A 57,671-nucleotide genomic window follows, 5' to 3' on the forward strand; every position below is an offset into this window, starting at 1 on the left:
AAGAGTCTCTCAATGAAGAGCTAAACCATACTGTTCAACCCGTTCTTGATAACTTAGAAGATGGTTATCGAGATTTATATCAAGTCATTACTGCAGCTCAGGGCTTAATGCTCGCCAAAAACCAAAATGATATTGATTACAGCATCGCTGAATTTAAAGACAATGCTTATCGAGTAGTACCTCGTCTAAATAAAGTTAATGAATTAATTTCTGCAGGCTATTTAACAACAAACCACCAAAATGAAGTGTCCACTTTAATTAATGCAACGAAAAACTGGGTAAGTATCTATGAACCAATGTTTGCTAAACCACAAGAATCCACTGAATATTATGAACAAAATAGGACACAACTAGATTCACAATTTCAAGTGATGCGTAAACAGCTTAAATCAATCAACCAATTAATCGAAGAAGTTAAAATTCAACTTAAAACTGAAATTTCTGATTCAATTACCTATAGTAAATTAGTGCTTGAAGTCGGTGCTATAATCGCCATTATCTTAGTTATTATATCTTTTGTTATTTCACATAAACTCGTTCTAAAACCAATACATCACATTAGTAAAGCCATGGCAGACATTGCAAATGGAGATGGTGATCTTACAAAACGAATGGAGGTAGTGAATAACGATGAATTAGGCCAACTTGCAATTAGCTTTAACCAATTTATGACTCGCATTCATTCAACAGTAGAACAAGTTATTATCTCTTCTAATGCTGTGCGTGCTGAAATGGAAAATATTAAAACATTAACGCAAAGTGTCGCTGAATTCTCAGGCCAACAGCAACAAGAAAGTGAAATGGTTGCTACTGCTGTAAATGAAATGCAAGCAACAAGTCAAAGCGTATCATCGAATGCTAATGAAGCAGCTCAAGCCAGTACAAAAGCCGATACCGAAACACATAATACCAATCAGATTTTAAGTAACACAATTAGTTCTATTGAAACATTGGCCAGTGAAATAGATAACGCAAGCCTTGTGATTCATAACTTAGATTCTGATGTTTCTAATATTGCCTCAATTCTAGATGTTATTCGCGGTATTGCAGATCAAACTAATTTACTTGCCTTAAATGCTGCAATTGAAGCTGCAAGAGCTGGTGAGCAAGGTCGTGGATTTGCAGTGGTCGCTGATGAGGTGCGTTCATTAGCAAGTCGAACACAAGAAAGTACTGGTGAAATTCAAATTATGATTGAGAAATTACAAAATGGTGCCCATAAAGCGGTATCAGTTATGGATGCCAGTAAAGATAGTAGCCAACAAACAATTCATAGCGCAAGCAGTGCCTCGGAATCATTAAAAGAAATAATTGCTTCTATCTCATTAATGAATGAAATGAACTCACAGATTGCCACCGCGGCTAGTCAACAAAATGGTGTCAGTGAAGAAGTCAATAACAATGTTATTCGTATTTTAGATAACAGTAATAATATGGTGGAGATGGTAAGCAGCTCAGAAAACGCCTGCCTTTCTCTTTCTGCTCAATGTGAAGTCCTTGATGATTTAGTAGCACAGTTTAAAGTCTAATTTATACAATTAAGTCAGCTATTATCATACTTATTAGCAGGTTTAATTGTTATTACAGTTTTGTAAAAATCATTTTCATTTTAATGGGATTATCAACGTTCAAGAAATGACTATACTTGCTTTATTAAATAAGAAGCACGATGTTGTTTCTTTCTATCTTTAAATGATACTGACTAAGTAAGCTAGATAAGCTATTTATATCAGTATAATCCTTTTTGGAGTGAAATATGAACGTTGAAAATATCAGCCAAGCTAAAGTTGCCGGTGGCTGGCACAAACAGTACACACACACTTCATCAGTATTAAACTGTAATATGCGCTTTGCTATTTATCTACCAGCAAATGCCTCAGAAAGTAATCCTGTTCCTGTTTTATATTGGTTATCAGGGCTAACTTGTACTGATGAAAACTTCATGCAAAAAGCAGGGGCATTCAAAAAAGCCGCTGAATTAGGCATTGCTATTGTTGCTATGGATACGAGCCCTCGCGGCGAAGACGTTGCTGATGATGCAGAAGCAGCTTACGATTTTGGTCTAGGTGCAGGGTTCTATTTAAATGCAACTCAAGCGCCATGGAATCGTCATTACCATATGTATGACTACGTGACAAAAGAGCTACCATCTCTTATTGAAGAGCACTTCCCTGTATCAGATAAAAAATCAATTTCTGGTCATAGCATGGGTGGTCACGGTGCAATTACTATTGGGTTAAAAAATCAAGATGCATATCAGTCTATCTCTGCATTTAGCCCAATATCTAGCCCAATTAACTGCCCTTGGGGTCAAAAAGCATTAGGTCTATATCTTGGTGATAATAAAGAGACTTGGAAAGATTACGATAGCTCTGAGCTTCTGAAAAAAGGCTCTAAATTACCGATTTTAGTTGACCAAGGTGAAGCTGATGGCTTCTTAGAAGAACAATTAAAACCTGAATACCTACTTTCTTCAGCCAAGCAATCAGGTGCTGATGTAGAAGTAAGAATGCAGCCAGGTTATGACCACAGCTATTTCTTTATTTCGACTTTTATTGATGATCATCTAGAGTTTCATGCCGCTTATTTAAATAAATAATTTTGATTTAAGATAGTCAAAAGTATAAAATCGAGTAGGAGGAGGCCTCGCGGCCTCCGTCCTCTCACACCACCGTACAAGCGTGGGTCGCATACGGCGGTTCCGAATACATTTTCAGTGCCTTATACCCATCCAATAATGAGTATAATCCCATCTCCATCAGTTTTACGTTTGGAAGTGCATGATTCACTTGAGGTGTTCTTGAGAGTCTCCACCAACCTTTATCTGACATCGCTAATTTCCAAGCATTTCGCTCGCTTACACCCTCTTGGCGTAGCCACATCGCTATGCTGTATTTTCGCTTTCTCTGCTTCAGGCGGTAGCTCCGAAGTCGGCGTCTTATCCAACTGTCTAGAGTTCCCATTACACTCGGTTTTAAAGCCAATTTAAAGTAGTGTTGCCATCCTCTAAGATATTGAGTTAATTCTTTTATTATTGCCTTTAACTCTCTTCCTCGATTTCGTTTCGTTATCTCTCTGACCCGCTTTTTCATTCTTGCTTTCGCCTCTTTTGATAGACGGATCTGACCTGAGTAACTAAAACTGTGGCTTAGATAACTGCGCTCCGTTATTCTTGTCGCCGCACTTTTCTCTCGGTTAACCTTGAGTTTCAGTTTATGCTCTAAGAATACGGTGATCGAGTCTTTGACTCTCTCTGCAGCTTCCTGACTACTCACATAGATTTGGCAATCGTCTGCATATCGACAGAACTTATGCCCTCTACGTTCTAGCTCTTTATCTAGCTCATCTAATACTATATTAGATAGTAAAGGTGACAGAGGACCACCTTGTGGGGTTCCTCTTTGTCTACACTCTATTATCCCATTTCGCATCAGTCCACTTTGTAAATATGACCTAATTAACTTCAAAACTCGTTTATCTTCAATATCTTCTGCTAAACGATGCATCAATCTATCGTGATTAACGGTATCGAAATACTTTTCTAGATCTATATCTACAACGTATCCTCTTCCTTCTCTGATGTATTGACTCGCTGTCGCTAAGGCATTATGAGCGCTACGCATTGGCCTAAAACCAAAACTACTCTTCGAGAATTTTGGCTCATAAACTTCTGTTAACACTATCGTGATAGCTTGTTGAACTATTCGATCTAGAACCGTTGGTATTCCCAACTGCCTGACACCACCTTTAGCTTTCGGGATCTCAACACCCAAGACTGGTTGAGGTTGATAACTACCTTCTAATAAGGATTGACGCAATTGTTGTCCATTATCGCCTTGCTTGAGTTTATTAATGGTCGCTTCGATGCTGAGTCTATCAACTCCCGCACACCCTTTATTACTCTTCACTCGGCGTAATGCTGCGTTCAAATTAGTTGGAGCGCTAATGCGCTCTAGTAGTTGAGAGGTATTCACCAAGACTCGCCTTTCTTTCTACGCCAGATACGTTTGTTACGCTTTGTCACCGTCAGTGCTACTTGCGGTTTTACCAACTGGGACAGAGTGATGGGTTTCATCGTTGCTGTTACTCCACGTATTTGAGTGTTTAGCGGCTGCTTCTTGATATATTCGGTTCAGGCCTTCCTTTAAACTGTACTGGTTTAAAGTACTATGCCGTCGGCTGACTTCTTAACTTCCGTCGAGTGACATCACTGCCGCTCTAGTCTCTTTGAGACAAAGGCTAAGATCTCCCGAGGTAAGACGCTGTTCTTTCCCATGGTCATGCCTGATTTACTGCGACACACTTCTCGTCGAAACATAGGGTTATTCTATCTATAGCTAGGTTACCCAAGTTGTCACAGCCTACTATCAGATTTCTGTTCGTCACCACCATGTTTTGCCATTTGCTTCCTTCAGATTTCACCTCACGGTGAACACCCTTGCATAGGCTAACGGTTCTCGTTCGACTGAGCCCGTAGAGGACTTTCACCTCCTAGAACAACGCCATGCTCGGCGCACTAACAAAGCCCAGATAAGGTTCTCCTTCTCTGGGATTTTTTATGTCTATATATTAATTTTCTATAATTAGATAAACGCTAACACTGGAGAGATACAAAGAAGTATACCCGTCACAATAATTAGGTTAGTTGGTAGCCTTTTCCATTCAGAATCCGTCATATCACTTTGACCACGACCAAGGCCCGCTAATGTAGCTGTGTTCATATAAAACTCCATCTTTGTAGGGATCACTATTTTTATAATTTTAAAGCGACAAACTGCCGCCAACTTGCAACTTTTGAAGAATTTACTCTCTAATAAAAAAATGACAATGCAATTTTATTTGAAATGATAGCGAGATCTCAGTTCGTAAAATAAACAAAAAATTGCTACAAAGTATTTGCAATCCCTTAATAATAAGCATAAATTCAACTCACACAAATTAAATGCAATTATTTTTGCATAATTAAAGCTAGAACTTAAAATCAACAATAGTTGCAAAAAAAAGGAAAATACATATGAAGCAAATTATCGTGGCAAAATCAGCACCAGAAGCAATCGGCCCTTACTCTCACGGTACCGCATTTAATGGTCTTATCTTTACATCAGGTCAATTACCGGTAGATGGTTCAACAGGATCTGTTGTAGAAGGGGGGATTACAGCTCAATCTGAAATGTCTCTTAAAAACCTAATATCTGTTATCGAAGCTGCTGACGGCGATGTTAATACTGTACTAAAAACGACATGTTACCTTGCAAATATCACTGATTTCTCTGCATTTAACGAAGTATATAAAACTGTTTTCCATACCGACTGCCCTGCACGATCTTGCTTTGCGGTAAAAGATCTTCCACTTGGCGTATTAGTTGAAGTCGAAGCGATTGCTCACAAGAAAACAACGGTATAACTAAAAAGGTGAAAAAAATGAACTCTACCTGGAAGCAATACATCACTATTTTAAAAAATGTTGTGAAGCCAGCTCTTGGCTGTACTGAACCTATTTGTGCTGCCTATGCAACAAGTGTGGCAACGCAAATGCTAGGAGAAAAACCAGAGACGATTGACGTTTTCGTCTCTGATAATTTATATAAAAATAGTATGGGTGTTTTTGTTCCAAGAACAGGTAGAGTTGGTCTTGCCATTGCAGCAGCCGCTGGCGCTACTGGTGGAAATCCTGAAGCGGGATTAGAAGTACTTGCAAAACTGACTGAATCTCAAGTAAGTGAAGCTCAACTGCTTATTGACGCTGGTCGAGTTCAAGTTAAACGAGAAGCCACAGATGAATTTATCTATTGCCGTGTTATCGTTAAAGGCCCACAGCATCACGCAGAAGTCACCATCAGTGGAGGTCACACTCTCATTGTAGAAAAACGACTTGATGATAATGTCATTTTTTCCCTTGATTCTTCATTACCAAAAACCTCTACCGCTTCTATTTGTGATGGTGTCGATATCACTATTTCATCAATTTATGACTTTGCGACTCACGCTAATTTTGATGACATTAAATTTATCCTTGAAGCTAAAGAGCTAAACATTGCTCTTGCTCAAGAAGGGTTGAATAACCCATACGGCTTAGAAGTAGGTCGAACTTATCAAAAGAATATAGATACTGGCTTACTTTCAAAAAGTTTAGACAGTGATATTTTAATTTACACCTCTGCTGCATCTGATGCTCGAATGGGCGGTGCTACCTTACCGGCAATGTCTAATTATGGCAGCGGTAATCAAGGTATAGCAGCAACAATTCCTGTAGTTAAAATGGCTGACTTTTATAACGCCGATGAAGAGACGTTAGCGAGAGCATTTATTATGAGTCACCTTGGGGCTATTTATATTAAATCTCATTATCCACCATTATCGGCATTTTGTGGCAACGCCGTAACCTCTGCTGCAGCAGCAATGGCAATGGTTTATTTAGCAGGTGGTACATTCGAACAATCTTGCTCTGCAATTCAAAACACCATTAGTGACACCAGCGGTATGATCTGTGATGGTGCGAAATCAACCTGTGCGATGAAAGTAGGCAGCAGCGCCCAATCAGCGATGAAATCATCCCTACTCGCTTTGAACAATCATTGCGTAACGAAACAGGGCGTTATTGCTGAAGATGTAGAAAAGACAATCAAGAACATTGGCAGAATGATAACAACAGGAATGCCAAATATTGATCATGAAATCATTGAAATAATGGCGTCATAATGAAAAGATGTCACTTACACGCTAAGTGACATCATCTTTTTACCAACATAAAGAAAACATATGCTACATAAACTTTCTACTGCCGATAAACTCATACTGAAATCAACTTATAGTATTGTTGATGGCATTGCTGCTATGTTTGGAAAACATGTTGAAGTGGTACTGCACTCTCTCGATTCAGACAATCCATCAATTATTAAAATTGCTAATGGTCACGTGACTGGTCGTGGTATTGGCGCACCAATTACCAACCTTGCGCTAGAAAAATTGAAAGCAGGATCAGATGTATCAACACCTTATTTCACCAGAACAGATAAAGGTGAACTACTTCGCTCTGTTACTTCAATAATACGAAATGAGGCAGGGATACCTATCGCTTTACTTTGTATGAACTCTAACCTTGACGTTCCAATGAACAGTTTCTTTATGGATCTGTTTCCACAATCAACTCAGTTAGCTACGTCACCAGAAACCTTTGCAAAAGACAGTATTGAAATGCTGACAGACTCGATAGCTAGAATACAAAGCGAAGTGTTAGAAGATGAAAGCATTGCTGTTTCTCGAAGAGTAAGAACCATTGTTGAACGTTTACATCATCAAGGGGCGTTCAATATAAAAGATGCGACCCAAATAACCGCTAATATTCTTAATGTATCTAAAGACTCTGTTTATCGATATCTGAGAAAATTTAAGTAATACCGAATATTGAAATGAAAAAAAGCCCTGAGAACTTATCATTCTGAACTGACCCCCAATAATTGGACAACCAATTACTGAGGGTCTTTTTTATGTCCAAATATAGTCGTGAGCTAAAACTAATTATTGCTAAGCAGTGCTTAGTTAGTCGTACATCAATTCAATTATCTAAAGAATATTCGATATCTGCTCGTCAGATACGATATTGGACTCAAGTATTTTCTATCCATGGTAAAAACTCATTTTTACCAACTACACATGCCGATAATGCCAAAACAAAATTACAAGCATTGAAATTAATGTGGACTAAACAGTTGGTCTCTCACTCACACTAGTGCAGTATTAAACTTATCCTCCCCTGGCACGCTATCAGTCTGGCTTAAAACATATAATGAAGCGGGGTTTAAGGGACTCAAGAATAGTAATATAGGAAGGCCTTCAATGAAATTATTATCCAATACTACACAAAAATCAGATGACGAAATGACCATTGAAGAGCTAAGAGAAGAGTTAAGTTATTTACGAACAGAGAATGCTGTTCTAAAAAAGTTCGAAGAGCTGAAACAGAAAAAACGCCAACAAACAAAGAAAAAGCGTTAATTGTTTTAGCTCTCAAAGCTAATTACCCTTTAAAATATTTACTTCGTATCACCAGTTTGGCAAAAAGTGTCTTCTATTATCAGGCTCAAATAAGTAGAAGGCCTGATACTTATGAGCATGAGTTAGAGATGATTGAGTCTATCTACCATGAACATAAAGGACGTTATGGCTATCGACGGATCCATTTAGCTATGCGAAGAAAAGGTGTAGAGCTGAATCATAAAACAGTACAAAGGCTGATGGCGCAACTAAACCTAAAATCTATAGTAAGACCCAAAAAATATCGTTCTTATCGAGGAGAGGTGGGTAAATCAGTCCCAAATGTACTTGAAAGGGATTTTAGTGCTACGAAACCAGATGAGAAATGGGTAACCGATGTAACAGAATTTAAAGTTAACGGACAAAAAGTTTACCTATCGCCAGTGGTTGATTTATTCAATCAAGAAGTTATCGCTTATAAAGTGACAAAGAATGCACGTTTACCGCTAGTCACGGATATGCTTAAAGAAGCAATAGGCAAACTAAGTAAGGGCTCGAAGCCAATTTTACACAGTGATCAAGGTTGGCAATATCGACATAAGACTTATCAACAGGAACTTGTAAAGCATAGGCTTCAACAAAGTATGTCTAGAAAAGGAAACTGCTTAGATAATGCAGTAGCTGAAAATTTCTTTGGTTTACTTAAAACTGAAATGTATCATGGATACATCTTCAAGGATGCAGATGAGTTAATAGAAAAGATCGAAGAATATATCGAGTATTACAATACGAAGCGGATTAAGGTAAAACTAAAAGGCCTGACTCCGATAGAATATCGAAACCAGGCCTTACAAGCCGCTTAACTAAAATGTCCAACTTAACGGGGTCACTTCATTCTCAGGGCTTTATTTTTACTAATACAAATTAACCAGGCAGGTTATATGTATATGGCGCTTGGATACCTAGTGGAATACCTAGAGCCCAGTACGCTAGTAAGAAAATAGTCCAACCAATTAGCATTGCGATAGAGAAAGGCATCATTAGAGAAGCCAGTGTACCGATACCCGTTGATTTAACGTAACGTTGGCAATAAACCACAACTAATGGGAAGAATACCATTAATGGTGAGATGATATTTGAAACAGAATCACCTACACGGTATGCAGCTTGAGATAGCTCAGGAGAGATACCAACACCCATTAGCATTGGAACTAATACAGGACCAATTAATGCCCATTTAGCTGATGCTGAACCTATTAGTAGGTTTACAAATGCAGTCAGCAAAATCATACCAATAATCGTTAGCTGACCTGGAAGCTCCATCGCTTTAAGTACATCAGCACCGTACATTGCTAAGATTGTACCGATATTTGATTGGCTAAAAGCAACTAAGAACTGCGCACAGAAGAATGACATAACCATGTATGCACCCATTGTACCCATTGTCTCTGACATTGCTTTAATGACATCATTACTGCTTTTAAACGTACCAGAAACACGTCCAAAAACGATACCAGGGATGATAAATAGAATGAAGATAAGTGGCACAATAGACTTCATTAATGGTGCAGAGAATGAGGTGATTTGACCATCAGGTGAACGAAGCGCTGAATCTTCAGGATAAATAAGTGCGATTAGTAATGCGATACCCGCAACCATTGCCCAACCAGCAAACTTAAATGCTCTTGATTCAATTTCAGTAAATGAACCTAAATCTGGCGCTGTTTCTGCATCTTTATCTACAGGTGTTTTCGCTAAACGTGGCTCAATGATTTTCTCAGTTACATACCAACCGATACAAACAATCAGTATTGATGAAAGACCAGTAAAGTAGATATTTGCTAGTGGGTTAACGATGTAAGACGTATCCAATACTTGTGCTGCAGTTTGTGTAAAACCGGCAAGTAATGGATCAATACCCGATGGAATGAAGTTAGCAGAGAAACCACCAGATACACCGGCAAATGCTGCTGCAATACCCGCTAACGGATGACGACCCGCCGCGTGGAAAATAATACCACCTAGCGGAATAACTAATACATAACCGGCATCTGCTGCTGTGTGTGACACGATAGCAACAAGAATAAGCATTGGTGTAAGTAATTTAGCTGGTGTGAAGTTCAGCATTTTCTTTAGGCCAGTTTGAATAAAGCCTGAAGAGTCAGCAACACCAACACCTAGCATTGCAACTAATACGATACCTAGTGGAGCAAAACCGGTAAAGTTAGTTGACCATGGTTGCTAAAAAGTTTGCTAAAGAATCACCAGTTAAAAGGTTTTTCACTTGAACTGCATCTTGAGTAACAGGATGAATCAAGTCAAATTGTACTTGTGATAATAGCGCTGAAAGACCCCAAACAATTAAAAGGCCCCAGAAAAACAGTAGGGCAGGATCTGGGATCTTGTTACCTACTCGTTCGATTGTATTTAGAAAACGATCCATACCACTTGGCTTAGATGCTTTCTCTGCTGCTTGGTTACTCATTCGTAACTCCATTTTATTTAATGTTGTATTTACAGAAAAGAGCGTGGAAATTTACTATTTCTCTAATCCTTCCTTTGCTCAAACAGTGTAAACCAGTTAAGAATAAAATAGATTGAATAGTTGTTTTTTTTAGATAAGCAAACGATTATTTTGTAAAATTATATTTCAATAAAACATATAACCAACAAATAAGATTAATATACTTTACAATTGAAACAAAAAAAGCGCCTTCCGGCGCTTTTCATTTATTCTAACTTAACTCAATTAAAGTGGAGTTATTCCCACTCAATCGTTGCTGGTGGCTTACCTGAAATATCGTAAACAACACGAGAAATACCACTAACTTCATTAATAATACGGTTAGATACTTTACCTAAGAAATCGTATGGTAAATGTGCCCAATGCGCAGTCATGAAATCAATCGTTTCTACTGCACGTAGAGAAACAACCCAATCATATTTACGACCATCACCCATAACACCAACAGAGCGTACTGGTAAGAACACCGTGAATGCTTGAGATACTTTATTGTAAAGATCGGCATTGTGTAATTCTTCGATGAAGATAGCATCAGCACGACGCAATAAATCACAGTACTCTTTCTTTATCTCACCAAGAACACGTACACCTAGACCTGGTCCAGGGAATGGGTGGCGATAAAGCATATTGTATGGAAGACCTAATTCTAAACCGATCTTACGTACTTCATCTTTAAACAGCTCACGTAACGGTTCAACAAGCCCCATTTCCATGTCATCAGGAAGGCCACCAACATTATGGTGAGATTTGATAACGTGCGCTTTACCTGTTTTAGATGCTGCTGATTCGATAACATCAGGGTAGATAGTACCTTGAGCTAACCATTTCGCATTTGATAATTTCTTAGACTCTTCATCAAAGATATCAACAAATACATGACCAATGATCTTACGTTTCGCTTCAGGATCTGATTCACCACCAAGTGCTGTTAAGAAACGCTCTTCTGCTTCAACATGAATGATCTTCAGACCAAAGCCTTCGCTAAACATTTCCATAACTTGCTCTGCTTCATTTAAACGAAGTAAGCCGTTATCAACAAACACACATGTTAGTTTATCGCCAATTGCACGGTGAGCAAGCATAGCAACTACTGATGAATCAACACCACCAGATAAACCAAGAATGACTTCATCATCGCCTACTTGCTCTTTAATACGAGCAACGGCATCTTCAATAATCGATGCTGAAGTCCACAAGCCTTCACAACCACATACATTAAGAACAAAGTTCTCAAGCATTTTAAGGCCGTTTTTAGTGTGTGTTACTTCTGGGTGGAATTGAACACCGTAGTATTTCTTCTCTTCATTCGCCATTGCAGCGTAAGGACAAGTTTCTGTCTCTGCAATTTTTACAAAATCAGCTGGAATTTCAACAACTTTATCACCGTGGCTCATCCAAACATCTTGAGTTGCTTCAAGATCTTTAAACAGCGCTGATTCACCTGTTACTTGTACTGCTGCATAACCAAATTCACGCTCAGTAGATGTTGCTACTTTACCGCCAAGTTGTTCTGCCATTGTTTGCATGCCGTAACACACACCAAATACAGGAACACCAGAATCAAATACATATTGAGGAGCACGAGGAGAGTTTTCTTCTGTTACACTTTCAGGACCACCAGATAAGATGATGCCATCTGGATTGAAATCACGGATGTCAGATTCTTCTACATCCCAGCTCCAAAGTTCACAGTAAACACCAATCTCACGGATACGACGCGCAACAAGCTGCGTGTATTGAGAACCAAAATCTAAAATAAGAATGCGTTGATCGTGGATATTAGTCGTCATTAGTAGTCTTTCTCAAAAAGTCATTTATTTAGTGTGGTTTTACAGTAAAACCACACGCTTAAAATTGAATTTGGTACAAAGTCTTTTTCTTTATTTTTCGAAGCAGAATCATTTGAGTTCTAGGAAAAGGCACGGTGTTTACAAGTGTAAATGAGTACCTTTGACAACGAAATCGGAGGATTCTGCAAAGAAAATTAAGAAAAATTAGCCTAGGCGCTTCTTTTAACCCAAACGATAATTAGGCGCTTCTTTCGTGATCTGAACATCATGTACGTGTGATTCTTTCATGCCCGCACCTGAGATACGAACAAATTCAGCTTTAGTACGCATGTCTTCAATCGTTGCTGAACCTGTTAGGCCCATGCTTGAACGTAAACCACCCATTTGTTGGTGAACGATTTCTTTTAGACGGCCTTTATAAGCGATACGACCTTCGATACCTTCAGGGACAAGCTTGTCCGCTGCGTTATCAGATTGGAAGTAACGGTCTGAAGAGCCTTGAGACATAGCGCCAAGAGAGCCCATACCACGGTAAGATTTGTATGAACGACCTTGATAAAGGATAACTTCACCCGGTGCTTCTTCTGTACCCGCAAACATTGAACCAACCATCACACATGATGCGCCAGCAGCAATTGCTTTACAGATATCGCCAGAATAACGGATACCGCCATCAGCGATAACAGGAATACCATGAGCCGTTGCAACTTCTGCTGCGTCTGAAATAGCGGTAATTTGAGGAACACCTACACCCGTAACGATACGAGTAGTACAGATTGAACCTGGGCCGATACCTACTTTAACTGCACTTACACCAGCATCGATCAATGCTTTAGCACCTGCACCAGTAGCAACGTTACCACCAATAATTTGTAGCTCAGGGAATGAGGCACGAGTTTCACGAATACGTTGTAAAACGCCTTCTGAATGACCGTGAGATGAATCGATAAGTAAAACATCAACACCTGCTTCAACAAGAGCAGCAACACGCTCTTCGTTACCAGCACCTGCACCAACAGCGGCACCGACACGTAGACGACCACGTTCGTCTTTACATGCATTTGGTTTGCGTTCTGCTTTATGGAAATCTTTTGCCGTGATCATACCGGTTAGTTGGAATTCATCATTCACTACCAATACTTTCTCAACACGCGCTTCATGCATTTTCTCTTGAACTTCTTCACGAGTTGCACCTTCTTTAACAGAAGCTAGGCGTGCTTTTGGTGTCATTACAACATCAACTTTCTTAGACAGGTCTGTTACAAATCGAACATCACGGCCAGTAATGATACCAACAAGTTCGTTAGTTTCTGTTACTACAGGGAAGCCAGCAAAACCATGTTTTTCAGTCAGATCTTTCACATCTTGGATAGTTGCGTCAGGACGAACGGTTACTGGAGCAGAGACAACGCCTGCCTCAAAGATTTTTACTAAGCGAACTTGTTCAGCTTGCTGTTCAATAGACATGTTCTTGTGGATAAAACCGATGCCACCCTCTTGCGCTAATGCAATAGCAAGGCGCGCTTCTGTCACGGTATCCATTGATGCTGAAATCATAGGGATATTTAGAGAGATAGTCTTCGTTAACTGAGTGCGAAGATCAGCGGTGTTAGGAAGAACTGTGGAGTGTGCTGGGACGAGTAAAACGTCATCGAAGGTTAAAGCTTCTTTTGCGATTCGTAGCATTTGCAATATCTCACAACATAAGTGTTTAAAGGAATAAATCCCACTTTATCGTTTCGCATAACAAAGTGTTTTGGATTTGATATTGCAGACGGATTATACGCACAGCGCAATCGCTTGGCTACACATTTATTTATTTTTAATTTGCATTTACCCCCTTGATATGTATTATATTGCCGCTAATTCCTATATTCATGTCTAAGGCATTTTGATGTCTCTCGATTCTAATCCCCGCATCTTTACAGTCTCTAGTCTTAACTCTGAAGTCCGCTTATTATTAGAAAATGAGATGGGCATTGTTTGGCTTATTGGCGAAATATCAAACCTAACTGTACCTGTCTCAGGCCATTGGTATCTCACTCTTAAAGACAGCCAAGCTCAAGTCAAATGTGCCATGTTTAAAGGCAATAACCGCCGTGTAACCTTTAAACCACAAAATGGTAAGCAAGTCCTTGTTAAAGCTCGCCTTTCTCTCTATGAACCTCGTGGTGACTATCAATTAATTATTGAAAGTATGCAACCCGAAGGTGATGGTAGGCTTCAACAAGAGTTTGACCAATTAAAAATGTCACTAGCTGCTGAGGGCTTATTTGCTCAAACAACAAAAAAAGCATTACCCGAGCAACCAAAACGGATCGGAATTATTACCTCTCAAACAGGTGCTGCACTATTTGATATTTTGAATGTGTTAAAACGACGCGATCCTAATTTACCAGTGGTGATTTATCCAACAATGGTTCAAGGTTCAAGTGCTGCAATTCAAATTGCTCAAGCGATTGGACGCGCCAATAGTCGTAATGAATGTGATATATTGATCGTGGGCCGAGGTGGTGGCTCTCTTGAAGATCTATGGTGTTTTAATGAAGAGATCGTAGCACGAACCATTGCAGCAAGTAAGATCCCTATCGTCAGTGCAGTTGGTCATGAGATCGATATTACTATTGCCGATTTTGTAGCTGATGTAAGAGCGCCAACGCCTTCTGCTGCCGCCGAATTAGTGAGCCGAGATTTATCTTCTCAACTGCAGATCGTAACGCATCAGAAACGTCGTTTAAATAGTGCAATAGATCGCTATTTAGCAGGGCAACAACGCCAATTATCAACACTTCAACATCGTCTTGAAAAGCAGCATCCACAGATGCAATTAAACAATCAAAGCCAAAAGCTAGATGACTTAAATCAACGTTTAATGTCATATATGCAGCAACGTCTACAGCGCCATCAACATAAGGTTGAAAACCTAACTTTACGTTTAAGCAATCTATCTCCTGCAAAAAAAGTATCTCAAGATAAGTTACGTGTTGAAGAGTTAAAGCGTCGCTTATTAGATTCAATGGATAGAAACCTGCTCATGCAACGTCATCAATTAGCATTGGCCGCTGAAAAGCTAGATACCGTCAGCCCATTAGCGACATTACAACGTGGCTACTCCATTACTCGTAATAAAAAAGGGACGGTTATTACCTCAACAAAACAAGTTAATATTGGCGAAAACATTACTACTCGTTTTGTTGATGGTGAAATCACATCTACTGTTGTTCCTGAATAATTATAGTAACCAATTTAATAATCATCGCGAACACAGAAATTAAGCCTGTTTAAAAATAAACCGGCTTAACTTTCAATAAACTCAATTTTAGCACGCGATTTTGATTTCAATTCATTACAATCATGGCAAAAATAGCTTGGTGCACCACATGCATTAAGCTTTTCCATCTCCTTACTGCAATCTGGACAATAAGCCAATTTTTTAAATTCAACCTGACAAAAATCACAATGATATCCAGCTTTACTCCAACGTAATTCAGACTGACACTTTGGGCATTCGTTTACTTGCATTTTTAGTACTCCTTCTTAAATTGATCCTGTTAGCTGTGGGCAATAAATAGTGCGGATCTTTGCCCTTATAGGGATCTGATCAGCGATCATGCCCTTTAAGAACATTTATACAACCACACCCCGAAAGCATTAGTTACATATCCTGCATTTCGATTTTAAACGATATAAAACTTCAATTAATGTCATGAAAATCAGATAAAACAGAGTATCAATAAAGGTTTTACTTCCCATTTAAGTCAAAAACACTCGATTTACCTTAAATACAGCATAAGATCTACATGTTATGTAATTTCAATTTTATATTCGCTGTTTAGATCGAGTCAGCATTAGTAGCTCTTGCTCACTTTGCATCTTTAATTGAACATTGATCTCTTGATACTCAATAAATGAAGAGACATGAGTACCACCACAAGGTAGTTTTGCTACTCCATCTATACCAAAATCTGCTATCCAGTAACGTGAATCTGTTAACGCTTTCCCTTCACATTCAATAATTACTTCATTTTCTAAGGCTAACCACTCAATTATTTGCTTATTAACTTGCTCTGCAATCACATCAAGATCGGTAATCATATCTGCACTATTTAGTCCGCGCTTACGTAATGTTTTACCTAGTCGATACACATCCTCGCAATGATCTTCTGTCACAAAACTGGTTTCTTGGGCATAACTATTAAAGTTGTAATGACCGAGCTCATCTTTTCGATCTGCATCTTTGCGCCAATAATTAGCATGAAGGATTTTATTTAATGCTAAATAAGCAATGTGCCCTGCACTATGCCCACGACTTAGCGCATCTTGGTACGTTTTATCAACCTGTAAATTTGCAGTGTTTTCTACTGATAAATTGGCATCTTTTGAAATTAAATGTGAAATAACAAATACCCATCCCGATTCACCACGTTTAATTGGAATATCTTTGTCGATATATAGCTCACCTGTTGCCAATTCAATCGCCCCCGTCTGACAAGCAAGAATTGGGTAATCATTGCTGCCTATTTGTACTGTCCCTTTATCTTCTGGATGATCTGGCCAAATATGACTGACTGGATGAAAAGGCGTTTCTTTGGTCACAAACCACTTACCTTGGTCTGTTTCTTTGACTAATTGAATAACTGACGTGTGCTGCCATGTGTTATGACAAAAAAGAATCTCTGTTGCTGATAACTGAGTCATGATTTTTACCTAAAAAAAACGCCCAACTAATATGGGCGTTTTATTATTTAATAATGTATGAATAAAGTAACTACAAATTACTTTTTATTGCGGTTTTTCACTGCACCGACAAGACGCTTACGTTGACGTTCTTGAGATAGAGTCAACTTACCACCGCGATCTTCAAATGGGTTTTCACTATTCTGGAATTGAATGCGAATAGGTGTACCCATGATTTCTAATGATTTACGGAAGTAGTTCATTAAGAAACGTTTGTAAGAAGAAGGTAATTCTTTTACTTGGTTACCGTGAATAACGATAAGTGGTGGGTTATAACCACCTGCGTGTGCATATTTCAGTTTCACACGACGGCCACGAACCATTGGTGGTTGGTGATCATCTTGAGCCATCTTCATGATACGAGTAAGAACAGATGTACCTACACGCTTAGTTGCAGAAACATACGCTTCTTGTACTGATTCATATAAGTGACCAACACCTGTACCATGTAAAGCTGAGATGAAGTGAAGACGAGCAAAATCAACAAAGCCTAGACGACGGTCTAGCTCAGATTTCACTTTCTCTTTAACTTCATTATCAAGACCATCCCACTTATTCACAGCAATCACTAATGAACGACCAGCGTTCAATGCAAAGCCTAGTAAGCTTAGATCTTGATCTGAGATGTTTTCACGAGCATCGATAACAAGCAATACTACGTTAGCATCTTCAACCGCTTTCCAATGTTTTGATTACAGAGAATTTCTCAACCGTTTCATTGATGCGACCACGGCGACGAACACCTGCAGTATCAATCAATACGTATTCTTGGCCTTCACGTTCCATTGGAATATAAATAGAGTCACGAGTTGTACCAGGCATATCATAAACAACCACACGATCTTCACCTAAAATACGGTTAATTAGCGTTGATTTACCTACGTTAGGACGACCGATAATAGCAAGTTTGATTGGTTGGTCTTGAAGACGTGAGAAATCTTTTTCTGCATCTTCTTCTGTACGATCTTTTTCTTCTTCTTCGAAATCTTCAAATTCAGTAAGATCCATGATCTCACCATTTTCATCTTTCAAAGACTCTTCAATTAACTCTTCCATGAAAGGAGCAAGAGCTAACTCAAGTAGAGAAGTTACACCACGGCCATGTGAAGCGGCGATTTGGTAAACTTTATTCATACCCAATTGCCAGAACTCAGCACTTGCTGCATCAGCATCAATACCATCGATCTTATTTACTACTAAGAACGTTGGTTTTTCACGTGAACGTAAGTGTTTTGCAATCGCTTCATCAGATGATGTTAAACCAGCACGGCCATCAACCATAAATAACACAACATCAGCTTCTTCAATCGCAGCTAATGACTGTTCTGCCATTTTAGTTTCTACACCTTCTTCAGTTCCATCAATACCGCCGGTATCGATCAAAATGAATTCAAGCTCTTCTAACTTAGCACGGCCGTATTTACGGTCACGAGTTAAGCCTGGAAAGTCAGCAACTAATGCATCCCTTGTACGCGTAACACGGTTAAACAGCGTCGATTTACCAACATTTGGACGCCCTACCAGAGCAACAACAGGAATCATATATACCTCTTAATTTAATCATAGGCATAGCGCGAGCTAATACCAATTTGATGATAGTTTTTTAATATGAACGGATAAAAACCATCACCAAATTGGATTATCTTTCACTATCTAAAAACAATAAAAGGCCCCAAAGTCAAAAGGACTTGGAGCCAATTCACAATTATAGCAAATAAAACCTATTTAATTCGCATTTTTTTGATATCGCCTTCGCGAGTTACAATTAAAAAGCCATCTTCAACAATAATTGGTGATACTGCGATACCATCACTATCTATTTCTTGTTGAGAAACAAATAGCCCTGTATCTCTGTCTAACCAGTGTAGATAACCTTCACTGTCAGCTAAAACAATATTATTATCAATGATCATTGGTGATGTCAGCTGACGATATTCAAGCTCTTCATTGCTCCAAAGCTCAGTACCACTTCGAGCATCAACTGCTACAACATGATCTTTCTCTGTTACTAAGAAAAGGCGCTTACCATCTGATGACATATCTGTCGCTGATGAGTAATTACGCTTCCATACAGGTTGGCCAGAACGAAGATCAAGTGCGATCAACTGCCCGTTATAGCCAATGGTATATAAACGCCCACCTAAAATAAGCGGAGAAGCATCAACATCAACTAAACGATCAATTTCTGTTGCACCTTTTGGCGTTCCTACTGGCTGCTGCCATAGCAATTGACCTTTAGACATCAATGCAGCGGCTAAACGACCATTAGACATACCCCAAAATACGCCACCAGAAATACTAACAGGAGCACTATCACCACGAAGTGTTAAGTTAGGCACTTCACTGTTGATCTGCCATTTTTCATCACCCGTTTCAGCATCAAAAGCAATCAATGCACCACGGCTAGTATGAACAATTACATAACCTTCATCTGCTAATGGTTTTGCTAGTACTTCACCATCGACTTTCTTACGCCAAAGTTCATCACCCGTTTCAGCATCAAGGGTGATCACTTCACCATTTTCTGAACCGATGAAGACTTTACCATAAGTCAGTGTTAAACCACCTGACAATCGAGCAGTTCCGTCTTGTTCTAAATCTTTTTCCCAAACAGTTTTACCATTTTCAGGATCCAACGATTTAACAAGACCATCTCTGCTTGCAACATAAACTTTTTGATAAGCATATACAGGTGTTAGACGTGAAAAATAGTGTCCAACACCATCACCAATTGAACTTGTCCATTCCGTTGTTGGCTCAAACTGATTTTGAACCACAGGAACCGGTGCCATTACGATTGTATCTTCTTCGCTCGCACAGCCAAACAGCATGGAGAAACCAAAGGTACATAATGCCGCTTTCTTTAACACCTTACGCATTCAGTTGTCCTTATTCTGCTAAATCATCCAGTTTCATTTGAACCGCTTGATTGGTTCCAGCTTGCAATGCTTCTGTATACGCTGTGCGAGCTGTTGCTAAATCACCTTGACGAAGTGCAATATCACCTTTTAGTTCTGCAACACGTGCTGACCAACTTACTGGTTTAACACCTGCTAATGTCGCTAAAGCGTCATCGAATTTATCTTGTTCTGCTTGAATACGTGCAATTCGAACTTGAGCAGTAGCAATTAAAGATTCATCCTTACTGTTACTTGCAACCCAAGTTAATTGCTCTAATGCGGCATTAAGTTGAGCAGCTTCAACTTGCACTTTGGCTAGTTGAAGTGCTGCAAGTGCTGCATATTCGCTTTTGGCATTAGCCGTAATAAAAGCTTGAGCAGAATCCGCAGCCTCTGCTCCAGATACTTGTAATGCTGTTAGTGTTTGCTCATAAGAAATTGAAGCAACTTCTTTTGCTTCAAGTTGTGCAGCTTGGTAATATTTCCAACCTAAAATTGCACCAATACCAACAACACCACCAATAACGACTGCTTTACCGTTTTCTTTCCACCAGCTTTTAATGGCTTCAACTTGTTGTTCTTCAGTTTCGTAGGCTTCCACGTCCTATCCTCTTAAATCAATTCAGCTAATTTTGCGAATACATCTGTTTGAGCTAGTGTTTCTTGTTCACCAGTTCGTAAGTCTTTTACGTTAACAGTTTGCTCTGCAACTTCACTCTCACCTAAAATAAGAGCAACGGCTGCACCAGCATTATCTGCACGTTTAAATTGCTTTTTGAAATTACCACCACCGAAGTGACACATTACACGTAAACCTGGTACTTGCTCACGCAGTGATTCTGCCAGTTTCATGCCTGACATCAAGGTACCTTCACCAGATGTCACCATGTATACATCTACTGAACGACGTACATTGGTTAATTCTAATGTTTCCATTAACAGCACTAAACGCTCTAGGCCCATTGCAAAACCAACAGCTGGCGTTGCTTTACCACCTAGTTGTTCAACAAGACCATCGTAACGACCACCACCACACACTGTACCTTGAGCACCTAAGCTTTCTGTAATCCACTCAAAAACAGTACGGTTATAATAATCTAATCCACGCACTAAACGTTGATTAACTTGATATTGGATGCCAGCAGCGTCAAGTAGTTCACATAATCCAGAAAAATGTGCTTTTGAATCTTCATCTAAATATTCAGATAGTTTAGGTGCGTCACCTAAAATAGCTTGTACATCAGGATTTTTAGTATCAAGAACACGCATTGGATTAGTATGCATACGACGTTTACAATCGTCATCTAATACATCCAAATGCTGCTCTAAGAAAGCAACTAATGCTATACGGTAGTTAGCACGAGCTTCTAGAGAACCAATTGAGTTCAACTCTAGGCGTACATGCTTATCAATACCTAATTCACGCCATAAACGTGCTGTCATCATAATCAATTCAGCGTCAACATCAGGACCATTCAGACCAAATACTTCAACACCCACTTGGTGGAATTGACGGTAACGGCCTTTTTGAGGACGCTCATGACGGAACATTGGACCCATGTACCATAAACGTTGTTCTTGGTTGTACAGTAGACCATTTTCAATCCCAGCACGCACACAACCTGCTGTACCTTCTGGACGAAGTGTTAAGCTATCACCATTACGGTCTTCAAACGTGTACATCTCTTTTTCTACTACGTCGGTTACTTCACCGATAGCACGTTTAAATAAGTTTGTTTGCTCAACAATAGGCATACGAACTTCGTTATAACCGTATGCACTGATAACGCGTTTTACGCTATCTTCAACTTTGTGCCATAATGGCGATTGTGTTGGAAGGCAGTCATTCATGCCTCGAATTGCTTGGATTGCTTTAGCCACGTTCACTTCCCAATGGATTTATTTATATCTACAATTAATCAGTCTACCTGATTAATATCAATTTGGTTTTCTTTTGATAACATTGCTGCTTTTGCGCGGATCTTCGCTTCTAACTTATCAACAATATTGTCGTTATCAAAACGTTCCTTTTGGCGAATGCCATCTTCATAGAAGGCACTTTTACGATTACTTCCGGCAATGCCCATATGAGAGACTTCAGCCTCACCTGGACCATTAACCACACAGCCAATAAGAGAAACATCCATTGGCGTGATTAAATCTTCTAAACGTTGCTCTAGTTCATTTACTGTTGCAATAACATCAAACTCTTGACGAGAACAGGTAGGACACGCAATAAAGTTAATTCCACGAGAACGAATACGCAATGATTTTAAAATATCAAAGCCTACTTTAATTTCTTCGATTGGATCTGCTGCCAAAGAAATACGTAATGTATCGCCAATACCTTCAGACAATAGCATGCCTAGGCCAACCGCTGATTTAACAGAGCCAGCACGAGCACCGCCCGCTTCAGTAATGCCTAAATGCAATGGCTGAGCAATTTGCTTAGCCAATAGTCGATAAGAGTCTACCGCTAAAAAGACATCTGATGCTTTTACGCTAACTTTAAATTGATCAAAGTTCATTCGATCCAAGATATCTACATGGCGCATTGCCGACTCAAGTAGCGCTTGGGCCGTTGGTTCTTTGTATTTAACTTGAATGTCTTTTTCTAATGAACCGCCATTCACACCAATTCGAATAGGGATATTTTTATCTTTTGCACAATCAACAACAGAACGAATACGCTGCTCGTTACCAATATTTCCCGGATTAATTCGCAAACAATCAACACCGTATTCAGCAACTTGTAATGCAATTCGATAATCAAAATGAATATCAGCAACTAAAGGAACTGAGACTTGTTGCTTAATCGCTTTAAATGCTTCAGCTGCATCCATTGTTGGCACTGAAACTCGGACAATATCTGCGCCCACTTTTTCAAGGGCTTTAATTTGGGCTACCGTCGCCGCAACATCAGTCGTTAATGTATTTGTCATTGACTGAACAGCGATAGGTGCACCATCACCAATAGGAACATTACCCACATAGATGCGGGTAGATTGGCGACGTTTAATTGGGGACTCTATATGCATGGAATCAACTCATTATTGAGGTAAGGTTAATCGTGCAACTTTACCTGCTGGATAAGCAGATAAATCAACAGGTTTACCTTTATAAGTTAGTGTAACGGCACTTGGTGCACCAATAATTAATTTATAAGGAGCTTTACCTGTCAGTTTCAATGTTTGGTTGGCTTTTTTAACACCAGAATATAAACGCTCATTCGAAGCATCTTTAATTTGTAACCAACAATCATTACTAAAAGTCATTGCTACATCTTCAATTGCTATTACTTCTGTTAGTGTTGTACTTTTCGGTTCTTCTTTTGGAACCTCTACCGCCTCTGCTACTTTAACCACCTGAGCAGTTACTGATTCAGAATTTTTTTCTTGTTGTTCTGGTTTAAGTATTTCTAATTTAGGCTCCTGCGCTGGTTCTTGTGATGTAATCTCTTCAACTACAGGTAGCACATTTGTATCAATTAAAGCATTTTCTTCAATCTCAATTTCTTCTGTAGGAACAACCCCAACACTAGCAACTTCTACCGTTTCTAACTGTTGCTGTTCTTGCCACCACCACAAAACAGACATGCTTAAGATCAGAGCAAAAATAACCCATGTTAGTTTCATAATACGATTGTCATGTTTTTCTCTTTTTGTCTTACGAGAAAAACTTTGCATATCATGCTCTTCAATTTTAGCCTTACCTAATTGATCCAATGCAGATAATACATCTGCTTCTGGGACATTAACTAATTTAGCGTAAGATCGATAATAACCACGCGTAAAGGTGGCTAATTTACCCATATCAAATTGGTCAGCTTCGATTTGCTCTAAGACTTCAACACGTAATCGTAAACGAGATGAAATATCTTCAAGACTAAGCTGCTGTTCTTTACGAGCGACTTGTAATAATAGGCCAGGAGCTGTTAATTCTTCTACTTTTTCTTCAATATGTTCATGAGTCATAATTTAAATAATTCTGATATTCTCTGGAGTCTGGATATTTCGCCTCGAGTAAATCTGCGTATTTCTTAACTAAATGCGCATTGCCGGCTTTTTTTTCTAATTCTATGAGTAAGCTTAGGCTGACAGGTTTATATCCGTACTTCTTAGTAAATTTAAACAGCGCAATTCTCGGTTCTGAATAGTTACCTTCATCAATATTTAATTTAGCCAATTGAAGGGTGGAGCGAACTCGATTCGGATCATGAGCTAATGAGCGCTCAAAATACGTTTTTGCTGTCACTGTATCCCCACTACTTAATGCACACATTGCTGCATTTTCATAGCTTGCCGAAACAAGATAGTAGTAAGGTTGTTCTATTGCTTGAGAAAACTTACGTTGAGCTTCCTCATACCGGCCACCTTTACAAAGAAAAACGCCGTAGTTATTTAATACATTACCATTTTTTGACGAAGAACGTAATGCTCGTTTGTAAGCCTTTTCAGCTAAAATATCTTCATCAACTTGTTGGTAATAATAGGCAAGGGAAGTTTGGGAGCGATAATAATCAGGGGCGTGTCGTACAGCCAATTCTAAGTTTTCACGGGCTTTTATCATATCTCCCGCATTTAAGTAACTTAGTCCGAGAGTAATTCGAGCTTCAGCAGCTCGAATTACCTCTTCTTTACTCATTTCATTAGTCTCTGGAACCATCACACAACCACTGCCCATTAACAGACCAAACGTTAATAGTGTTGCTTTCCATTTCTGCATTCTGCCTTCCCTTGCTGTGATGCACCTAGGCTAAACAGTTTTTACAGGAATTTCTTCACCTTGCTGTTTAGTTTGAGTACGTTTAGTTCTATCGATTACATCACCCACTAATTGACCACAAGCAGCATCAATATCGTCACCACGAGTTTTACGAACCGTTACCGTAAAATCATATTCCATGAGTGTTTTCATGAATCGATCAATTCGTGAATTACTTGGTTTCTTGTATGGTGACCCAGGATATGGGTTAAATGGAATCAAATTAATCTTTGCAGGGGTATCTTTTAGCAATTCTGCGAGTTGTCTTGCATGATTCATATCGTCATTAATATGATCAAGAAGTACGTACTCTACCGTCACACGACCACGGTTGGCATTTGATGATTCGATATACTCACGAACACACGCTAAGAATGCTTCAATGTTCCAACGATCATTGATTGGCATGATTTCACTACGTAGCTCATCGGTTGGAGCATGAAGAGAGATAGCAAGTGCTACATCCACTTTACCAATCATTTGCTCTAGGCCAGATACAACACCAGAAGTAGAGACAGTAACGCGACGCTTAGATAAACCAAAACCTAAATCATCTAACATAATATCTAATGATGGAATTAGATTTTTCATGTTAAGTAATGGCTCACCCATTCCCATCATTACAACATTTGTAATTGGGCGGCGGCCTGTTTCTTTCTCTAAACCAATTTCACGAGCTGCACGCCAAATTTGGCCTACAATTTCAGATACTTTTAAATTACGGTTGAAACCCTGTTGAGCAGTTGAACAGAATGTACACGCTAAAGCACAACCAACTTGAGAAGAGACACATAACGTTGCACGATCTCCGTCTGGGATATATACCGTTTCAACATCTTGATCGCCAACTTTCATTGCCCACTTAATCGTACCATCAACTGAATGTTGAGCTTCAGATACGTAAGGTGCACGGATTTCACACTTGTGTTTTAGTTTTTCACGAAGCTTTTTGTTGATGTTATTCATTTGATCGAAGTCATCACAACCAAAGTGATACATCCACTTCATAATTTGATCGGCTCTGAATGCTTTTTCTCCTAATTCCTCAGAAAAAAATGTTCGAAGTCCTTTACGATCAAAGTCCAGTAGATTGATTTTAGCTGTAGTCATGTTGCCTCTCTGATAAATAACATCACCGCGAATATCGGGCGCAGAATTGTACAAGTTTTGAGAGGATATTACTAGAGGGTAGATGTTTGAAGCGGGTGTATGATTAATCTGTATAGAAAAGAAAAGTTACCGTATTGACTATATTATTTTTAATACCAGACTAACAGCAAGCTCCTCTGAAATCTTCAAGGGAGCTTGCGACCGATCTGAATCCTTAATGCTTTATTCTGCAGGACGAGGACAAATTTCATCTTCAGCAAAGAAATAAGCAATTTCACGAGCCGCTGATTCTGGGCTATCTGAACCATGAACTGAGTTGTAGCGCATGCTTATTGCATAGTCAGAACGAATAGTTCCACATGCCGCTTGTTCTGGATTTGTTTTACCCATTAATTCACGGTAACGAACAATTACGTCTTCACCTTCAAGTACTTGAACCATTACTGGTCCAGATGTCATGTATTCTACCAATGCAGCAAAAAACTCTTTACCTTCATGTTCAGCATAAAAACCTTCCGCTTGCTCTTTTGTTAAAAGAAGCATTTTCGCGGCTACAACTTGCATACCTGTTTTTTCAATACGACGGTAAATAGCGCCAATTAGATTACGCTTAACAGCATCTGGTTTTACAATTGAAAAAGTACGTTCTATTGTCATTTTACTTTCCTTTAAAGTGTCTTTTTAGATCTTATATTAATTCCGAACAGTACTCTTTATTCTCTTAAAACGACAATAAAATACTGATGGGAATTATCTAGTAATAAAAAAGAAGACCGAGTGTAACTCGATCTTCATTCTATTTATTTCGTTAAAAGGTTCGCTAATGTTCTTACACCAACACCAGTTGCTCCTGCAGACCATTTATCTGATGGAGCAGTACGGTAAGTTGCTGAACAATCCATATGTAACCAACCTTTCTTATAATCATCAACAAAATAAGAAAGAAAGCCTGCAGCCGTACTTGCACCTGGTGAATATGGACCTGAACCAATGTTTGCTAAATCAGCAAAGCTTGATGGCAACATAGTTCGGTGGAATTCCATTAATGGTAAACGCCATAGGCCTTCGTTTTCTTCTTGAGCTGAATTTAATGCTTTTTGGCTTAGTTCATCATCAAAACTTAACAGTGAATGGAAATCGTTGCCTACCGCCATTTTGGCTGCACCTGTTAGCGTTGCGCAGTCAATAATAAGCTCTGGGTTCTGCTCTGATGCAAACTGAAGTCCATCAGCAAGAACTAAGCGGCCTTCTGCGTCAGTATTTAAGATTTCTACTGTTTTACCATTTTTATAGGTAATAATATCGCCTAACTTTAATGCTCGACCTGAGATCATGTTTTCAGCACAACATAAAATCAATTTAACACGTTTGTCTAAGCCACGAAGAATTGACATTGCAAGACCAGCTGTTGCTAATGCAGAGCCGCCCATGTCCGCTTTCATTGATGCCATGCCGCCAGATGGTTTAATGCTGTAACCACCAGAATCAAACGTAATGCCTTTACCAACCAAACAAGCGAAAACTGGTGCGTCAGCATCACCTGTTGGATTGTAATCTAATTGCAGCATCGCAGATGTACGCTCAGAGCCACGGCCTACCGCATAAATACCAGTCCAACCTTCAGTTAATAAATCTTTATCTTTAACAATCTTAGCTGTCACTGTACCAGCAGGAGCTACCGATTTAATAAACTCAGCAGCCATTGTTGTTAACTGACGAGGAGCAACCTCTTCTGCAGTTTTATTGATGATTTCACGAGTCCAGTTAGTCGTTAGAATACGATCATTCAACTCTTTTTCATCTGCCGCTTCAAGTGCAGTCCAAGCCACGTCATTATTGCTTTTTGAATCACGGAAACCTTGAACAAAAGACCAAATAGACTCTAAGTCCCACTCTGAACCTTCTAGTTCAACAGCAACAAGACCTTGACCAGTTAACTTTCGAGCTGCACGCTGAATTGCACTATAAACGTCGCTGTCAATACAGTGAATAACGGCACCTTCAGTCGTAAATGAAAGTGGCGCATTAACACCCCAATGAGTGGGTGCAGCAATTGATGAAAGCTGTACAGTCAACTTTTGTGACATGGTGAATCTCCTTTAAGCACGCAATAACTCCATACAATCATACAGATTAGCTCTGCCAATTATTTATATTGCGCTAATACAAACAGGTAATAAGCGAACAGAATGTTCTTTTAATATAATTTGCCTACTTTACCTTGGCGATACAAGGCATTTACACAAAATGTAAGAGGTGGATCCAATCAGTTGATGGGATTTTATACTTTACTAAGTCGATTCATTAATACGATTAAATTAATCTCGCTCATCCATCCAGCAAAGAACTATCGCTTCTAATATTTTCTCACCAGAATGATTTGGATCATCATCAAATTCTTTTAAAGCCATAACCCATTCTCTTAAATCAGTAAAACGAACAGTTTGAGGATCAATCTCTGGGTATTGCTCTGAAAGCTCAATTGCAATGTCACGTGAATCTATCCATTTAATGCTCATAATTTCATCCTTAATTATTATAGATATAAAAAAAGGTAAGCTCTGAAATGTAAGTTTATCACTTACTTTTCATCTCTTACCTTTATCAACAGTAGTTCAATTAATCAGGTAAGATTAATGATCTTCTGATGCTAAGTTTAGTGTATATTTTGGAATTTCTACCACTAAATCTTGTTTTGCCATTCTTGCTTGACAACCTAAACGAGACTCAGGCTCTAGACCCCACGCCTTATCTAGCATGTCATCTTCAAGCTCATCGCTCTCTTCTAGTGAATCAAACCCTTCACGAATAACAATATGACACGTTGTACACGCACATGATTTTTCACAAGCATGTTCAATCGCAATACCGTTTTTTAAAGCAACGTCTAAAACTGTATCACCTTCATTTGCTTCAAGCACTGCACCTTCTGGGCATAACTCATCGTGTGGTAGAACAATAATCTTTGGCATTTCTATACCTCATCAATAGATTGACCGGCTAATGCGGCACGAATAGAGGCATCCATTCGACGCGCAGCAAACTCTTGGCTTGCTTCATCAGCGTGTTTAATTCCATCTTCAATTGCTTGCGTATCTGTACCTTGACGTACTGTGATCAACGCTTCAACTGCTTGTAAAATTTCTGCTTGTTCTTCTTTTGATAGCAAGGTATCGCCATCATTATTTAATGCAACAACAAGACCTTCAATAACTCGATCGGCTTCAACTTGTTGTTCTGCTAATGCGCGCGCTTGCATGTCTTCTTTTGCAAACGTCATTGAATCTTTTAGCATATTCGCGACTTCATAATCACTTAAACCGTAAGAAGGCTTAACTTGAATATGAGACTGAACACCGGTACTTTTTTCCATTGCCGTTACAGATAAAAGACCATCCGCATCCACTTGGTAAGTCACTCGGATATGCGCAGCACCCGCTGTCATTGGTGGAATGCCTTTCAGTGAAAAGCGAGCCAGAGAACGACCATCTTCCACCATTTCACGTTCACCTTGAACGACATGAACCATCATGCCTGTTTGGCCATCTTTAAATGTGGTAAATTCTTGCGCTTTCGCTACAGGGATCGTGGTATTACGTGGAATGATTTTTTCAACCAAGCCACCCATAGTTTCAATACCTAAAGACAATGGAATAACATCAAGTAATAACATTTCAGCATCTGGTTTATTACCGACTAAAATATCCGCTTGAATTGCAGCACCAATAGCAACCACTTGATCGGGATCGATACTGGTTAATGGTGTTTTACCAAAATAGTCACCAACAGAGCTGCGCACGATAGGTGTTCTTGTCGAACCACCAACCATCACTACTTCTATTATCTCTTCTGAAATAATGTTTGCGTCTTTTAGTGCTCGACGACATGCCATTAATGTCTTTTTCACTAATGGTTGAATAAGTTGATTAAATACTTCAACCGTCAACACACCAGACCACGCTTTGAACGTGATATCAACAGAGTCGCTATCTGATAAAGCAACTTTAGTTTCTGTTGCTAATGTTAATAATTCACGCTGATCTTGTTTAGATAACTCCGCAATAATACCTGCTTGTTCTTTAATCCAAGTGGTAATTACATGGTCAAAATCATCGCCACCAAGTGCAGAATCTCCACCCGTTGCTAATACTTCAAATACGCCTTTTGATAAACGTAAAATTGAAATATCAAACGTACCACCACCAAGATCATAAACTGCAATAACGCCTTCCTGACCTGAATCTAAGCCATAAGCAATCGCTGCTGCTGTTGGTTCATTCAACAAACGTAAAACATTTAAGCCAGCAAGTGTCGCTGCATCTTTTGTCCCTGCTCGTTGAGCATCATCAAAATAAGCAGGTACTGTAATTACAACGCCTTCAAGATCACCACCTAACGTTGCTTGAGCACGATTAGATAATGATTTAAGGATCTCAGCTGATACTTGAACTGGATTCACATCACCTTGAGGAGTGCTAATAACAGGTAACCCGTTATCACTCTCTTTAAACTGGTAAGGTAACTCTGGGTAGCGTGCTTGAATGTCTTTTAATGAGCGTCCCATTAAGCGTTTTACAGAAATTATTGTATTTTGAGGATCAGAAGCGGCTGATTGGTAAGCGTTGGCACCCACACAAATTTTATCGTTTTGATATTGCACCACTGACGGAAGAATTACGTTACCTTTCGCATCAGGTAAAGTATTTGCTTCACCACTTCGAACCGAAGCAACCAGTGAGTTAGTTGTGCCTAGATCGATGCCGACAGCCAGCTTATGCTGATGTGGTGCAGCACTTTGTCCAGGCTCAGAAATTTGTAGAAATGCCATGGGTAATATCCTTCACTTAATTAATCTAACAAAGATTAATTTAATAATTTATCTTCTAACTTTTCGACTTCTTGATTAACGCTTATCAATAAACTTTAGTTTACGTACGCTTTGTGCCGCTTCTTGCCATGCATCCGCGTCTAATTGTTGTTTTAATTCAGACAATTGTGATTTACGCATTGCAGAAACATTTTCAGAAAAATCAAATAATGCACTTTCAGGATCAGAACTTGATGAGATATCCTCTAGATCTTCTCGCAGTTCCATTTGTTGCATTAAAAACATTGGATCTTGCATCGTCGTTTGTTCACCACGAATGTCATGACCTTGTTCTGAAAGTAGGTATTCTGCACGGGAGAGTGGATTTTTAAGCGTTTGATAAGCGTCGTTAATTTGTGCCGCTTTTTGAACGGAAAGTAAGCGGTCACGCTCTGACGAAGTCGCGAAGTTATCGGGATGGAATCGTTTCTGCAATTCACGGAATTGAGCAGAAAGAAGGCCACCATCCAGGTCAAACTGGTTTGGTAGCCCAAATAATTCAAAATGATTCATAGTTAACGTTATGCTCTATACGTTGAAGCTTTCACCACACCCACATTCACTTTTTACGTTTGGATTGTTGAATTGGAAACCTTCATTTAGACCTTCTTTGGCAAAATCTAACTCAGTTCCATCCATGTAAGCTAAGCTTTTTGGATCGATGATAATCTTAACCCCAAACTCTTCAAACACTTGGTCTTCTTCGTTTAGTTCATCAACAAATTCAAGAATATACGCCATACCAGAGCAACCAGAGGTTCTTACGCCTAAACGTAGACCAATGCCTTTTCCTCGGTTTTCAAGAAATGTTTGAACACGGCTTGCTGCTGCTTCAGTTACTGAAATGGCCATACTACAACCTTTACTATATTTGTTTGTGGTCATGGGCGTCGTTAGTCAATAACGACCTATATTAGACAATAAAGCGCCTATAACAAGACGCTTTATAACGTTACTTAATCTTAGTGTTTATTACGGTAATCAGATACCGCTGCTTTAATCGCATCTTCCGCCAAGATTGAACAGTGAACTTTCACTGGTGGTAATTCTAGCTCTTCGGCGATTTCAGCATTTTTAAGCGCTGCTGCTTCGTCTAGTGTTTTACCTTTAACCCACTCAGTAACTAGTGAGCTTGATGCGATTGCAGAACCGCAACCGTATGTTTTAAATTTTGCGTCTTCAATAATACCTTCTGGAGATACTTTGATTTGCAGTTTCATTACGTCACCACATGCTGGTGCGCCAACCATGCCGCTACCTACTGATGGATCATCTTTTTCAAATGAGCCAACGTTACGTGGATTTTCGTAGTGATCGATTACTTTTTCGCTATAAGCCATGATAAATACCTCTAAATTCTGGAACGTCCGTGTTAGTGGTGTGCCCACTCAACCGTGTTTAAGTCGATGCCTTCTTTATACATATCCCATAATGGAGACATATCACGCAGTTTATTTACTGCTTGGCTAATTTGTGTGATTGCATGATCAATCTCTTCTTCTGTCGTATAACGACCAAATGAGAAACGAATTGAACTATGTGCTAACTCATCATTCAGACCTAACGCACGCAATACATACGATGGTTCAAGACTTGCTGAAGTACATGCTGAACCAGAAGAAACGGCAAGGTCTTTCAGTGCCATTAGCAATGATTCGCCTTCAACAAACTCAAAGCTAATGTTCAAGTTATGCGGTACACGCTGGTCTAAATCACCATTAATGTGTACAGCTTCCATATCTTTAACGCCATCAAGAAGACGATCACGCATTGCTAAACAATGATCATAATCTTTTTGCATCTCTTCTTTTGCGATACGACACGCTTCACCCATACCAACGATTTGATGAGTTGCTAATGTACCAGAACGGAAACCACGCTCATGACCACCACCGTGCATTTGTGCTTCTAAACGAATACGCGGTTTACGACGAACGTACAATGCGCCAATACCTTTAGGTCCGTACATTTTATGAGCAGAAAGAGAGATTAAATCCACTTTCATTTCCTGTACATCAAGAGGTATTTTACCTGCTGATTGTGCTGCATCAACATGGAAAATAATTTTACGAGAACGACAAAGCTCACCAATTGCTGTGATGTCTTGAATCACACCAATTTCATTGTTCACATGCATAATAGAAACAAGCACGGTATCTTCACGCATTGCTGCTTCTAATTTAGCTAGATCAACTAAACCATTTGATTCAGGCTCTAGGTACGTTACTTCGTAACCTTCGCGCTCAAGTTGACGGCATGGATCCAGAACTGCTTTATGCTCAGTTTTACAAGTAATAACGTGCTTACCTTTCTTATGATAGAAATGTGCAGCACCTTTAATTGCAAGGTTATCTGATTCTGTAGCGCCTGATGTAAATACGATCTCACGTGGGTCGGCATTTAATAAAGCGGCAATATTATCACGAGCAGTATCTACTGCTTCTTCAGCCTGCCAGCCGTAGCGGTGTGAACGTGACGCAGGGTTACCAAAGCATCCGTCCATTGTCATATGTTGAACCATTTTATTCGCTACACGCTCATCAACAGGACAAGTCGCCGAATAATCAAAGTAAATTGGTAGTTTCATTTTCATCTCCGAGAATACAGACGTTTGACCGTCAAAGGCGGACATTAACACCCACAGAATTTATTATTTTAGAACCCGTTGCTAACCCATTATTTAAGGCTACATCGGTATTTTGTCTATCTGATACTTGCTGAACTTCATTATCAACCATGAGCTCACCAAGAGTAATACCATCTAAGAAGCTACTAATACGTGAGCTTAAATCACGCCACAAGGTATGCGTTAAGCAACGCGTTCCACCTTGGCAGCCTTCTTTACCATGACATTTAGTTGCATCAACCGATTCATCAACCGCTGAAATAACCATTCCAACCGCAATTTCATCAGGTTTTAATCCTAAGCGATAACCACCACCTGGACCTCGAACGCTAGCAACTAAACCGGCTTTACGTAATCTAGAGAATAATTGTTCAAGATAAGATAATGAAATCCCTTGCCTCTCCGAGATATCGGCAAGTGGCACTGGGCCTTCTTGAGCATGCAGTGCAACATCGAGCATTGCTGTTACAGCATACCTTCCTTTCGAAGTTAATTTCATAAGTTACCTCATATCCACACTATTCGTATGGAATGAAGTTTCCCATACCTGACTAATTTGGTCAAGTATTTATCCTACTATTTTAGTCAAGTATTAATCTTGATGATAATTATTCTTTTATACTTCTTTCTACCGCAGTTAAAATACCACGAAGTGTACGTAATTCTTGTGTTTCCGGACGAGCACGATTAAACATGCGACGCATCTTATTCATAACTTGCCCAGGATGGGCTTTATTAATAAAGTCTGTGTCTGTCATGACTTTTTCAAGGTGCTCATAAAATAATTCTAATTCGTAATTTAAAGGATATTCATCTTCCTTAGACTCTCCTTTATAGGCAATGCTATCTAACCACGCCACACGAGCTTCATAACTGATTGTTTGCACAGCCATTGCTAGATTTAGAGAGCTGTATTCAGGGTTAGCAGGAATACACACATGAAAATGACATTTCTGTAATTCTTCATTGGTTAGGCCCACTCTTTCTCTACCAAAAATAAAGGCTATTGGGTGTGAAGGAGCTTCTTCTATTGCTTTTACACCAGCTTCACGAGGCTCAAGCATTGGCCATTCAAGTGTTCTTGAACGTGCACTTGAACCTATAACTAGACCACAGTCAGAAATTGCTTCATCTAAGGTATTAACAATACGCGCTCGATTCGCAATATCACTTGCACCTGCAGCTAATGCGATGGCTTGACCATCAACTTCACACTCTGGCGCAACTAATACCATATTAGTTAAGCCCATTACTTTCATTGCACGAGCCGCTGACCCAATGTTTCCTGAATGGCTAGTACCAACAAGGACAATACGAATTCTATCTAGCATGTTATTTTTCCATATGATGAAAAGAGCCGCCGGATACTATCATAAAGCAATTTCCCTTTCTTCTTTATATGCCAGAGATTTTAACCCACAATCGCTTTTTTTATAATAAACCCATCAACTGAACAAAAAATAAACGCTTCCTTTTGATAACTACTTTGTGTATACTCGCCGCGATTTCTGTTCTTTAACATCTTTTGGGATATAACTATGCATCCAATGCTAAATATTGCTATACGTACTGCGCGTAAAGCCGGTGACTTTGTTGCTAAATCTTTTGAGCAAACTGACAAAATTGAAACAACAAAAAAAGGCAATAACGAGTTTATTACGAACATCGAAAACGATGCTCAATACATGCTTGTTGACATGATCAAGAAATCTTACCCTGATCACAGCATCATTTCTGAAGAGTCTGGCCTAATCGAAGGCAAAGACGCTGACGTTCAATGGATCATTGACCCATTAGATGGCACGACTAACTTCGTTAAAGGTATCCCACACTTCTCTATCTCTATTGCGGTTCGCATTAAAGGCCGTACAGAAGTTGCTTGTGTATACGATCCAATCCGTAATGAATTATTCACAGCTCAACGTGGTTCTGGTGCTCAACGCAACAACCAACGTGTTCGTGTTCAAGAATTAAAAGACATGAACGAAACAATTCTTGCGACTGGTCTTCCATACCGCCAAAAACAACATGCAGAAAGTTACTCAAAAGTACTAGGCGCAATGTTTGTTGAATGTGCTGATATCCGTAGCTCTGGCTGTCCTTCTCTAGATTTATGTTACCTAGCTGCAGCTCGCATCGATGGTTTCTTCGCTCTTGGCCTTAAGCCTTGGGAAATGGCAGCAGCAGACCTAATCGCTCGTGAATCAGGCGTTATCTGTACTGACTTCTCTGGCAACACTGACTACATGAAAACTGGTGGCCTAGTAGCTGGTAGCCCACGTATCGTTAAGTCTATGCTTAAGAAAATCCGTGAAAACGGTAGCGAAGCAATGACTAAATAATCTTAATTGATTATAAAGGTTTGAATTAAAAATCTTTATTAAAAAAAGGGAAGTGAGTTTATCTCACTTCCCTTTTTTTGTTGTCTTTTTTTGAACGTAATTCTACAACTCAATATCCCAACCAAACTCTGCCATTAATCTCTGCCACGTTTCATCAACACTTGCTTTTATTATGATATTTTCATCCGTAATTGGGTGAGTAAAGCTCAACTCTGATGCATGCAATAACAAACGATGGCTATCTAAATTTTCTTTAAATAATCGATTGTGCTTACCGTCACCATGACTCGTGTCCCCTACGATTGGATGACGTAAATGTGCCATATGACGACGGAGCTGATGCTTTCTGCCCGTATGAGGTTTAAGCTCCATTAGACAATAACGACTGGTTGGAAACTTACCTGTTGAATAAGGCAGCTCTACCTTAGCTAATGGTTTGTATTCCGTTATCGCTTCTTTTGCTTCAACTTCTTTTGATGCTTTTTTATCGGCAATTTTATCCAGCTCTTTTTTAAGAGGATAATCCAGTGTATCCGCTTCTTCTATCCAGCCACGAACTATCGCATGGTAAGTTTTCTTAATTTCTCGACTCGCAAATAGCGGTGAAACTTGAGCGGCAACCTCACTTGATAATGCAAAAAACAATATACCTGATGTAGGTCTATCTAAACGGTGCAATGGAAAAACATGCTGACCAATTTGATCTCGCAATGTCTGCATAGCAAACACAGTTTCATGTTTATCAAGCCATGAGCGGTGTACTAGCATTCCCGCAGGTTTATTTATCGCAATTAAGTGCTCGTCACGATAAACAATCTCAAGCTCAATTGGCTCAACCTTCTCTTCTAATAACTCATCGTGAGTCACTGCGTTTTCTTCTGTATTCACTTTATTTACCTAATGCATCAATGGCGTGACATAAACGAACAATTTCAATGTAACCATCAACATCTTTTAATGCTTCTTCAATATAAGGCGCAATCGAAAATCCTTTTGGCGTCGGTTGACCATGAGAAATTAACTGATTCATTTTAGGAATGAAAATCCACTGTAGCCATTCAGTAGCAGATAAGGTGTCGATTGAAAAAGGTTCTGTACTTGATAAATCAGCTATCGATGGGGCTGTAATTTGCCAGTGTCCATGATATTCCAATTGTTGAGCTAACTGCTCTAGTAACTCTGATAATACTAACGATGCTGTCATAACCGATTGAACTCGCACTCTCTGATACTTTTAATGACAAAGGATACCATCTTATCAAGGCTTGGGTATAATCACGACATTAACCATAGAATAAGACATATCATGGACCAGATTTATACGCTTAGCCAACTGATACAACAATCAGACTGTGAATACACAATTTATGATTTAGGTCGTCGTGTACAACCTATTTCAAATAAACAATTTGAATCCATAGAAGCGGCTCAGCAACCTTATCCTTATCCTCTTCAACGTCATGCTCATTTAGCGATAGCTTATTGGAATAAAAGTAAACAACCTTGGATTTGGTTTTTAAAACTTCCTTTAGATGAACGCGGTTTATTACAACAAGGTGATATCGGTAACTTTATTAAGTATGTGGTTGAAGCAATTGGTGTGTCATTAAGTGGCGATTTAAACGAAGAGCAGCAACAAAAGCTTTCAAGTAATCCATACACGTTTAAGCCTAAAGACGACAAAATGGCTATGTTTCACAGTGTATTACGTACCACACTGAAACAGCCAATGAGCCAATATTACGAACACGCTCAAACTTACCTTTCTGGCAATAATGGATGGGATAATTGGCAGTTTGTTGGAGTGCAGGGTTTAGCAGATGTCTGTGCAAATCTTGATAAAGAAAATAATGGCGTTGCATTACGTAAAGCATTGTCATATTTACCAACTACGGTTTTATATGCCACTCTTGGCTGCTTAGAGCACATTGATCTGCCAGAGAAATTAGCCCTAAAGCAGCAAGACATTATTAGTGACCTTTGTAACGATGATAGTACCGATCTATTTCTATTATCTGCACATATTCGTGCACTTTCTGGCGCAGATACAAAAATCCTAACTCAAGCATTAACTCATATTTTATCGAGTGAACGTCTAAGTCACCCTGAAGTATTGGTGGCAATTGCTGGTCGTTGCTGGACTGGATTAGAAGATGTTGCGACGGCCAATTTATTTTTACTTCGTTTAGCTCAAACAGGTGATCAACAACTGTTCAATCAACTGTTTTCCGATTTGGTCATGCAACCTAAATTACGTATGTGTATGCTACAAATCCTTCATGGTGAAGCGGATCCAAAACTTGCAGATGCGTTATTAACTTTACAGCAAACTACTAAGAGCTAATTATATGGATAATCTTTTTGCGATACTTGGCTTAACCTTTTTCTGTTTTCTTTTTTGGCAACAAAGAAGGCAATCAGAATACGCACACCAAGCGATTCAACATTATTGTAAAAAAATGGAATTGCAGCTATTAAGTGTCGCAAGAGGATCTTATGGCTTTCGCTTACCAAGTGGCAAGAAACGTTTGTACACTACGTATGAATTTGAATTTTCTTCTGTTGGTGATGATCACTATACGGGCAAATTGATCATGGTAGGCTTTAAAGCTGCAAAGTTTAATTTGCCACCGTATCGCATGGCTGAAGAGTATTAAGATGCATTTTTAGCTAAAAAAGAAAAACCCCATTAGGCTTTTGCCTAATGGGGTCATAACTCTACTCGCAGCGATCCGGCTACTTATGGTGCTCCGTGCATCAAATCCTTGATAGTATGCTGAAATCCGTCAGCGTATTCCTTTCATCGCTATCCTAGCGGTGTCCATGATCGAATCCTGATCCGTTAACAATCCATCGCTAACTCTCTTCACTTAATCCTTAAGCGGTGTCCTTTACATCATCCTGATGTTTAATCCTTCCTCTATCCTAGAGGTGTCCATTGTCTTTCCTTAGTAGTAACCATCCTAGTTACTATTGAATCCATTCGATGTCCAATTTTGCTTTCCATGCCGATTACTCATCCTAAGTAACCGAGTGCCTCATCCTGAAGCGTACCAAATCCTTGGTGAATTCCTGTTCCGTGTCAGCATCCTTCCGACACCAATAAGATTACGCTTTTGACTTTTTTGAACAATGCTCTAGTAGCATTTTTTTTATTAAGTACTCATTACAGCATATAAAAATAAAATAAACTTGATTTAAAAACAAACACTTAGATAAACCTAAGTACTTATTTACGATTAAATAAACGATATTTCTCACCTTTTATGTAAGAGATCTCGCACATAGTAATTCCTATTCATCCACTACCCTTTCAATAAGCTTCCTTAAATAGAGAGATCTAGATCACATATTTATTCTTATAGTAGAAGTGTTGATCTTTAGTTATCATGAGTTCATATGAAACATAGGACGTCATAATGAAAAACGTAACGGATGAACTGCAAAAAATATTGCAAGACTTGACCGATGAAGGAAAAAAACCAACAACGGCTCTTGTTCGCTCACGATTAACAACTCAAGTACCAATGCCAGCCATTATTACTGCGGTTAAATCCTTTAAGTCGACTTCAAACATTCCGAAAATTGAAGTAAAAGAGACCCCATTAACAGCAGATGAACGTATTGCTCAACTTGAACTTCAAGTACAAGAGTTATCGCAACGTTTAACTGCTCTGGAGAACAAATAATGCAAATTTGGGTAGATGCTGATGCATGTCCAAAAGTCGTCAAAGAAGTACTTTGTCGCGCGGCTACACGTACAGGGATCCAACTAACTTTTGTTGCAAACCACTATATTCCGGTACCAACCGCTTTCAATATCAAATCAATACAGGTTGAATCTGGCTTTGATGTAGCAGATGACGAAATCGTAAGACGCTCAGAAGCCGGCGACTTAGTGATCAGTGGTGATATCCCTCTGGCAGCAGAGTTAATCGAAAAAAAAGTTCAAGTGTTGAACCCTCGTGGTGAGCTTTATACTGAAGCGACTATTAAAGCTCGACTGAATATCCGTGATTTTATGGAAACAATGCGCGCCAGTGGAATACAAACTGGTGGCCCTGCAGCCCTATCGCAAACTGACCGACGTGAGTTTGCCAATCAGCTAGATCGTATTCTTGCTAAATTTAAAAAATAAATAGTTAAAAAATAGAAGTTTAAAGATAAAAAATGGGAGCTCATAACGAGCTCCCATTTTTATCAATCTTTATATGTCTCTGTATCAGTCTTTAAAATCCCAAGACAGATTACTAACCAATCGGCATTCATCACACTTAAAATCAAACACTTCATGAATTGGCTCTTCTAGCGCCCACTCACCGTCACATACTGGACATTTACGAGCAAGTTCTTTTTCTTTGCTTTCGCCACCAACACGATAAATATATAGGTAAGTAGGAATTCCACTGACTACCGCCATACGACGACATAAGTCCCAACCGCGTTTAAATAAGCGACTCTCACTTGAGCTAACTTCATGCAATGCAGGATGTTCAACCACTGAGCCATTCATTTGTAGTTGATCACATGCACTCCAATCTTCCTGCCATTTGATGAATTGCTTTTGATCACCATTGGCAACCGCAGGCAAGCGATAAAGAGGAATTGGTTGAAAAGTTTCACCATGACGGATAGGCGAACAGGTATGTAAATGAGTCGTGTAAAGAATTTGCCAACTTACTTTTTCACTCTCATCACTTGGATCAGAGTTCATATCTTGACCGACGACTTTTACTTTTGGTTGCAGTAATCCAAAATCACTTAATTGTTTGAATGCTAGATTGACTTGTGGGCTGTGGTTATCAGGATGAAGCGAGTCTTCTTCTGGGCAAATAACACGAGCAACAAAGTTAGTGCCCTTCATTAAGACTGGTAACTCTCGTCCAATCACTTGTCCGTTATAGCGTAGGCAATCTAAACAATAGTTGATGGCTTTTTCTACTGCTGCCATTGAGGTATCACAATACACTTCAAAATCTAATTCAGTTACAAACATTACCGCTTCTTTCCTAACATCTTTAAAATAAAAATTCCGACAAATACATTTATCGGAATCTATTAAATCATGGCATTTATCTATCTATTTAAAGCCAAACTTACTCAACAACAGGTTCAAGTTTTTCTAAAAACTCAGCCATATTCTCAGCCAATACTTTTCGTTTCTTTGTTCCAACCGTATCTAAAATCACTTCGCCTGACTGATTACAAATAGAAATAACTTCCATCTCATCATCAGTCACGGCAATAAATAATGTGGGTACTAACTTTAATCTACGTTGCATCACAAGATGACCAAGCATATTACCTTGTAAGTTTTCTAAGTCTTCATCACTCCAAATCTGAAGTAATTCGATATTCATATCCTCAAATTTAGCGGTCATATCTGCGCTAAATTGAGCACCATAAAAGGCATGAAAATCATCATGAAGATCTAATTCAATGCCTTTTTCGATATTAACTAATCGAATGCTCTCTTCACGAGCAATAGGCTGCCATGAGATCTCTAAATCACGTGTTTCATCAATACAAGGAGAAGCTAATCCCACTAATTCATCATTTATCGGAAGGCTATTATGTTTTGTTTTCCATGCTTCGACATAACGTTGACTAAAGTTAGCAAGCGCTTGCTCTACCGAAAGTGGCATTCGATTCTCCTAATAAGGCAAAAATTCAAGTAAACTAGGTGACATTAAATGAATAACGCCTGTTTACTCCGTTATTCTTATTCTAATCTACTTTTGGCATTTTCAATATGACTAAATACACCAACGCTGATGAGCTAAAATCTCTGACTCTTGGCCAAAAAACCGAATATAAACACAGCTATGAGCCTGAATTACTGCAAGCCGTCCCTCGTAGTCTAAACCGAGACGATCTGGATTTAAGTGATGAACTGCCATTTGTTGGTTGTGATGTATGGACGCTTTATGAACTATCTTGGTTAAACCAAAACGGTTTACCTCAAGTAGCCGTTGGCGATGTCACTCTACCTGCAACCAGCCCTAATCTTGTTGAATCAAAGTCATTTAAATTATATTTGAACAGCTTTAACCAAACTAAATTTACATCATGGGATGAAGTTACTCGCACCTTAATTAAAGATTTAAGTGCCTGTGCAGGTGGTGATGTAAAAGTTGAGATCCACCCCGTTCAAACTTACTCACAACAACCTATTGTTGATATGACTGGTGAGTGTATTGATAATCAAGATATCGTTATTGATAATTATGAATTTGATGCTAACTACTTACAATCAAGCACATCTGAAGAATTAGTTGAAGAAATCTTACACAGCCATTTATTAAAATCTAACTGCTTAATTACCAACCAACCAGATTGGGGCAGTGTTGAGATTAGCTATGTAGGAAATAAAATTGATCGTGAAAAGCTACTTCGTTACTTAATCTCATTCCGTCAACATAATGAATTTCATGAGCAATGTGTAGAACGTATCTATACTGATATTATGAAATTCTGTAAGCCAAGTTCGTTAACCGTATTTGCCCGTTATACGCGCCGTGGTGGTTTAGACATCAATCCGTTCCGTAGTTCACATTTAGCTGAGCCTAAGCATAATCTACGTTTAGCTCGACAATAATAATTTACACGTGAAAAGCCTCTAAAATGATACATTTTGTCTACTTTGGTTCGTATTCTTAGTAGACAAATATCGCCACATCGCTAGTATGTAATGGTTGTTTTTTTGTGGATCATTTACATGTCTTTGCGTCAGTGCCTTCTTCTTATTTTACTTTTTTTCCCAAGCTCTTCATGGGCAAAATTTTTCTCTGCGCCTATTTTAAATGACGCTTACCAATTATTAGATACCACCCCCGAACAATCTCGAGCGATTGCTGAGCAATACTTAGAACAACGACAGATTTCTCCAGAACAAGACCCAAATCGAATTCAAATCAACAATGATTCAGAACGTACTGTGCGAACTCCTATAAGTACAGTCGAAGCCTTTCAAATTATGGCTCTTGCAAATAAGCGACTTGATCGAAATAGAGAATCAATAGAAGCGATCAAACAAGCCATAACTCTGGCTAAAGACTTTAATTTAAAATCAGGATACTTAGAATCAAAACTCATCTATGCTAATCTTTGGTGGGAGTTGACTAAAGATGCTTCTGAAGCAAAGGTTATTCTAGATGATATCCAGCAAGAACTAACTGAATACAATAAAAAAATAGCTATTCACCAAAAATTATATTTTGGGTTAGCATTAATTCATGCCGAAATTGAATCGCAGTTGAATAATAATAGTAAAGCTCAAAAATACTACAAACAAGCTATGTCTCATGGTGGCTCATTAAATGATCCAAGCAGCATGATTTTTTACCATATTTCTTATGGTCATCATTTCTTAAAAAATAAACAATTTGATCAAGCTCTTACTGAGTTACTTAACGCTTATTGGCAATCTATTGAAGCCGACAAAAGTGGCCAACTTGCACGAACAAACTTTCTTTTAGGTGAGTTATTTTTCCAACGACAAGTTCTTGATAAGGCACTTGAGCACGCATCGCAATCTGCCGAGTTTTATGGCCGATATAATAATAATGAGCAACTTTCAAACGTACTGATTTTAATTGCTCAAATACACCTAAAACAAGGCCGCTTTAATCTAGCCCTTGTACAGTATTTTAATGCTCTCGATCAAGAGAAAGAAAAAAACAATGCTAACAAATTGATCTCTCTTCGCTTAGATATCGCAAACACCTATTTTTTACTTTATAACTATGCGCTTAGTGAACATTACCTTAAACAAGCTAATAACTTAAATGAATACGTAAAGTTGCCAAAATATAAAGCAAGTGCAGCTCTCTTAGAAGCAAAGCTCAATCTAGTTCAAAATAATCCAGAACAGGCAATTCAAAAAATAAAATACGCAATAAAGTTCAGTCAAGCAGATAAGAATAAGTCGTTAAAATTACAATCTCAAAAACTCTTATCTGAAACCTATGAAACAATGGGATTATTTGAACTTTCATTGAAAGCACAACGTGAATACGAAACAGTAAATTCATCAGTTCAAGCGATTCAAAATGAAATTAATGAGGAAGTATTTAGGCAACAGAAAAGCATCATTGAGCAGTCTTTGCACTATCAAGGCCTAGAAGCGCAGCTTAAAGAGAACCATCTACAAACTCGGAAAATTCAAAAAATAGCAGGTTTTTTAGTCGTATTACTGACGTTAATTTCAATTTATGCATTTAGAAAACAGCAAGTAAATCGTTTTTTAAAAAAACGTTTACACCTGTTATTAAACAAATATTACACTCATCCACGTAGCGGGTTACGTAATTTACGCTTACTGACAGAAAGACTACCATCATCATTACAGCAAAGTAGCTCTAATATTGAACAGTGGCATTTAGGTGAGTTAATCAACGAACCATTAAGTGATCGCCTTCGCTTCACTCTGTTCCATATTCCTATGCTTCAAGAGCTGTACTTTACACATGGTTATCAAGAAGGCTTATCAATAGAAAAAGAATTTGGTGATTATTTATCCACAGTTGTTACACTACCTAGTCGAATTTATCACTTCTCTGATGCGAGTTTTCTATATATTGAACACAAATCAGATTCAACATGCAGCGCTCAAGAAACCGCAGAAACAATCCAATCATGGATAAACGCATTTGAATCAACAATCATACTTGAGAGAACGGTTAATATTGGCATTGTGGAATATCCGTTCTTACCTCGAGCTTACACCGCTATCAATGATAGAGAATTAATTGATATATTACTCATGGCGACCAATACAGCCTCTACAATAAGCAAAGAGAGTTCTGGTAGTCAATGGGTTCACTATAGAGCTATTGATAATGCGCCAGCCGCAAGTTTCGCTAGCAATAATATTCGTTTGGCATGCGAGCAAGCCATTAATCAAGGATTAATCAAAGTTATTAGCTCAGATAAATGAGAGACATTTGGATAACACATCACAAAAATAATACTAATAATTAGTAAGTGATTAACAAACAAACAAATGCCACACTTTATTTTAGTCTACTAATTATAAATTTGTTACTATCATTATATTGACCATATCAATATTTTGACACTTTTATTTAAACATGTGAGTTATACCCTGAATTATTATGATTGAAGTATCCATTGTTGCCTCAGAATTAAGCCAGTTAAAGCAACAGCTTGATCACACACGTCTATCACACCGTGATACTACATTAAAATCGCGTCGTGAAATATTGCTTCTAAAACGCATTATTTTACGCTTTTGTGCTGCGTGTAAACATCATGATAGTGAACTTGATAAAGAGATTGTAGATCTTGCTACTAGTATCGAACAAGTAGAAAACACTTCTGAACTTACTGTACGAATAGCAACATTTGAGCGATTAATTAACCGATATCAAATAAATGTTGAGAAAGAACATTCAATCATGGATGAGCATATCTCTTATTGTGGTGAAACACTTCAACGTGTTGTTGGCCTACCTGCAGGATTGAAACGAGATCTTCGCAACCTATTACAGCACCCCTCACAAGATGGTAGTAAGCATATTCAACGAATTGTTCGTCTTATTGAACTTTATGAGCGCGCTATAAAGTTTATTTCAGTTGGAAAACTATCAACAGAAATAAACACCAATGAAATCATCGATCTTGATACACAAGAGCAGTTGAGTAATGAATTACAACACTTTATCTCAGAGTTAGATTTTGATAACTACTCAGGTAATTCATTGCTAGATATTCGCAATAAGCTCTTGATTGGCGTTGATGCTGTTTCGTTGATTGATTTAGCTCTTCAGACATTACAACTTGTATTAGAAGGGACAAATAGTGAACGTAAAGCCTCGCAAAGTTTTATCGGTGATATGAACTCACAGGTCGCTCAAATAATAAAAGCAAGTGAACAAAATCAAGCTCAAGGGCAATCTAATGTTGAGCAAAACTCATTACTTAATGAAGAACATTCTTTGCTTATCACACAAGCTGAAGGGTTATTAAAAAATCAAAACAATGAGCAAAACTATGCAACACGAATGGCATTGATATTGAGTGAAATGCATGATTTATCTGAACGCCAAAGCGCAATGCAAGAACGTGAAGCTGCATTAATTGAACGTCATAAATACGCAACGACTAAATTGAATCAACTTTACCAAGAAACCTTAGAGTATCGCCGTCGATTGAGTGATCAACAAGAACGTATATACAAAGACCCTTTGACTAAAGTTTATAATCGCGCGGCAATGTATGAACGTTTGGATTTAGAATATAAACGATGGGTTCGCCATCAACATTCTCTTGTTTTAACGCTAATCGATATTGATCAATTCAAACGTATTAATGAACAATTTGGTCATCTTGCTGGTGATAAAGCACTTAGTATTATTGCTAGAACTATTGAAAATAAAGTATCTGATATCGACTTTGTTGCACGTTTTAGTGGCGAAGAGTTTCTTATTATATTTACTGAAACAGAAAAAAGCGAAATAGAAGAGAAACTCAAGGCGATTCAAGCTGCTATCTCAAAATTACCTTTTAAGTTCAAAAATAACCATGTGCAAATTACAGTATCCGTATGTAGTACTGAATTTGCAAGCAGTGATGTTCCTGAAAAAGTAATAGAGCGTTCTACTCAATTACTCTATCGCCAAAGAGCAAAAGGAAAAGAACAATTTATTTATGAATAATACTCAAGCTAAATAAGTTTTTCATATATAAAGAGAATAATAGCACCTATAACCTTCTCACTTTTTTACTCTTCTTCTAGCTAATCCTCCCATTGCTGTGTAAGTTTAATACCTAAACAATAATAAAAACAGCTAGGGAGGCGCTATATGATTACTCATATTAGTCCTGCAGGTAGCATGGATTTGCTATCACAACTTGAAGTAGACCAATTAAAGAAGACTGCTTCTAGTGATTTATATCGAATGTATCGTAACTGTTCGTTAGCGGTACTTAACTCTGGTAGTCACACTGACTCTTCAAAAGAACTTCTCGATAAATATCAATCTTTTGATATTTCTGTTACTCGCCGTGATCGTGGGATAAAACTTGAACTAAGTAACCCACCAGAGCATGCTTTTGTTGATGGTACGATTATAAAAGGTATTCAAGAACATTTATTCTCAGTATTGCGAGACATGGTTTATGTGAATATGCAAATTGCAGATCATGAACGCCTCAACCTAACTAAAGCAACTCACCTAACCAATCTTGTTTTTAGTATTTTACGTAATGCTAAAGCTTTACATACCGGAATAGAGCCTAACCTTGTCGTTTGTTGGGGTGGACATTCAATCAATTCAACAGAATACCAATACACGCGAGAAGTGGGTCATGAGCTTGGCTTGCGTGAATTGAATATTTGTACTGGCTGTGGTCCTGGAGCAATGGAAGGCCCAATGAAGGGAGCGGCTATTGGTCATGCTAAACAACGTTACTCTCAAAGTCGTTTTGTTGGACTAACAGAGCCTTCTATTATCGCCGCTGAGCCACCAAACCCTATCGTCAATGAATTGATCATAATGCCTGATATTGAAAAAAGATTAGAAGCATTTGTACGTATGGCTCATGGTATTGTGATCTTTCCTGGTGGCCCAGGTACAGCTGAAGAATTATTATATATCTTAGGTATCATGATGAACCCAGCTAACCGTCAACAACCAATGCCGATTGTTCTTACAGGACCAAAAGAGAGTGAGGCATATTTCCTATCTATTGACACCTTTATTCGAGAAACCTTAGGAGAAGAGGCGACTCAATATTATGAGATTGTGGTTGGGGATGCAGAAAAAGCAGCCATTCTTATCAATCATGGCATTAAAAAAGTAAAAGAGTATCGTAAAGCAACTGATGACTCTTATAGTTTTAACTGGGCTTTAAAAATTGAGCCCGAGTTCCAACTTCCCTTCGAACCAAATCATGAAGCAATGTCAGCTCTAAATTTACACCTTGAACAACCAACAGAAGCCCTTACTGCTAATTTACGTCAAGCGTTCTCTGGTATTGTCTCTGGTAATGTAAAAGCGGAAGGTATTGCTGAAATTGAAAAGCATGGTGTATTTAAGCTACATGGTGATCCTGATTTAATGAAGAAAATGGATCGCTTACTTAAAGACTTTGTTAAACAAGGAAGAATGAAGCTACCTGGCTCTAAATACGAACCTTGCTATGAAATCGTTGTAGATTAAGGCTGGAATATCTCCCCTTCTGTAACGTACAATATAAAGTCTATGTTAAACGCATAGACTTTTTCTTTTTTCTACATAGGAATGAATACGTTATGGCAATTCATCTGGTTATTATTGACGCATTAAATCTTATTCGTCGCGTTCACTCAGCTCAACCAAACCAAGATGACATTCAGGCGGTAATCACCACAACAAGCCGCACAATAAATCGTATTTTAAAAGAAACCGAACCCACTCATATCATTGCTGTATTTGACCACCACTTACAAGATAGAGGCTGGCGAGCTGAAGTATTACCAAAATACAAAGAAGACAGAAAACCAATGCCTGAAGCACTACAAAAAGGCATGGATGATATTCAAGATGCATGGTGGAAACTCGGCATTGATTCATTGTTATCTGATGGTGATGAAGCCGATGATTTAGTCGCAACTCTCGCTAATAAAGTCGCTTCCCATAATGAACAGGTCACTATAATCTCGACAGATAAAGGTTATTGCCAGCTGCTTTCCCCTACGCTACGTATTCGAGATTACTTTCAGCATCGTTGGTTAGATGCTCCTTTTATTGAAAAAGAGTTTGGCCTAAAGCCTGAACAATTAGCTGATTATTGGGGATTGGCCGGAATAAGCTCAAGTAAAATAACGGGTATTCCAGGAGTTGGTCCTAAAGCGGCATTAGAAATATTAACTCAATTCCCAACAATTGAGGCAGCAAACGAATCTGAAGAGTTACCGAAAAAATATCGCAAGAAGTTTGATGAGCATTATGACACCGCTATTTTGTGCCGTAAGGTTGCAGGGTTAAGAACCGATATTGAACTTGGGTTTAATTTGCAAGATATTCGCTATGTAAAGCCTGATTTAGGGACTAGGGACTAGAATTATAAATCTCACAATATATAGAAGCTAATGTGCTTTGGAGCAAAAAAGCTGTTTGTCATCGCTGAACCATCAGCACCAAATATAGCCATTCTTCTTTTGAGGAAAAGCATATTAGCTTCTATGTACTTAGTTTATCTTAAATAAAAACGCCCGCAGTTCAAATGACCTGCGGGCGTTTATTTTTATCTCTCAATAATTGGTATTACACCAATATTAGTGAGGAGAAATATTAGAAATCGCTTGGATATGAACCGTAATTTCTTCACGGTCATGATACAAGTGCTTCGCTTGAAGCTTGTATTGGAAGTTATTCTTCTTCAAAAACTCTTTTAAGTTTTCAATATCTTGAAGTACTTCATCGTAACGGCCTTTCATCGGTAATTTAAGGTTAAATAGAGCTTCTTTAGCCCAACCTTTAATTAACCATTCACCCATAAGGTGTGCAACTCGTGCAGGCTTTTCAATCATGTCACACACGATCCACGTTACGTTCTTTCGTTGTGGTTCAAACTTAAAGCCATCAACCATGTGGTGCTTAACTTGACCTGTATCCATTAAGCTTTGTGCCATCATGCCATTATCAATCGCATGAACAAACATAGAACGCTTAACTAATTGGTAAGTCCAACCACCTGGACAAGCACCTAAGTCAACAGCCCACATACCAGAAGCCAAACGGTCATCCCACTCATCTCTCGGAATGAATACATGAAATGCTTCTTCCAATTTCAATGTAGAACGGCTTGGTGAATCTGAAGGGAACTTTAGGCGCGGGATCCCCATAAAGAACGTTGAATTATTGTTGGTGTAAGAATAACCTACATAACAGTGACCCGGTGCAATAAAGCAAATATGCATAACAGGGATTCGGTCCGAATCTCTTGGTGTTAGCATCTCTTTACCACGTAATGCGATACGCATTGGTACTGTAAATTTACGGCAGAATTTTAATAATTCTTTTGCTTCATTCGTATCTGGTGTTTCAATACGAATATCACCACAACAAGGGACATTTTCAACATCAACTAATGCATTCAGAATTGGTGAGATACGATCTTCAGAAGGTAAATCACTTAATTCAGTTGCTACCGCAAACATTTGACGAGCAAAAATCAGCTCATTAAATTTAATCTCACGGATCAATTTATCTGCATCGCCTTCCTGGTAGCATTCAAATAGCACATAGCCTGTATTATTTTTTAGGCGAGGAAAACCAAACACTTCAAGTTGAGTGGCTTTATCTTGGATCTCACCTGCACACTCTTTCTCAAAACCAGAGCGACAATAGAACATTACTTGTTTCACTTTGAAACCTCAGTCAAACGATAAGTTGAAACAGCCAGCGTTAGCCAACCGATAATAAAACAGAGTCCACCTAATGGAGTAATTGGCCCAAACCATTTTATTCCTGTGAACACTAATGCATATAAACTACCACTGAAAAATAACATTCCAATGGTAAATAGCAAGGCGGCGTATGATACCCCTTTTGAAAATGAATTTCTCAACAAAATTCCGCATCCAAAAAGAGCAAGCGTATGCCACATTTGATATTGCACTGCAGTCTCATACACATCAAGTAGATATGGAGATAAAACCGACTTTAGAGCATGGGCACCAAAAGCGCCTAGACCAACAGTTATCGCACCACTAAGACTAGCAATAAGTAAGCATAAACGACTATTCATCATCAACAATCTCTTGCTCACTACGTGCTTTGCTTAAAATCCACTCTCTAAATGTCGCTATTCGACCTGTATCAGCCTGCTTCTCACTGCATACTAGATAAAACGCGTTTTTACTTATTAACAACTCTTCAAAAGGAGCAACTAATCGACCCGCATCTAATTCAGGTTGAGCAAGAACATTATTACCTAGAGCAATACCTTGTCCATGCGCCGCAGCTTGTAACACCATTGTTGAATGGCTAAAGATTGGCCCTTGGTTAACATTCATACCTTGTAAATCAAACTGTTTTACAAATTGCTTCCAGTCTTTACGTGACGTGTCATGCAATAACGTATGGAAACGTAGATCATCAATCGTTGCTAACGGCTTTTCATTTAACAGAACTTGCGGTGAGCATAATGGCAATAACTGCTCTTGGTATAACAAATCAACTCGTAAACCAGGCCAATTACCACGACCATAATAGATGGCTACATCGACATCTTCAGTTAACGAGCCTTCATCCATATCAACCGCTTTAATACGAACATCTATATCTGGTTCTTGATTATTAAAATCAGACAAACGTGGAACAAGCCATTGAATAGCAAAACTTGGCGGTAAACTAATGGTTAATGCACCCTTTGCACTTCTTTCCAATACTTTATCTGTTGCTTCTGACAAAGAAGAGAAAATCTCTTTTATATCGAGAAAATAACTTTGCCCTTCTTCAGTAAGAAGTAAAGAACGATTACGGCGACGGAATAACTTCAAGCCAAGAAATTCTTCTAACGCTTTGATTTGGTGACTAACTGCTGCTTGAGTAACAAACAACTCCTCTGCGGCACGAGTAAAACTTAAGTGTCTAGCTGCCGCTTCAAACACACGTAGAGAATTTAAAGGTGGTAATCTTCGAGACATAAGAACTCACATTTTGAACCATTAGTTTTTTTAATGCCAAGTATTATAAATTGTCCATTGCCGAACTACCAGATAAAACCTAGTATTAGCCCGTAGTTTAGAGAAAAGACATATATTCCTCCCTGAGTATTTACCCCCTATCTCTAAATTACAATGTTGTGTTTGCATATTGGCTCGACTGTTAGAGCCCAAGTATTGGTTTCAAACTATTTGTAAACAATACCTATTATTTCCTGTATTTTTGACCTTTTGGTTAGAAAAATTATTAGCATCGTTTAATACGGTGCTTTTTTTTGTCTGTAATTTTGACTTACGAGACAGAAATCCGCATCATTCTCCCTGTTTGCTTATCCTTATTAAAGAAAATCACTATGACTGCATTTACTGTTGACGCTGTTCGCTCTCAATTTCCCGCTTTAACCCAAGATGTTAATGGTCAGCCGATTGCCTATTTTGATAGTGCAGCGACGACGCAAAAACCATTATTGGTATTAAATGCAATTCAAGATTACTACCAAAAAAGTAATGCTAACGTGCATCGTGGTAGTCATAGCTTAACCGCTTCAGCTACACTGCAATTTGAGCAAGCTCGTGAAACCGTTCAACACTTCATCAATGCTGACAGCAGTAAAGAAATCATTTGGACTCGTGGTGCTACCGAAGCGATTAATTTAATTGCTCAAACTTACGCTCGTAGCACACTGCAAACAGGCGATGAGATCTTAGTAAGCGAATTAGAACATCACGCAAATATTGTCCCTTGGCAAATTGTTGCAGAGCAGACTGGCGCTAACGTCATTAAAATTCCAATGAAAAACGACTGCACACTAGATATGGATGCATTTGAGTCATTGGTAACCAAACGCACTAAGATTGTTGCTGTTGCTCAAGTTACCAACGTAACTGGCACATTAAATCCAATCGATGACATCATTACAACGGCACATCAATTTGGCGCCATTGTCGTTGTCGATGGTGCTCAAGGTATTGTTCATCATGAAGTAGATGTTCAAACAATGGATGCTGATTTCTATGTATTCTCTGGTCATAAGTTATTTTCTCCTGCAGGTATTGGCGCACTCTATGGCAAACAACATTTATTAGAATCTATGCCTGTGTGGCATGGCGGTGGCAAAATGGTTGAGAAGGTCTCGTTTGAAAAAACCACCTTTGCAGAACTTCCAGGGAAATTTGAAGCAGGCACACCAAACGTTGCAGGTGCGATTGCTTTTGCTACAGCGATTAACTGGATTAAGCAATTCGCCCATAATGATCTTAATGCTCATATTGATGAACTTCGCCAGATGGCTATTGATGGCATCAAAGGTATTGAAGATTTACGATTCATCGGTTTACAAGATAATGCGAGTCTATTTTCTTTTGTTATTGATGGCGTCCACCACCAAGATATAGCGACTCTACTTGATCAACAAGGCATTGCCGTTCGTTCTGGTAATCATTGCGCTCACCCTATGTTAGATGCATTAGGCCTAACGGGTACTGTACGCGTTTCATTTGCCTTGTATAATACGAAGCAAGATGTTCAACGTTTTATCGACGCGCTAAATAAAGCCGCAGATATGCTATAAGCTCAAATTTAAGGTATTTTATTTATGTCTACATTCCCATCGTCACCTTTTGGTTTTGACATTACTCACACCACTGTTCTCGATTTAATGAGTGAAGCAAAAGGTTGGGAAGACCGTTACCGCAATGTGATTCAATTAGGTAAAAAACTGCCTAAAATGCCAGAAGAGCTTCAACAAGAGAACGTGACTATTTCTGGCTGTGAAAGTAAAGTTTGGCTACAACATGAAATAGTTGATGGGGTTTATTTTTTCTGTGCTGATTCTGATGCAAGAATTGTCCGCGGACTTATCGCGTTAGTAATGGCTGCGGTTAATAATAAAACCGCACAAGAGATTAGCATGTTTGATATGGATGGATATTTTGCTCAATTAGGGCTAATTGAACATTTAAGCCCATCACGTGGTAATGGACTTAAAGCGATCATTGAAACCATTAATACTCTAATAGAGCAGGTTTAAGGCCGCTTCGCTTGAAGGATTCAGAGGGGTTGCTAGTAAGTAGTTAGAAACTATACGCTTCGCTAACTAGAGACTATAAGAGCAAAAAAGCTGGTATTGATAACAATACTTTCCACACTAGTCATACACGCACTTATAGTCTCTAGTCTCTAGTCTCTAGTCTCTAGTCTCTAGAAGAGTGTTTCTCAATCAACTTCTCTACAATTCTCGATACCGCAACAAAACCAAATGTCGCAGTCACCACCGTAGCAGCACCAAAACCCGTCGCACAATCCATACGTTTCGGCCCTTCAGCAGTTGCTTTCGTCGCACACACAGAGCCATCCGCTTGTGGGTATTTCAAATGCTCTGTTGAGTACACACAATCAATACCAAATTTACGTTTTGTATTCTTAGTAAAATTATGATGATGGCGTAACGTATCACGCAATTTTTTCGCTAAAGGATCTTGGATCGTTTTAGATAAATCCGTAATCGCAATTTGAGTAGGATCAGTTTGACCACCCGCACCACCAGTCGTGATAACTTTAATCTTATTACTCTTACAATAAGCCAGTAACGCCGCTTTTGGTTTCATGCTATCGATAGCATCAAGTACGTAATCAAACTCTTTAGAAATGTATTCAGCTTGGTTTTCAGGTGTAATGAAGTCATCAATCAAATTAATCTTACACTCAGGGTTAATTAATTTAATGCGATCAGCCATTACTTCAATTTTACTTTGGCCGATTGTTCCCGTCATGGCATGGATCTGACGGTTAATATTAGTGACACACACATCATCCATATCAATTAGGGTAATTTCACCCAAACCAGTACGAACTAAAGCTTCAACCGCCCACGAACCAACACCACCAATACCGACCACACACACATGCGCAGCACGCATAATTTCTACTTCACTATTACCATACAAACGGCGAGTGCCACCAAAACGTTGGTCATAACTGTCAGAAGCAGGAGTGGTTAATTCGCGCATGGGTTTACCTTATTCAAAAACAAAAAAGAGCACGATTTATACGCACTCTTTTTTAGAAGATCAAGCTTTAAGAAATTCAGAACTTATCAATATTATTTCTTCTTCGGCATTTCCCATGGATTTTCAGTTTCAGAATCTTTTAAACCTAGTTTCCATACACGGCCAAAATGCTTAAAGTGGCCAGCAGCAATACCCGCCTCAGACCCCATACCGTAATACTGGTCTAAATGATTTTCTTTTACTGCGCCACCTGTATCTAACGACAATAAGACTTTAAGCACGTGCTTACCCGTCCATTTCCCCTCTTTATCTAACTGTGGTACCTCCGCAAGTATTGGGGTTCCCATAGGCAATAAAGTACGATCAGCTGCAACTGCACCACCAGCAAGAAGTGGAATACCCGCACTCCCTAATACATGATGCGCTTCTCTTGGAGAGAAGAATACATAAGATGGATTTGTCTCTAACAACTCCCGAACAGTCTCATCATCATTTTGAAGCACCCATTCTTTAATCGCTTTAAGTGACATATCTTTACGCTCAACTTCACCACGTTCAATCAGAATTCTACCAATACTCACATAAGGATGGTTATTTTTACCACCGTAGGCAAAATATTGAAGTTTGTCATCATCACCAAAATGAATAAAACCACTACCCTGAACTTCCATAATAAATGGGTCAATCATGTTATCTGAATAACCAAGTTCTAGACCTAAACCAGATAAAGCACCGGCATTTATCTCAGCTCGTGTTGGGCAATTTGAACCACAATCAGGCTTATCATAAACAGGATATTTAAATGTTTCATTTGGCGTGTGACGCATTTCAATCACAGGAGAAAAGTAGCCAGTAAACATTACATTCCCCTGTTTATCACCGCCACCCATTTGAGCAAATTGAATACCGTAAGCAGAAAGCTCTGCTGGGTTTGAACTTTCATCAATCCATTTTTGTAATTGAACGTACAGTTCTTCATAACGTAATGCCATTGATTCAGAGCGAGTAATCACTTCTGCACTCTGTTTTTTAAATGCACTAAAATCAGAAGGTTTATCTGATTTAATTTCACTTACTTCATTTAAGTTACTGTTGAAATCACCATCAAGATACTGTTGAGCGCGATCTGTTGGACGCTCAGCACAACCAGCCAAAGCAAGGAGAGCCCATACAAAAGAAAATTTACGAAGCACGATAAAACCTTATTGAAAAATAATACGGCAAGAATGACAAAGAAATGGAGGGAGAGCAATTCTTCGAATCGCAATAAGTGTAAGAAAAATCAAAATTTAACAAAATTTGACACAGTTAAATCAAAAATATTGAGAAGAGGATAAATGATGTTCGAGATATCAACTTATTATGCCTTATCTCGAACCTAAAAGATTATTGTTTACGAAAACTGGATTTATAATGAGTAGGTTTTATACGAAGGAGTTGTGAGCCACTTTCATCTTCGACCTGATAAACATACTCTACATCACCATGTTTATAAGTTAATACACTGCCATCAAACTCGTATTGAGTGTTAATTAAGCGCCCATGAGTATAAATACCATTTGCATTAATCGTAAAGCTATCTTGAGCATAGGTTGGGACACCTAATTCAACCCAATTACCATATAGCTGTGATGGTGGCATTTGCGCAAACATACCATTACGAAACAGTGCAGCAATAATGGCTGCGACTATTCCAACAGCAACGAAGCCGATGAGTAAAAGTAGTCTAACTTTTCTTCTTTTTAATTCTTTTTCTTGAGCCTGGCTCATCACGTAACCTAATAAAAATAGAAAGAGGCATAAGCATATCCGCAATTACAAAAAAAATTAAGAAAAACTTGTGTGACTTTTATCGAAACACTTGTAGTAAGAAGAGTATTTAGTCAGTATATGTGAATAAATAACTACTCATGGATGAATAGCGTGAAGTTTCGTAGTACTGCTTTAGTAAAAGGTTTTCGTCAATCAGCACCTTATGTCAATGCTCACCGAGATAAAACTGTGGTGATCATGCTCGGTGGTGAAGCCATTGCAGACCCAAATTTTGCCAATATTGTCAACGACATTGCCCTTTTAAATTCGCTAGGGCTACGCATCGTTATTGTCTATGGGACTCGACCTCAAATGCGAGCCCAATTAAAATCAACCTCACATGACGCGCCTTTTCATAAAGGGATAAGAGTTACAGATGAGCAAACTCTTGAATTAGTTAAACAAATTGCAGGTCAATTACAACTCGATATTACAGCTCGCCTCTCTATGAGTTTAAATAATACCCCAATGGCTGGCGCACAAATTAATGTCATTAGCGGTAATTTCATTATTGCCCAACCGCTTGGTGTTGATGATGGCGTTGATTATTGTCATAGCGGGCGAGTTCGCCGGATTGATACTAATGGCATTAATCGTATGCTTGACCAGCAATCCATTGTTCTGCTTGGTCCTGTTGCCAGCTCTGTCACTGGGGAGTGTTTTAATTTACTCTCAGAAGAGGTAGCGACTCAATTGGCGATTCGTTTAAATGCAGATAAATTAATTGGTTTTTGTTCAGAGCAAGGAGTGCTAAATGAGCACAAACAAATTTTAGCAGAGCTATTTCCTAGCGAAGCTGAGACTATTCTTAAGCGATTAGAAGACAATATAGATCTAGATGATGGTAACTCAACCGGAACGATTCGATTCTTAAAAGGGTCGATCACTGCGTGTAAAGCCGGTGTACCTCGTAGTCATTTAATCAGCTACAAAGAGGATGGTGCATTAATTCAAGAATTATTTTCTTTTGATGGCATTGGAACTCAAGTCGTTATGGCAAGCTCAGAGCAAGTTCGTGATGCTGAAATCGATGATATCGGTGGCATTATGGATTTAATTCGACCACTCGAAGAAGAAGGCATTTTAGTTCGTCGCTCTCGTGAACAATTAGAACAAGAGATTGCCCAATTTACGATTATAGAAAAAGATGGATTAGTGATTGCCTGCGCTGCTCTATATCCTTTTCCTGAAGACGGAATGGCAGAGATGGGTTGTGTGGCGGTTCATCCAGATTATCGGGATGGTGATCGTGGTGTAATTTTACTTAACCGCTTACGAGTTAAAGCCAAACAGTTCAAATTATCACAACTGTTTGTTCTTACCACTCGTAGTCTTCATTGGTTTAGAGAGCAAGGTTTCATTGAAGTTAATGTTTCGCACTTACCAATGACAAAACAAAAGTTATACAATTTTCAACGTAAATCCAAAATTTTAGTGCTACAAGTCCTATAAAAGAAAAAGGCTGCAATGGAATCACTCCATTGCAGCCTTTTCAATATAATTAGCCGTTAGTGACCTGCGGTATTAGAAAACAAATTAA

54 protein-coding genes and 5 pseudogenes (2 of these 59 running past the window's edge) are annotated in these 57,671 nt (G+C 38.8%); 22 read left to right on the forward strand and 37 right to left on the reverse strand.

Features of this window, described 5'->3' with window-relative positions:
* Positions 1-1,529: the 3' portion of a methyl-accepting chemotaxis protein gene (locus ACU5DF_RS15370; protein ID WP_446713470.1), read on the forward strand. The gene continues 106 nt to the left of window position 1, outside the view; the window shows 1,529 of its 1,635 coding nt (coding positions 107-1,635); its start codon lies beyond the left edge, outside the window; its stop codon occupies positions 1,527-1,529.
* Positions 1,530-1,756: 227 nt separating this feature from the next.
* Complete coding sequence (fghA, locus tag ACU5DF_RS15375; RefSeq protein WP_446713471.1) at positions 1,757-2,599, forward strand: S-formylglutathione hydrolase; 843 nt, start codon at positions 1,757-1,759, stop codon at positions 2,597-2,599.
* A gap of 64 nt (positions 2,600-2,663) precedes the next feature.
* Here fghA and ltrA read toward each other — a convergent pair whose 3' ends face one another.
* Both ltrA and ACU5DF_RS15385 read right to left on the reverse strand, forming a co-directional pair.
* On the reverse strand, positions 2,664-3,974 hold the full coding sequence (gene ltrA / locus ACU5DF_RS15380; RefSeq protein WP_446711496.1) for a group II intron reverse transcriptase/maturase: 1,311 nt from the start codon (positions 3,972-3,974) through the stop codon (positions 2,664-2,666).
* Positions 3,975-4,583: 609 nt separating this feature from the next.
* Positions 4,584-4,721, reverse strand: a complete 138-nt coding sequence (locus ACU5DF_RS15385; protein WP_446713472.1) for a hypothetical protein — start codon at positions 4,719-4,721, stop codon at positions 4,584-4,586.
* A gap of 293 nt (positions 4,722-5,014) precedes the next feature.
* On the opposite strand from ACU5DF_RS15385, the gene ACU5DF_RS15390 reads away from it, so the two are divergent.
* From ACU5DF_RS15390 to ACU5DF_RS15415, 6 genes and pseudogenes are all read left to right on the forward strand, one after another.
* Positions 5,015-5,404 carry a Rid family detoxifying hydrolase gene (locus ACU5DF_RS15390; protein ID WP_446713473.1) on the forward strand — a complete coding sequence of 130 codons (390 nt, stop codon included), beginning with the start codon at positions 5,015-5,017 and terminating at the stop codon, positions 5,402-5,404.
* A 17-nt stretch (positions 5,405-5,421) separates the two neighbouring features.
* Positions 5,422-6,699 carry an L-cysteine desulfidase family protein gene (locus tag ACU5DF_RS15395; RefSeq protein ID WP_446713474.1) on the forward strand — a complete coding sequence of 426 codons (1,278 nt, stop codon included), beginning with the start codon at positions 5,422-5,424 and terminating at the stop codon, positions 6,697-6,699.
* A gap of 60 nt (positions 6,700-6,759) precedes the next feature.
* Entirely contained in the window at positions 6,760-7,395 is a 636-nt protein-coding gene (locus ACU5DF_RS15400) for a helix-turn-helix transcriptional regulator (RefSeq protein ID WP_446713475.1), read from the forward strand.
* A gap of 92 nt (positions 7,396-7,487) precedes the next feature.
* Positions 7,488-7,730 carry a hypothetical protein gene (locus ACU5DF_RS15405; protein ID WP_446713476.1) on the forward strand — a complete coding sequence of 81 codons (243 nt, stop codon included), beginning with the start codon at positions 7,488-7,490 and terminating at the stop codon, positions 7,728-7,730.
* A gap of 34 nt (positions 7,731-7,764) precedes the next feature.
* Positions 7,765-7,995: pseudogene (locus tag ACU5DF_RS15410) on the forward strand (helix-turn-helix domain-containing protein); the annotation flags it as partial.
* Positions 7,959-8,837 (forward strand): annotated as a pseudogene (locus ACU5DF_RS15415) (IS3 family transposase); the annotation flags it as partial. The pseudogenes ACU5DF_RS15410 and ACU5DF_RS15415, both read left to right, overlap by 37 nt.
* Before the next feature lie 61 nt (positions 8,838-8,898).
* Here ACU5DF_RS15415 and ACU5DF_RS15420 read toward each other — a convergent pair.
* The 3 genes and pseudogenes from ACU5DF_RS15420 to guaB all read right to left on the reverse strand — a co-directional run bounded on the left by ACU5DF_RS15420 (position 8,899) and on the right by guaB (position 13,974).
* Positions 8,899-10,459 (reverse strand): annotated as a pseudogene (locus tag ACU5DF_RS15420) (AbgT family transporter).
* A gap of 275 nt (positions 10,460-10,734) precedes the next feature.
* On the reverse strand, positions 10,735-12,288 hold the full coding sequence (guaA, locus tag ACU5DF_RS15425) for a glutamine-hydrolyzing GMP synthase (RefSeq protein ID WP_446713477.1): 1,554 nt from the start codon (positions 12,286-12,288) through the stop codon (positions 10,735-10,737).
* A gap of 222 nt (positions 12,289-12,510) precedes the next feature.
* Positions 12,511-13,974, reverse strand: coding sequence for an IMP dehydrogenase (gene guaB / locus ACU5DF_RS15430; protein ID WP_446713478.1), 1,464 nt, complete (start codon positions 13,972-13,974; stop codon positions 12,511-12,513).
* Positions 13,975-14,182: 208 nt separating this feature from the next.
* Here guaB and xseA point away from each other — a divergent pair, with 208 nt between their 5' ends.
* Positions 14,183-15,520, forward strand: a complete 1,338-nt coding sequence (gene xseA / locus ACU5DF_RS15435) for an exodeoxyribonuclease VII large subunit (protein ID WP_446713479.1) — start codon at positions 14,183-14,185, stop codon at positions 15,518-15,520.
* A 65-nt stretch (positions 15,521-15,585) separates the two neighbouring features.
* Here the strand turns inward: xseA and ACU5DF_RS15440 are convergent, their stop codons facing one another.
* From ACU5DF_RS15440 to trmJ, 21 genes and pseudogenes are all read right to left on the reverse strand, one after another.
* The gene (locus ACU5DF_RS15440; RefSeq protein WP_045101394.1) at positions 15,586-15,810 is read right to left on the reverse strand and encodes a zinc ribbon domain-containing protein; all 225 of its coding nucleotides are present in this window, start codon (positions 15,808-15,810) and stop codon (positions 15,586-15,588) included.
* A 297-nt stretch (positions 15,811-16,107) separates the two neighbouring features.
* A complete protein-coding gene (locus tag ACU5DF_RS15445) occupies positions 16,108-16,986 on the reverse strand; it encodes an alanyl-tRNA editing protein (RefSeq protein ID WP_446713480.1) in 879 nt (292 codons plus the stop codon).
* Positions 16,987-17,063: 77 nt separating this feature from the next.
* Positions 17,064-18,567: pseudogene (der, locus tag ACU5DF_RS15450) on the reverse strand (ribosome biogenesis GTPase Der).
* Between the two features lie 179 nt (positions 18,568-18,746).
* Complete coding sequence (gene bamB, locus ACU5DF_RS15455; protein ID WP_446713481.1) at positions 18,747-19,904, reverse strand: outer membrane protein assembly factor BamB; 1,158 nt, start codon at positions 19,902-19,904, stop codon at positions 18,747-18,749.
* A 10-nt stretch (positions 19,905-19,914) separates the two neighbouring features.
* On the reverse strand, positions 19,915-20,526 hold the full coding sequence (locus ACU5DF_RS15460; protein ID WP_045101390.1) for a YfgM family protein: 612 nt from the start codon (positions 20,524-20,526) through the stop codon (positions 19,915-19,917).
* Between the two features lie 11 nt (positions 20,527-20,537).
* Positions 20,538-21,806 carry a histidine--tRNA ligase gene (gene hisS / locus ACU5DF_RS15465; protein WP_045101389.1) on the reverse strand — a complete coding sequence of 423 codons (1,269 nt, stop codon included), beginning with the start codon at positions 21,804-21,806 and terminating at the stop codon, positions 20,538-20,540.
* Between the two features lie 38 nt (positions 21,807-21,844).
* Complete coding sequence (ispG, locus tag ACU5DF_RS15470; RefSeq protein ID WP_045101388.1) at positions 21,845-22,963, reverse strand: flavodoxin-dependent (E)-4-hydroxy-3-methylbut-2-enyl-diphosphate synthase; 1,119 nt, start codon at positions 22,961-22,963, stop codon at positions 21,845-21,847.
* Between the two features lie 12 nt (positions 22,964-22,975).
* The gene (gene rodZ, locus ACU5DF_RS15475; protein WP_446713482.1) at positions 22,976-23,899 is read right to left on the reverse strand and encodes a cytoskeleton protein RodZ; all 924 of its coding nucleotides are present in this window, start codon (positions 23,897-23,899) and stop codon (positions 22,976-22,978) included.
* Positions 23,889-24,650: a type IV pilus biogenesis/stability protein PilW gene (gene pilW, locus ACU5DF_RS15480; protein ID WP_045101386.1), complete on the reverse strand. Its 762-nt coding sequence runs from the start codon at positions 24,648-24,650 to the stop codon at positions 23,889-23,891. The genes rodZ and pilW overlap by 11 nt, the downstream gene beginning before the upstream one ends.
* Before the next feature lie 30 nt (positions 24,651-24,680).
* Positions 24,681-25,799: a dual-specificity RNA methyltransferase RlmN gene (rlmN, locus tag ACU5DF_RS15485; protein ID WP_446713483.1), complete on the reverse strand. Its 1,119-nt coding sequence runs from the start codon at positions 25,797-25,799 to the stop codon at positions 24,681-24,683.
* Positions 25,800-26,021: 222 nt separating this feature from the next.
* Positions 26,022-26,456 (reverse strand): nucleoside-diphosphate kinase, encoded by a 435-nt coding sequence (ndk, locus tag ACU5DF_RS15490; protein ID WP_446713484.1) that lies wholly within the window; start codon positions 26,454-26,456, stop codon positions 26,022-26,024.
* Between the two features lie 143 nt (positions 26,457-26,599).
* Positions 26,600-27,886, reverse strand: a complete 1,287-nt coding sequence (gene pepB / locus ACU5DF_RS15495; RefSeq protein WP_446713485.1) for an aminopeptidase PepB — start codon at positions 27,884-27,886, stop codon at positions 26,600-26,602.
* 231 nt (positions 27,887-28,117) lie between these two features.
* Entirely contained in the window at positions 28,118-28,318 is a 201-nt protein-coding gene (gene iscX, locus ACU5DF_RS15500; RefSeq protein ID WP_045101382.1) for a Fe-S cluster assembly protein IscX, read from the reverse strand.
* 114 nt (positions 28,319-28,432) lie between these two features.
* Positions 28,433-28,771: an ISC system 2Fe-2S type ferredoxin gene (gene fdx / locus ACU5DF_RS15505; RefSeq protein ID WP_045101381.1), complete on the reverse strand. Its 339-nt coding sequence runs from the start codon at positions 28,769-28,771 to the stop codon at positions 28,433-28,435.
* A 2-nt stretch (positions 28,772-28,773) separates the two neighbouring features.
* On the reverse strand, positions 28,774-30,627 hold the full coding sequence (gene hscA, locus ACU5DF_RS15510; RefSeq protein ID WP_446713486.1) for a Fe-S protein assembly chaperone HscA: 1,854 nt from the start codon (positions 30,625-30,627) through the stop codon (positions 28,774-28,776).
* A 35-nt stretch (positions 30,628-30,662) separates the two neighbouring features.
* Positions 30,663-31,179 (reverse strand): annotated as a pseudogene (gene hscB, locus ACU5DF_RS15515) (co-chaperone HscB).
* Positions 31,180-31,194: 15 nt separating this feature from the next.
* Positions 31,195-31,518, reverse strand: coding sequence for an iron-sulfur cluster assembly protein IscA (gene iscA, locus ACU5DF_RS15520; RefSeq protein WP_045101378.1), 324 nt, complete (start codon positions 31,516-31,518; stop codon positions 31,195-31,197).
* A gap of 110 nt (positions 31,519-31,628) precedes the next feature.
* Positions 31,629-32,006 (reverse strand): Fe-S cluster assembly scaffold IscU, encoded by a 378-nt coding sequence (iscU, locus tag ACU5DF_RS15525; RefSeq protein ID WP_045101377.1) that lies wholly within the window; start codon positions 32,004-32,006, stop codon positions 31,629-31,631.
* 32 nt (positions 32,007-32,038) lie between these two features.
* Positions 32,039-33,253: an IscS subfamily cysteine desulfurase gene (locus tag ACU5DF_RS15530; protein WP_375321887.1), complete on the reverse strand. Its 1,215-nt coding sequence runs from the start codon at positions 33,251-33,253 to the stop codon at positions 32,039-32,041.
* Between the two features lie 31 nt (positions 33,254-33,284).
* Positions 33,285-33,791 (reverse strand): Fe-S cluster assembly transcriptional regulator IscR, encoded by a 507-nt coding sequence (iscR, locus tag ACU5DF_RS15535; protein WP_045101375.1) that lies wholly within the window; start codon positions 33,789-33,791, stop codon positions 33,285-33,287.
* Positions 33,792-33,900: 109 nt separating this feature from the next.
* Positions 33,901-34,623 carry a tRNA (cytosine(32)/uridine(32)-2'-O)-methyltransferase TrmJ gene (gene trmJ, locus ACU5DF_RS15540; protein ID WP_446713487.1) on the reverse strand — a complete coding sequence of 241 codons (723 nt, stop codon included), beginning with the start codon at positions 34,621-34,623 and terminating at the stop codon, positions 33,901-33,903.
* Positions 34,624-34,830: 207 nt separating this feature from the next.
* Here trmJ and suhB point away from each other — a divergent pair, with 207 nt between their 5' ends.
* A complete protein-coding gene (gene suhB / locus ACU5DF_RS15545) occupies positions 34,831-35,634 on the forward strand; it encodes an inositol-1-monophosphatase (protein ID WP_446713488.1) in 804 nt (267 codons plus the stop codon).
* Positions 35,635-35,736: 102 nt separating this feature from the next.
* On the opposite strand, the gene truC is transcribed toward suhB, so the two are convergent.
* Positions 35,737-36,522, reverse strand: a complete 786-nt coding sequence (gene truC / locus ACU5DF_RS15550; RefSeq protein WP_446713489.1) for a tRNA pseudouridine(65) synthase TruC — start codon at positions 36,520-36,522, stop codon at positions 35,737-35,739.
* Between the two features lies 1 nt (position 36,523).
* A complete protein-coding gene (locus ACU5DF_RS15555; protein WP_446714255.1) occupies positions 36,524-36,838 on the reverse strand; it encodes a YqcC family protein in 315 nt (104 codons plus the stop codon).
* 102 nt (positions 36,839-36,940) lie between these two features.
* Between ACU5DF_RS15555 and ACU5DF_RS15560 the strand changes: the two genes are divergently transcribed.
* The 4 genes from ACU5DF_RS15560 (at position 36,941) to ACU5DF_RS15575 (ending at position 39,772) form a co-directional block, all read left to right on the forward strand.
* On the forward strand, positions 36,941-37,978 hold the full coding sequence (locus tag ACU5DF_RS15560) for a DUF3549 family protein (protein ID WP_446713490.1): 1,038 nt from the start codon (positions 36,941-36,943) through the stop codon (positions 37,976-37,978).
* Positions 37,979-37,982: 4 nt separating this feature from the next.
* The gene (locus ACU5DF_RS15565; protein WP_446713491.1) at positions 37,983-38,291 is read left to right on the forward strand and encodes a DUF3301 domain-containing protein; all 309 of its coding nucleotides are present in this window, start codon (positions 37,983-37,985) and stop codon (positions 38,289-38,291) included.
* A gap of 762 nt (positions 38,292-39,053) precedes the next feature.
* Positions 39,054-39,323 carry a hypothetical protein gene (locus ACU5DF_RS15570; protein ID WP_446713492.1) on the forward strand — a complete coding sequence of 90 codons (270 nt, stop codon included), beginning with the start codon at positions 39,054-39,056 and terminating at the stop codon, positions 39,321-39,323.
* Positions 39,323-39,772, forward strand: coding sequence for a YaiI/YqxD family protein (locus ACU5DF_RS15575; protein ID WP_446713493.1), 450 nt, complete (start codon positions 39,323-39,325; stop codon positions 39,770-39,772). Before ACU5DF_RS15570 ends, ACU5DF_RS15575 begins: the two co-directional genes overlap by 1 nt.
* Before the next feature lie 84 nt (positions 39,773-39,856).
* On the opposite strand, the gene ACU5DF_RS15580 is transcribed toward ACU5DF_RS15575, so the two are convergent.
* Both ACU5DF_RS15580 and syd read right to left on the reverse strand, forming a co-directional pair.
* Positions 39,857-40,630, reverse strand: a complete 774-nt coding sequence (locus ACU5DF_RS15580) for a Zn-ribbon-containing protein (RefSeq protein ID WP_446713494.1) — start codon at positions 40,628-40,630, stop codon at positions 39,857-39,859.
* Between the two features lie 100 nt (positions 40,631-40,730).
* Complete coding sequence (gene syd / locus ACU5DF_RS15585) at positions 40,731-41,279, reverse strand: SecY-interacting protein (RefSeq protein ID WP_446713495.1); 549 nt, start codon at positions 41,277-41,279, stop codon at positions 40,731-40,733.
* Positions 41,280-41,386: 107 nt separating this feature from the next.
* On the opposite strand from syd, the gene queF reads away from it, so the two are divergent.
* From queF to xni, 5 genes are all read left to right on the forward strand, one after another.
* The gene (gene queF, locus ACU5DF_RS15590) at positions 41,387-42,232 is read left to right on the forward strand and encodes an NADPH-dependent 7-cyano-7-deazaguanine reductase QueF (RefSeq protein ID WP_446713496.1); all 846 of its coding nucleotides are present in this window, start codon (positions 41,387-41,389) and stop codon (positions 42,230-42,232) included.
* Between the two features lie 120 nt (positions 42,233-42,352).
* Positions 42,353-44,572 (forward strand): tetratricopeptide repeat protein, encoded by a 2,220-nt coding sequence (locus ACU5DF_RS15595; RefSeq protein WP_045101364.1) that lies wholly within the window; start codon positions 42,353-42,355, stop codon positions 44,570-44,572.
* A gap of 178 nt (positions 44,573-44,750) precedes the next feature.
* Entirely contained in the window at positions 44,751-46,313 is a 1,563-nt protein-coding gene (locus tag ACU5DF_RS15600) for a GGDEF domain-containing protein (protein ID WP_446713497.1), read from the forward strand.
* A gap of 147 nt (positions 46,314-46,460) precedes the next feature.
* A complete protein-coding gene (gene ppnN, locus ACU5DF_RS15605; protein ID WP_045101362.1) occupies positions 46,461-47,819 on the forward strand; it encodes a nucleotide 5'-monophosphate nucleosidase PpnN in 1,359 nt (452 codons plus the stop codon).
* A 92-nt stretch (positions 47,820-47,911) separates the two neighbouring features.
* Positions 47,912-48,700: a flap endonuclease Xni gene (gene xni, locus ACU5DF_RS15610; protein WP_446713498.1), complete on the forward strand. Its 789-nt coding sequence runs from the start codon at positions 47,912-47,914 to the stop codon at positions 48,698-48,700.
* A 216-nt stretch (positions 48,701-48,916) separates the two neighbouring features.
* On the opposite strand, the gene rlmM is transcribed toward xni, so the two are convergent.
* From rlmM to ACU5DF_RS15625, 3 genes are read right to left on the reverse strand one after another with little or no spacing between them, the layout of a single operon-like run.
* Positions 48,917-50,008: a 23S rRNA (cytidine(2498)-2'-O)-methyltransferase RlmM gene (rlmM, locus tag ACU5DF_RS15615; protein WP_446713499.1), complete on the reverse strand. Its 1,092-nt coding sequence runs from the start codon at positions 50,006-50,008 to the stop codon at positions 48,917-48,919.
* Positions 50,005-50,391 carry a DUF423 domain-containing protein gene (locus tag ACU5DF_RS15620; protein ID WP_446714256.1) on the reverse strand — a complete coding sequence of 129 codons (387 nt, stop codon included), beginning with the start codon at positions 50,389-50,391 and terminating at the stop codon, positions 50,005-50,007. Before ACU5DF_RS15620 ends, rlmM begins: the two co-directional genes overlap by 4 nt.
* Positions 50,384-51,292 (reverse strand): transcriptional regulator GcvA, encoded by a 909-nt coding sequence (locus tag ACU5DF_RS15625; protein ID WP_446703272.1) that lies wholly within the window; start codon positions 51,290-51,292, stop codon positions 50,384-50,386. Before ACU5DF_RS15625 ends, ACU5DF_RS15620 begins: the two co-directional genes overlap by 8 nt.
* Before the next feature lie 371 nt (positions 51,293-51,663).
* Between ACU5DF_RS15625 and csdA the strand changes: the two genes are divergently transcribed.
* Complete coding sequence (csdA, locus tag ACU5DF_RS15630) at positions 51,664-52,881, forward strand: cysteine desulfurase CsdA (RefSeq protein WP_446713500.1); 1,218 nt, start codon at positions 51,664-51,666, stop codon at positions 52,879-52,881.
* Between the two features lie 24 nt (positions 52,882-52,905).
* Entirely contained in the window at positions 52,906-53,340 is a 435-nt protein-coding gene (gene csdE / locus ACU5DF_RS15635) for a cysteine desulfurase sulfur acceptor subunit CsdE (RefSeq protein ID WP_446713501.1), read from the forward strand.
* Between the two features lie 163 nt (positions 53,341-53,503).
* Here csdE and tcdA read toward each other — a convergent pair whose 3' ends face one another.
* The 3 genes from tcdA to ACU5DF_RS15650 all read right to left on the reverse strand — a co-directional run bounded on the left by tcdA (position 53,504) and on the right by ACU5DF_RS15650 (position 56,089).
* A complete protein-coding gene (gene tcdA, locus ACU5DF_RS15640; RefSeq protein WP_446713502.1) occupies positions 53,504-54,319 on the reverse strand; it encodes a tRNA cyclic N6-threonylcarbamoyladenosine(37) synthase TcdA in 816 nt (271 codons plus the stop codon).
* A gap of 92 nt (positions 54,320-54,411) precedes the next feature.
* Positions 54,412-55,512 (reverse strand): murein transglycosylase A, encoded by a 1,101-nt coding sequence (gene mltA, locus ACU5DF_RS15645; protein WP_446713503.1) that lies wholly within the window; start codon positions 55,510-55,512, stop codon positions 54,412-54,414.
* A gap of 193 nt (positions 55,513-55,705) precedes the next feature.
* Positions 55,706-56,089 (reverse strand): DUF2850 domain-containing protein, encoded by a 384-nt coding sequence (locus ACU5DF_RS15650; protein ID WP_446713504.1) that lies wholly within the window; start codon positions 56,087-56,089, stop codon positions 55,706-55,708.
* A 153-nt stretch (positions 56,090-56,242) separates the two neighbouring features.
* On the opposite strand from ACU5DF_RS15650, the gene argA reads away from it, so the two are divergent.
* Entirely contained in the window at positions 56,243-57,583 is a 1,341-nt protein-coding gene (gene argA, locus ACU5DF_RS15655) for an amino-acid N-acetyltransferase (RefSeq protein WP_446713505.1), read from the forward strand.
* 56 nt (positions 57,584-57,639) lie between these two features.
* Here argA and ACU5DF_RS15660 read toward each other — a convergent pair whose 3' ends face one another.
* A protein-coding gene (locus tag ACU5DF_RS15660) for a DMT family transporter (protein WP_446714257.1) crosses the window boundary here: on the reverse strand, positions 57,640-57,671 show its end. The gene runs 301 nt beyond the window's last position; only the last 32 of its 333 coding nucleotides appear in the window; its start codon lies beyond the right edge, outside the window — the gene reads right to left on this strand; its stop codon occupies positions 57,640-57,642.

The organism is Aliivibrio wodanis, from assembly GCF_052920805.1.

Bases quoted from the DNA above. Each gene is read 5' to 3' on its own strand.
- fghA (WP_446713471.1), top strand. From the start codon at position 1,757: ATGAACGTTGAAAATATCAGCCAAGCTAAAGTTGCCGGTGGCTGGCAC.
- ACU5DF_RS15385 (WP_446713472.1), bottom strand. From the start codon at position 4,721: ATGAACACAGCTACATTAGCGGGCCTTGGTCGTGGTCAAAGTGATATG.
- ACU5DF_RS15390 (WP_446713473.1), top strand. From the start codon at position 5,015: ATGAAGCAAATTATCGTGGCAAAATCAGCACCAGAAGCAATCGGCCCT.
- ACU5DF_RS15395 (WP_446713474.1), top strand. From the start codon at position 5,422: ATGAACTCTACCTGGAAGCAATACATCACTATTTTAAAAAATGTTGTG.
- ACU5DF_RS15400 (WP_446713475.1), top strand. From the start codon at position 6,760: ATGCTACATAAACTTTCTACTGCCGATAAACTCATACTGAAATCAACT.
- ACU5DF_RS15405 (WP_446713476.1), top strand. From the start codon at position 7,488: ATGTCCAAATATAGTCGTGAGCTAAAACTAATTATTGCTAAGCAGTGC.
- guaA (WP_446713477.1), bottom strand. From the start codon at position 12,288: ATGACGACTAATATCCACGATCAACGCATTCTTATTTTAGATTTTGGT.
- guaB (WP_446713478.1), bottom strand. From the start codon at position 13,974: ATGCTACGAATCGCAAAAGAAGCTTTAACCTTCGATGACGTTTTACTC.
- xseA (WP_446713479.1), top strand. From the start codon at position 14,183: ATGTCTCTCGATTCTAATCCCCGCATCTTTACAGTCTCTAGTCTTAAC.
- ACU5DF_RS15440 (WP_045101394.1), bottom strand. From the start codon at position 15,810: ATGCAAGTAAACGAATGCCCAAAGTGTCAGTCTGAATTACGTTGGAGT.
- ACU5DF_RS15445 (WP_446713480.1), bottom strand. From the start codon at position 16,986: ATGACTCAGTTATCAGCAACAGAGATTCTTTTTTGTCATAACACATGG.
- bamB (WP_446713481.1), bottom strand. From the start codon at position 19,904: ATGCGTAAGGTGTTAAAGAAAGCGGCATTATGTACCTTTGGTTTCTCC.
- ispG (WP_045101388.1), bottom strand. From the start codon at position 22,963: ATGCATATAGAGTCCCCAATTAAACGTCGCCAATCTACCCGCATCTAT.
- rodZ (WP_446713482.1), bottom strand. From the start codon at position 23,899: ATGACTCATGAACATATTGAAGAAAAAGTAGAAGAATTAACAGCTCCT.
- pilW (WP_045101386.1), bottom strand. From the start codon at position 24,650: ATGCAGAAATGGAAAGCAACACTATTAACGTTTGGTCTGTTAATGGGC.
- rlmN (WP_446713483.1), bottom strand. From the start codon at position 25,799: ATGACTACAGCTAAAATCAATCTACTGGACTTTGATCGTAAAGGACTT.
- ndk (WP_446713484.1), bottom strand. From the start codon at position 26,456: ATGACAATAGAACGTACTTTTTCAATTGTAAAACCAGATGCTGTTAAG.
- pepB (WP_446713485.1), bottom strand. From the start codon at position 27,886: ATGTCACAAAAGTTGACTGTACAGCTTTCATCAATTGCTGCACCCACT.
- iscX (WP_045101382.1), bottom strand. From the start codon at position 28,318: ATGAGCATTAAATGGATAGATTCACGTGACATTGCAATTGAGCTTTCA.
- fdx (WP_045101381.1), bottom strand. From the start codon at position 28,771: ATGCCAAAGATTATTGTTCTACCACACGATGAGTTATGCCCAGAAGGT.
- hscA (WP_446713486.1), bottom strand. From the start codon at position 30,627: ATGGCATTTCTACAAATTTCTGAGCCTGGACAAAGTGCTGCACCACAT.
- iscA (WP_045101378.1), bottom strand. From the start codon at position 31,518: ATGGCCATTTCAGTAACTGAAGCAGCAGCAAGCCGTGTTCAAACATTT.
- iscU (WP_045101377.1), bottom strand. From the start codon at position 32,006: ATGGCTTATAGCGAAAAAGTAATCGATCACTACGAAAATCCACGTAAC.
- ACU5DF_RS15530 (WP_375321887.1), bottom strand. From the start codon at position 33,253: ATGAAACTACCAATTTACTTTGATTATTCGGCGACTTGTCCTGTTGAT.
- iscR (WP_045101375.1), bottom strand. From the start codon at position 33,791: ATGAAATTAACTTCGAAAGGAAGGTATGCTGTAACAGCAATGCTCGAT.
- trmJ (WP_446713487.1), bottom strand. From the start codon at position 34,623: ATGCTAGATAGAATTCGTATTGTCCTTGTTGGTACTAGCCATTCAGGA.
- suhB (WP_446713488.1), top strand. From the start codon at position 34,831: ATGCATCCAATGCTAAATATTGCTATACGTACTGCGCGTAAAGCCGGT.
- ACU5DF_RS15555 (WP_446714255.1), bottom strand. From the start codon at position 36,838: ATGACAGCATCGTTAGTATTATCAGAGTTACTAGAGCAGTTAGCTCAA.
- ACU5DF_RS15560 (WP_446713490.1), top strand. From the start codon at position 36,941: ATGGACCAGATTTATACGCTTAGCCAACTGATACAACAATCAGACTGT.
- ACU5DF_RS15565 (WP_446713491.1), top strand. From the start codon at position 37,983: ATGGATAATCTTTTTGCGATACTTGGCTTAACCTTTTTCTGTTTTCTT.
- ACU5DF_RS15570 (WP_446713492.1), top strand. From the start codon at position 39,054: ATGAAAAACGTAACGGATGAACTGCAAAAAATATTGCAAGACTTGACC.
- ACU5DF_RS15575 (WP_446713493.1), top strand. From the start codon at position 39,323: ATGCAAATTTGGGTAGATGCTGATGCATGTCCAAAAGTCGTCAAAGAA.
- ACU5DF_RS15580 (WP_446713494.1), bottom strand. From the start codon at position 40,630: ATGTTTGTAACTGAATTAGATTTTGAAGTGTATTGTGATACCTCAATG.
- syd (WP_446713495.1), bottom strand. From the start codon at position 41,279: ATGCCACTTTCGGTAGAGCAAGCGCTTGCTAACTTTAGTCAACGTTAT.
- queF (WP_446713496.1), top strand. From the start codon at position 41,387: ATGACTAAATACACCAACGCTGATGAGCTAAAATCTCTGACTCTTGGC.
- ACU5DF_RS15595 (WP_045101364.1), top strand. From the start codon at position 42,353: ATGTCTTTGCGTCAGTGCCTTCTTCTTATTTTACTTTTTTTCCCAAGC.
- ACU5DF_RS15600 (WP_446713497.1), top strand. From the start codon at position 44,751: ATGATTGAAGTATCCATTGTTGCCTCAGAATTAAGCCAGTTAAAGCAA.
- ppnN (WP_045101362.1), top strand. From the start codon at position 46,461: ATGATTACTCATATTAGTCCTGCAGGTAGCATGGATTTGCTATCACAA.
- xni (WP_446713498.1), top strand. From the start codon at position 47,912: ATGGCAATTCATCTGGTTATTATTGACGCATTAAATCTTATTCGTCGC.
- ACU5DF_RS15620 (WP_446714256.1), bottom strand. From the start codon at position 50,391: ATGAATAGTCGTTTATGCTTACTTATTGCTAGTCTTAGTGGTGCGATA.
- ACU5DF_RS15625 (WP_446703272.1), bottom strand. From the start codon at position 51,292: ATGTCTCGAAGATTACCACCTTTAAATTCTCTACGTGTGTTTGAAGCG.
- csdA (WP_446713500.1), top strand. From the start codon at position 51,664: ATGACTGCATTTACTGTTGACGCTGTTCGCTCTCAATTTCCCGCTTTA.
- csdE (WP_446713501.1), top strand. From the start codon at position 52,906: ATGTCTACATTCCCATCGTCACCTTTTGGTTTTGACATTACTCACACC.
- tcdA (WP_446713502.1), bottom strand. From the start codon at position 54,319: ATGCGCGAATTAACCACTCCTGCTTCTGACAGTTATGACCAACGTTTT.
- ACU5DF_RS15650 (WP_446713504.1), bottom strand. From the start codon at position 56,089: ATGAGCCAGGCTCAAGAAAAAGAATTAAAAAGAAGAAAAGTTAGACTA.